41 protein-coding genes (1 of these 41 only partly in view) are annotated in these 45,685 nt (G+C 74.0%); 25 read left to right on the top strand and 16 right to left on the bottom strand.

Features of this window, described 5'->3' with window-relative positions; translation table 11 throughout:
- Window positions 1-119: 119 nt before the first annotated feature.
- Window positions 120-701: a biotin transporter BioY gene (locus tag ACZ4K2_RS11445; protein WP_467472032.1), complete on the bottom strand. Its 582-nt coding sequence runs from the start codon at window positions 699-701 to the stop codon at window positions 120-122.
- Between the two features lie 431 nt (window positions 702-1,132).
- Here ACZ4K2_RS11445 and ACZ4K2_RS11440 point away from each other — a divergent pair, with 431 nt between their 5' ends.
- From ACZ4K2_RS11440 to ACZ4K2_RS11405, 8 genes are all read left to right on the top strand, one after another.
- The gene (locus ACZ4K2_RS11440) at window positions 1,133-2,332 is read left to right on the top strand and encodes an ROK family protein (protein WP_467472030.1); all 1,200 of its coding nucleotides are present in this window, start codon (window positions 1,133-1,135) and stop codon (window positions 2,330-2,332) included.
- A 206-nt stretch (window positions 2,333-2,538) separates the two neighbouring features.
- A complete protein-coding gene (locus ACZ4K2_RS11435; protein WP_467472029.1) occupies window positions 2,539-3,579 on the top strand; it encodes an ABC transporter substrate-binding protein in 1,041 nt (346 codons plus the stop codon).
- Window positions 3,576-4,421 carry an ABC transporter permease gene (locus ACZ4K2_RS11430; protein ID WP_467472027.1) on the top strand — a complete coding sequence of 282 codons (846 nt, stop codon included), beginning with the start codon at window positions 3,576-3,578 and terminating at the stop codon, window positions 4,419-4,421. Before ACZ4K2_RS11435 ends, ACZ4K2_RS11430 begins: the two co-directional genes overlap by 4 nt.
- A complete protein-coding gene (locus ACZ4K2_RS11425; protein WP_467472025.1) occupies window positions 4,397-5,131 on the top strand; it encodes an ABC transporter ATP-binding protein in 735 nt (244 codons plus the stop codon). The genes ACZ4K2_RS11430 and ACZ4K2_RS11425 overlap by 25 nt, the downstream gene beginning before the upstream one ends.
- On the top strand, window positions 5,128-6,468 hold the full coding sequence (locus tag ACZ4K2_RS11420; RefSeq protein ID WP_467472023.1) for an LLM class flavin-dependent oxidoreductase: 1,341 nt from the start codon (window positions 5,128-5,130) through the stop codon (window positions 6,466-6,468). Before ACZ4K2_RS11425 ends, ACZ4K2_RS11420 begins: the two co-directional genes overlap by 4 nt.
- Window positions 6,469-6,479: 11 nt before the next feature.
- Window positions 6,480-7,370 (top strand): TauD/TfdA dioxygenase family protein, encoded by an 891-nt coding sequence (locus tag ACZ4K2_RS11415; protein WP_467472021.1) that lies wholly within the window; start codon window positions 6,480-6,482, stop codon window positions 7,368-7,370.
- Window positions 7,371-7,485: 115 nt separating this feature from the next.
- On the top strand, window positions 7,486-8,868 hold the full coding sequence (locus tag ACZ4K2_RS11410; RefSeq protein ID WP_467472018.1) for an amino acid permease: 1,383 nt from the start codon (window positions 7,486-7,488) through the stop codon (window positions 8,866-8,868).
- 123 nt (window positions 8,869-8,991) lie between these two features.
- Window positions 8,992-9,639 carry a superoxide dismutase gene (locus ACZ4K2_RS11405; protein WP_467472016.1) on the top strand — a complete coding sequence of 216 codons (648 nt, stop codon included), beginning with the start codon at window positions 8,992-8,994 and terminating at the stop codon, window positions 9,637-9,639.
- 128 nt (window positions 9,640-9,767) lie between these two features.
- Here ACZ4K2_RS11405 and ACZ4K2_RS11400 read toward each other — a convergent pair whose 3' ends face one another.
- On the bottom strand, window positions 9,768-10,430 hold the full coding sequence (locus ACZ4K2_RS11400) for a mycothiol-dependent nitroreductase Rv2466c family protein (protein WP_467472014.1): 663 nt from the start codon (window positions 10,428-10,430) through the stop codon (window positions 9,768-9,770).
- Window positions 10,431-10,570: 140 nt separating this feature from the next.
- Between ACZ4K2_RS11400 and pepN (ACZ4K2_RS11395) the strand changes: the two genes are divergently transcribed.
- The 3 genes from pepN (ACZ4K2_RS11395) to ACZ4K2_RS11385 all read left to right on the top strand — a co-directional run bounded on the left by pepN (ACZ4K2_RS11395) (window position 10,571) and on the right by ACZ4K2_RS11385 (window position 15,414).
- Window positions 10,571-13,153, top strand: coding sequence for an aminopeptidase N (pepN, locus tag ACZ4K2_RS11395; RefSeq protein WP_467472061.1), 2,583 nt, complete (start codon window positions 10,571-10,573; stop codon window positions 13,151-13,153).
- Between the two features lie 207 nt (window positions 13,154-13,360).
- Complete coding sequence (locus ACZ4K2_RS11390) at window positions 13,361-14,407, top strand: hypothetical protein (protein ID WP_467472012.1); 1,047 nt, start codon at window positions 13,361-13,363, stop codon at window positions 14,405-14,407.
- Between the two features lie 197 nt (window positions 14,408-14,604).
- Window positions 14,605-15,414, top strand: a complete 810-nt coding sequence (locus ACZ4K2_RS11385) for an SGNH/GDSL hydrolase family protein (RefSeq protein ID WP_467472010.1) — start codon at window positions 14,605-14,607, stop codon at window positions 15,412-15,414.
- Window positions 15,415-15,426: 12 nt separating this feature from the next.
- Here the strand turns inward: ACZ4K2_RS11385 and ACZ4K2_RS11380 are convergent, their stop codons facing one another.
- The 4 genes from ACZ4K2_RS11380 to ACZ4K2_RS11365 all read right to left on the bottom strand — a co-directional run bounded on the left by ACZ4K2_RS11380 (window position 15,427) and on the right by ACZ4K2_RS11365 (window position 18,522).
- Complete coding sequence (locus ACZ4K2_RS11380; RefSeq protein WP_467472008.1) at window positions 15,427-16,566, bottom strand: serine hydrolase domain-containing protein; 1,140 nt, start codon at window positions 16,564-16,566, stop codon at window positions 15,427-15,429.
- A 122-nt stretch (window positions 16,567-16,688) separates the two neighbouring features.
- Window positions 16,689-17,189, bottom strand: a complete 501-nt coding sequence (locus ACZ4K2_RS11375; protein ID WP_467472006.1) for an NUDIX hydrolase — start codon at window positions 17,187-17,189, stop codon at window positions 16,689-16,691.
- Window positions 17,190-17,191: 2 nt separating this feature from the next.
- Entirely contained in the window at window positions 17,192-18,073 is an 882-nt protein-coding gene (locus ACZ4K2_RS11370) for a pyridoxamine 5'-phosphate oxidase family protein (protein WP_467472004.1), read from the bottom strand.
- Between the two features lie 2 nt (window positions 18,074-18,075).
- A complete protein-coding gene (locus ACZ4K2_RS11365; protein ID WP_467472002.1) occupies window positions 18,076-18,522 on the bottom strand; it encodes a VOC family protein in 447 nt (148 codons plus the stop codon).
- 107 nt (window positions 18,523-18,629) lie between these two features.
- Between ACZ4K2_RS11365 and ACZ4K2_RS11360 the strand changes: the two genes are divergently transcribed.
- A complete protein-coding gene (locus ACZ4K2_RS11360) occupies window positions 18,630-19,172 on the top strand; it encodes a CGNR zinc finger domain-containing protein (RefSeq protein ID WP_467472000.1) in 543 nt (180 codons plus the stop codon).
- Between the two features lie 154 nt (window positions 19,173-19,326).
- A complete protein-coding gene (locus ACZ4K2_RS11355) occupies window positions 19,327-22,629 on the top strand; it encodes a S8 family serine peptidase (protein WP_467471998.1) in 3,303 nt (1,100 codons plus the stop codon).
- A gap of 77 nt (window positions 22,630-22,706) precedes the next feature.
- Here the strand turns inward: ACZ4K2_RS11355 and ACZ4K2_RS11350 are convergent, their stop codons facing one another.
- A complete protein-coding gene (locus tag ACZ4K2_RS11350) occupies window positions 22,707-23,207 on the bottom strand; it encodes a hypothetical protein (RefSeq protein ID WP_467471996.1) in 501 nt (166 codons plus the stop codon).
- An 868-nt stretch (window positions 23,208-24,075) separates the two neighbouring features.
- Complete coding sequence (locus ACZ4K2_RS11345; RefSeq protein ID WP_467471993.1) at window positions 24,076-24,645, bottom strand: RNA polymerase sigma factor; 570 nt, start codon at window positions 24,643-24,645, stop codon at window positions 24,076-24,078.
- A 329-nt stretch (window positions 24,646-24,974) separates the two neighbouring features.
- Here ACZ4K2_RS11345 and ACZ4K2_RS11340 point away from each other — a divergent pair, with 329 nt between their 5' ends.
- On the top strand, window positions 24,975-25,994 hold the full coding sequence (locus ACZ4K2_RS11340; protein ID WP_467471992.1) for an aspartate-semialdehyde dehydrogenase: 1,020 nt from the start codon (window positions 24,975-24,977) through the stop codon (window positions 25,992-25,994).
- Window positions 25,995-26,102: 108 nt separating this feature from the next.
- On the opposite strand, the gene pepN (ACZ4K2_RS11335) is transcribed toward ACZ4K2_RS11340, so the two are convergent.
- The 8 genes from pepN (ACZ4K2_RS11335) to ACZ4K2_RS11300 all read right to left on the bottom strand — a co-directional run bounded on the left by pepN (ACZ4K2_RS11335) (window position 26,103) and on the right by ACZ4K2_RS11300 (window position 35,361).
- Window positions 26,103-28,676, bottom strand: a complete 2,574-nt coding sequence (pepN, locus tag ACZ4K2_RS11335) for an aminopeptidase N (protein WP_467471990.1) — start codon at window positions 28,674-28,676, stop codon at window positions 26,103-26,105.
- 176 nt (window positions 28,677-28,852) lie between these two features.
- On the bottom strand, window positions 28,853-29,104 hold the full coding sequence (locus tag ACZ4K2_RS11330) for a hypothetical protein (RefSeq protein WP_467471988.1): 252 nt from the start codon (window positions 29,102-29,104) through the stop codon (window positions 28,853-28,855).
- Between the two features lie 253 nt (window positions 29,105-29,357).
- Window positions 29,358-30,299, bottom strand: coding sequence for a LysR family transcriptional regulator (locus ACZ4K2_RS11325; protein ID WP_467471986.1), 942 nt, complete (start codon window positions 30,297-30,299; stop codon window positions 29,358-29,360).
- 46 nt (window positions 30,300-30,345) lie between these two features.
- Complete coding sequence (locus ACZ4K2_RS11320) at window positions 30,346-31,272, bottom strand: DMT family transporter (RefSeq protein WP_467471984.1); 927 nt, start codon at window positions 31,270-31,272, stop codon at window positions 30,346-30,348.
- Between the two features lie 224 nt (window positions 31,273-31,496).
- Window positions 31,497-31,778 carry a hypothetical protein gene (locus tag ACZ4K2_RS11315; protein WP_467471981.1) on the bottom strand — a complete coding sequence of 94 codons (282 nt, stop codon included), beginning with the start codon at window positions 31,776-31,778 and terminating at the stop codon, window positions 31,497-31,499.
- Between the two features lie 115 nt (window positions 31,779-31,893).
- Window positions 31,894-34,038, bottom strand: a complete 2,145-nt coding sequence (gene malQ, locus ACZ4K2_RS11310) for a 4-alpha-glucanotransferase (RefSeq protein WP_467471980.1) — start codon at window positions 34,036-34,038, stop codon at window positions 31,894-31,896.
- Window positions 34,039-34,281 carry a hypothetical protein gene (locus ACZ4K2_RS11305; RefSeq protein ID WP_467471978.1) on the bottom strand — a complete coding sequence of 81 codons (243 nt, stop codon included), beginning with the start codon at window positions 34,279-34,281 and terminating at the stop codon, window positions 34,039-34,041. It lies immediately after the preceding gene.
- Window positions 34,282-34,824: 543 nt separating this feature from the next.
- Window positions 34,825-35,361, bottom strand: coding sequence for an HNH endonuclease (locus tag ACZ4K2_RS11300; protein WP_467471975.1), 537 nt, complete (start codon window positions 35,359-35,361; stop codon window positions 34,825-34,827).
- A 316-nt stretch (window positions 35,362-35,677) separates the two neighbouring features.
- On the opposite strand from ACZ4K2_RS11300, the gene ACZ4K2_RS11295 reads away from it, so the two are divergent.
- The 11 genes from ACZ4K2_RS11295 to ACZ4K2_RS11245 all read left to right on the top strand — a co-directional run.
- A complete protein-coding gene (locus ACZ4K2_RS11295; RefSeq protein WP_467471973.1) occupies window positions 35,678-36,784 on the top strand; it encodes a mechanosensitive ion channel family protein in 1,107 nt (368 codons plus the stop codon).
- A 137-nt stretch (window positions 36,785-36,921) separates the two neighbouring features.
- A complete protein-coding gene (locus ACZ4K2_RS11290; RefSeq protein WP_467471971.1) occupies window positions 36,922-37,062 on the top strand; it encodes a hypothetical protein in 141 nt (46 codons plus the stop codon).
- A gap of 80 nt (window positions 37,063-37,142) precedes the next feature.
- Window positions 37,143-37,970 (top strand): hypothetical protein, encoded by an 828-nt coding sequence (locus ACZ4K2_RS11285; protein ID WP_467471968.1) that lies wholly within the window; start codon window positions 37,143-37,145, stop codon window positions 37,968-37,970.
- Between the two features lie 225 nt (window positions 37,971-38,195).
- Window positions 38,196-39,407, top strand: a complete 1,212-nt coding sequence (locus ACZ4K2_RS11280) for an ROK family transcriptional regulator (protein WP_467471966.1) — start codon at window positions 38,196-38,198, stop codon at window positions 39,405-39,407.
- A 52-nt stretch (window positions 39,408-39,459) separates the two neighbouring features.
- Window positions 39,460-40,806: an ABC transporter substrate-binding protein gene (locus tag ACZ4K2_RS11275; RefSeq protein ID WP_467471963.1), complete on the top strand. Its 1,347-nt coding sequence runs from the start codon at window positions 39,460-39,462 to the stop codon at window positions 40,804-40,806.
- Complete coding sequence (locus ACZ4K2_RS11270) at window positions 40,803-41,744, top strand: carbohydrate ABC transporter permease (RefSeq protein ID WP_467471961.1); 942 nt, start codon at window positions 40,803-40,805, stop codon at window positions 41,742-41,744. Before ACZ4K2_RS11275 ends, ACZ4K2_RS11270 begins: the two co-directional genes overlap by 4 nt.
- A 2-nt stretch (window positions 41,745-41,746) precedes the next feature.
- Window positions 41,747-42,625 carry a carbohydrate ABC transporter permease gene (locus ACZ4K2_RS11265; RefSeq protein ID WP_467471960.1) on the top strand — a complete coding sequence of 293 codons (879 nt, stop codon included), beginning with the start codon at window positions 41,747-41,749 and terminating at the stop codon, window positions 42,623-42,625.
- Window positions 42,626-42,632: 7 nt separating this feature from the next.
- Entirely contained in the window at window positions 42,633-43,898 is a 1,266-nt protein-coding gene (locus tag ACZ4K2_RS11260; RefSeq protein WP_467471958.1) for a 6-phospho-beta-glucosidase, read from the top strand.
- The gene (locus ACZ4K2_RS11255) at window positions 43,889-44,914 is read left to right on the top strand and encodes an N-acetylglucosamine kinase (RefSeq protein ID WP_467471956.1); all 1,026 of its coding nucleotides are present in this window, start codon (window positions 43,889-43,891) and stop codon (window positions 44,912-44,914) included. Before ACZ4K2_RS11260 ends, ACZ4K2_RS11255 begins: the two co-directional genes overlap by 10 nt.
- Entirely contained in the window at window positions 44,911-45,033 is a 123-nt protein-coding gene (locus tag ACZ4K2_RS11250; protein ID WP_467471954.1) for a hypothetical protein, read from the top strand. Before ACZ4K2_RS11255 ends, ACZ4K2_RS11250 begins: the two co-directional genes overlap by 4 nt.
- A 158-nt stretch (window positions 45,034-45,191) precedes the next feature.
- Window positions 45,192-45,685, top strand: the start of a protein-coding gene (locus ACZ4K2_RS11245; protein ID WP_467471952.1) for a hypothetical protein. Its footprint extends 934 nt past the window's final position; 494 of the gene's 1,428 nt are visible here — the first part of the coding sequence; it begins with the start codon at window positions 45,192-45,194; its stop codon lies off the right edge, out of view.

The following is a 45,685-nucleotide window of genomic DNA, read 5'->3' as shown; positions in this document are numbered from 1 at the left end:
GGGGGGGGGGGGGGGCGGGGGGGGGGGGGGGGGGGGGGGGGGCGGGGCGGGGGGGGGGGGGGGCGGGCCGGGGGGGGCGGCCCCCCCCCCCCCGCACCTCTTCCGTCCGGGGCGGTGCGTCAGCGCTCGCCGGCGACCTTCCAGGCGGTGGGCAGCACGCCCATCGCCAGGACGGCCTTCAGGGCGTCACCGATCAGGAACGGGGTGAGGCCGGCCGCGATCGCCGCGGAGGCGGACAGGTGCGCCGCCAGGGCCAGGTAGGGGACGCCGACGGCGTAGATGACCGCCTCGCCGAGGATCATCGTGCCGGCCATGCGCAGCGGCGAGCGGTCCGCACCGCGGCGGGCCAGCGCGCCGACGGCGGCGGAGGCGAGCAGCATGCCGAGGATGTAGCCGAAGGAGACCATGCCGGCGCCGGAGTCGCCGTTCGCGAACCAGGGCATGCCGGCCACACCGGCGACCGCGTACAGGGCGAGGGAGAGGAAGCCGCGGCGGGCCCCGAGGGCGGTGCCGACGAGCAGCGCGGCGAAGGTCTGGCCGGTCACCGGCACCGGGGAGCCGGGCACCGGCACCGCGAGCTGGGCCGCGAGCCCGGTCAGCGCGGCACCGCCGACGACGAGGGCGGCGTCGCGCACGCGCGAGGCCGGGATGAGGTCGGCGAGGACGGTGCCGGGTCGGACGGCGGCGGTGGCGGTGCTCATGAGGACTCCGCGGGTGACGGGGACATGCTGGGACACGGCGACGCTATCCCAGCGAACTCGGGCGATCACCGTCAGCGCTCGACAAAGGGCGGAACGAGAGCTTGGTGGGCTCCGGACAAAGAGTCCCGCCTACACCGGCCCGCGCGTGACCCTGGTCACGCAGGCCCTGACGTTTCACTCACGTGACGCGCACCTGAGGATTTCGTGCGGTCTCGCCAACCGGACCCCGGCCGTCTGGTCCGGGTCGCCGCGCCGTCCTACCCTGCCAGCCATGGCCGCCCAGTCCCGGAACCTCACCTCGCGCCGCTATGTCGACCTGCGGCGCCAGGGCACGGCCACCTGTCGCCGCTCCGGGTAGGGGCGGGCCCTCCGGCACGCCTCGCCGCGCGGTCTTCCGAGAGTGTCGGCTCCCTTCCCGAGGACGGTCCCCCATGCCCCGTACCGCGGTTCCCGCCCTGGCCTCCCCCGTTCCGCGCGCCGCGGACAGCGACCGGCGGCGCACCAGCGCCAGCGTCGTGCTGCGCTCCGTGCTGGAGCACGGGCCGGTGGCCCGCAGCACCATCGCCCGGCTGACGGGCCTGTCGCCCGCGTCGGTGACCGAGCACTGTGCCCGGCTGGCCGAACGGGGGCTCGTGCGGGAGTCGGCCGCGCCCCGCCGCTCGAACGGAGTGGGCCGGCCGCACGTCCCGGTCGACCTGGACGACGGCCGCTTCCTGGTGGCCGGGGTGCACGTGGCCGTGCCGTACACCACCGTCGCACTGCTGGACCTGCGCGGCCGGGTGGTGGCCCGGCGGGAGCTGCCGCACGAGCGGACCGAGCCCGGCCCGGTGCTGGCGCGGGCCGCCGAGGGCCTCGCCGGGCTGCTCGCCGGGGCACCGGGACGCCGCCCGCTGGGCGTCGGGGTGGCGGTGGGCGGCTGGGTCGACCGGGAGACGGGCACCGTGGTCGAGCACGAGCTGCTGGGCTGGCGGGAGGTGCCGGTGCGCGAGCTGCTCGGCGCCCGCACGGGGCTGCCGGTCCGCGTGGACGGCCACGCGCGGGCGCTGGTGCACGCGGAGCGGCTGTTCGGGCGGGTCCGGGGCAGCCGCAGCCTGCTGCACCTGTTCGTGGGCAACGTGGTCGACGCGGCCTTCGCGACCAACGACGAGGTGCACCACGGGCCGCGGTCGGCGGCCGGGGCGATAGCGCACCTGCCGGTGCCGGGCGGCACGCTGCCGTGCGCGTGCGGCCGTACCGGCTGCCTCCAGGTGGAGTTGAGCGAGCGGACGCTGTGCCGACGGGCCCGGGCGGCCGGGGTGACCGCCTCGGCCGACCCGATGCGCGTGGTGGCAGCGGCGGCGGCCGGGAACACGGTGGCGCGGCGCCTGCTGCTGGACCGGGCGCGGTCGACCGGGCGGGCGGCCGGGCTGCTGCTGGACGTGCTCAACCCGGAGACGGTCGTGGTGACCGAGGTCGGCGTCCTGCACTTCGACGACTGCCTGCACGCGCTGCGGGACGCGACCGGGCACGGCCGGGCGGCGGCCGTGCTGCCGTCGAGTTTCCCGGACTCCGTGCTGGCGACGGCGGGCGGATCGGTCGTCCTGGAGGCGTTGTTCCGGGACCCGCTGAGCGTGTCACCAGACGTTATTTAATTCAGAAACTCGGAATGTTGACAGGGGGCGAGTGGTACCGGGAACATCCTGGTCATGGCCCCGCACACACGCTGTCGCACTTTCTGTTGCTGACATGTTGCCGCGCATGAAGCGCGTGTTTCCCGCTGCGTGAGTCTTTCTTCTTCCGGCCCTCCGTCCCGGAATTCCCGCTGCTTTTCCTGCCTTTTTCTCCTGGGAGTCCTCCCATGCACCGTCGTGCTTTCCTCACCGCCGCGCTGGGCGCGTCCGCCGCCGCTCTGGGCGCCGGCGGCTGCGCGAACGGCAGTGCCGCCGCCGACACCGGCGCCGCCACCCGCCCGCTCGCCCGCAAGGTGCCGGCCGGCACCAGCCTGAAGATCGCCTCCTACCAGGACGTGCAGCAGCTCCAGTTCCGGCTGGCGAAGCTGCCCGCACTGCCGTTCACCGTCTCCGAGTGGGTGAATGTGGGAGCGGGGCCGGACGTCATCAACGCCTTCCGCGCCCGCTCCCTGGACCTCGCCAACAACGCGGGCATCCCGCCGATCCAGGCGCACTACCAGGGCTTCGCCGCGAAGATCGTGGCGATCGGCCTGACCCGCCGGCCCAACTACCTGTTCGCCACCAAGCCCGGCAGCGACATCCGCACCACCCGCGACTTCCGGGGCCGCAGGCTCGCCTTCTCGCAGGGCCAGGCGCAGGGCGTCGTGCTGCTGCGGGCGCTGAAGCGAGCGGGGCTGGCCTACGACGACGTGGAGCTGGTCCCGCTGACCAGCAACCAGTTCCTCACCGCCCTGCAGTCCGGGCAGGTGGACATCGCCCCGCTCGCCAACAGCCAGGCACCGGCGTACCTGAAGCAGTACGAGAGCGAGGGCGCCCGGGTCGTGCGGACCGACGTCGTCGACCTGCTCAACGTGCTGTGGGCGCCGCAGTCCGTGCTGAACGACCCGGCGAAGGCGGCCGCGATCGCCGCCTACGTCCCGCAGTGGGCGCGCGGCCAGGTGTGGCAGTACGAGCACCCGGCGGTGTGGAACGAGGAGTTCTACGTCAAGACGCAGAACCTGACCCGCGCCCAGGCCGAGTCGATCACCGCCCTGGCCAACAAGCCGCTGTTCCCGCCCCGCTGGGACGAGGCCGTCCGGTGGGAGCAGGAGACCGCCGATCTGCTCGCCGAGGGCGGGTTCGTGGAGAAGTCGGACGTGTCCTCCCTCTTCGACCACCGCTTCGAGTCCCTGGCCGCCCGGGCCGTACCGGCGGAGTACCGGAGGTGACCGCCGTGACCACGACCACCGCCGCCCCGCGGGCCGCCACCGGGAAGGCGCCGCGGGCCGGCAGGGGCCGCCGGCTCTCCCCCGGCCGCCGGCTGCCGGCCGCCCGGCTCGCCGGGCCGCTGCTGCTGCTCGCCCTGTGGGCCGGCGCCTCGGCCGCCGGGACGCTGGACACCGGCGCCGTCCCGGCCCCCTGGACGGTGCTGCGGACCGCCGCCCGCCTGTGGACCGCGGGCACCCTGCCGGACGACGTCCTGACCTCGCTGGAACGGGCCGGCTACGGCTTCGCGATCGGGCTGACCGCAGGGGTGCTGCTCGCGCTCGCCTCCGGGCTCAGCCGGGCCGGGGAAGCGCTGATCGACGGGACCGTGCAGCTCAACCGGGCGATCCCCACCCTCGGGCTGATCCCGCTGTTCATCCTCTGGCTGGGCATCGGCGAGACCTTCAAGATCGCCATCATCGCGATCGTCGTCTACATCCCGATCTACCTGAACACCCATGCCGCGCTGTCCGGCATCGACAGCCGGTTCGTCGAACTCGCCGAGGTGCAGGGCCTGTCGAGGCTCGCGTTCGTCCGGGAGGTCGTGATCCCCGGGGCGCTGCCCGGGTTCTTCACGGGGCTGCGGCTCGGCGTGACCGGCTCCTGGCTGGGCCTGGTGGTGCTGGAGCAGATCAACGCCACCAGCGGACTCGGCTACCTGATGTTCCAGGCGCAGAATTACGGCCGGACCGACGTCATCCTGGTCGGCCTGCTGATCTACGGCGTCCTCGGGCTGGTCTCCGACAGCGTGGTCCGCCTGATCGAAGGGAGGGTGCTGTCATGGCGCCGCACACTGGGCAACTGACCCGGCCCGCCGTCCAGCTACGCGGCCTGACCAGGTCGTTCGGCCGCCGTACCATCCTCGACGGCATCGATCTCGACCTGCCCGCCGGGCAGTTCACCGCCCTGCTCGGGCACAGCGGCTCGGGCAAGTCCACCCTGCTGCGGGCGGTCGCGGGCCTGGACCACGGGGTGTCCGGCGAGGGGCGGCTGACCGCGCCCGAGCGGGTGTCGGTGGTCTTCCAGGACGCGCGGCTGCTGCCCTGGCGCCGGGTGCTGGACAACGTCCTGCTCGGCCTCGACGGAAAGGACGCCGGGGCGCGCGGCCGGGCCGCGCTGGCGGAGGTGGGTCTCGCGGGCCGCGAGCGGGCCTGGCCGGGCGAGCTGTCCGGCGGTGAGGCCCAGCGCGCGGCACTGGCCAGGTCCCTGGTGCGCGAGCCCGAACTCCTGCTGGCCGATGAGCCGTTCGGGGCGCTGGACGCGCTCACCCGGATCCGGATGCACAACCTGCTGCGCGACCTGTGGCAGCGCCACCGGCCGTCCGTGCTGCTCGTCACCCACGACGTGGACGAGGCGATCGTGCTCGCCGACCGGGTCCTCGTCCTGGACCGGGGCCGCATCGGCCTCGACCTGACCATCGACCGTCCCCACCCGCGTTCCTACCGCGAACCGGTGCTGGGCGAGTACCGGGAGCGGCTGCTCGCCGCGCTCGGCGTCACGGAGGACCACGCATGACCCGGCGGCTCCACCTCAACGCGTTCCTGATGAACACCGGTCACCACGAGGCGTCCTGGCGGCTGCCGGAGAGCGACCCGTACGCACACACCGACCTCTCCCACCACGTGGCCCTGGCGCGGACCGCCGAGCGCGGCACCTTCGACTCGCTCTTCCTCGCCGACGGCCCCCAGTTGTGGAACAACCTCGCCCAGCGGCCGGCCGGCGCCCTGGAACCGCTCACCCTGCTGACCGCGCTGGCGACCGCCACCGAGCACATCGGCCTGATCGCCACCGCCTCCACCTCCTACAACTCCCCCTACAACCTGGCGCGCAGGTTCGCCTCGCTGGACATCGTCAGCGGCGGCCGGGCCGGCTGGAACATCGTCACCACCGCCGGTGCCGAGGCCGCGGGCAACTTCGGCCTGGATGCCGAGCCGGCGCACGCCGAGCGGTACGCGCGGGCCGCCGAGTTCCTGGACGTGTCCCTGAAGCTGTGGGACAGCTGGGAGGACGACGCGGTCGTCGCCGACAAGGCGGCCGGCGTCTGGGGCGACGACAGCAAGATCCATCCGCCCCGGCACCGGGGCCGCTTCTTCGGCGTGGCGGGCGCGCTCAACGTGCCCCGCAGCCCGCAGGGCTACCCGCTCCTGGTGCAGGCGGGCTCGTCGGAGGACGGCAGGGCGTTCGCCGCCCGGTACGCGGAGGCGGTGTTCACCGCGCAGCAGACGCTGGCCGGCGCGCAGGAGTTCTACGCCGACCTCAAGTCCCGCGCCGTCCGGGCCGGGCGCGACCCCGGGCACGTCAAGGTGCTGCCCGGGATCGTCCCCGTGCTCGGGTCGACCGAGGCCGAGGCGCGGGCCGCCGAGCGGCTGCTGGAGGACCACATCGTCCCCGCGCACGGGGTGGAGCGCCTGGAGGCCCTGCTGCGGCTCCCGCCGGGCACCCTGGAGCTGGACGGCCACCTGCCCGCCGATCTGCCGCCCGAGTCGGCCATCGAGGGCGCGAAGAGCCGGTACACGCTCGTCGTGGAGCTGGCCCGGCGCGAGCGGCTGACCGTGCGGCGGCTCATCGGCCGGCTCGGCGGCGGGCGCGGGCACCTCACCGTCGCCGGGACGCCCGAGCGGGTCGCCGACGAGATCGAGACGTGGTTCACGCGGGGCGCGGCCGACGGCTTCAACGTCATGCCCGCGGTGCTGCCCTCCGGTCTGGACGCCTTCGTCGAGCACGTCGTCCCGCTGCTGCGCGCCCGCGGCCTGCTGCGCACCGGGTACGGGCCGCGCCGGACCCTGCGGGAGCGTTACGGCCTGCCCCGGCCCGCCAACCAGTACGTGACCCCCGTCCCGTCCGCCGTCTGAGAGGAACCGTCATGTCCATCGAGATCACCAAGGTCACCGCACGCATCGGCGCCCGGGTGTCCGGCGTCGACATCTCCCGGCCGCTCGCCCCGGAGGAGGTCGCGGCGATCCGGGCGGCCCTCGACGTCCACAAGGCGCTCGTCTTCGACGACGTGCGGCTGGACGACGCCGGCCAGCAGTCCTTCGCCCGCCACTTCGGCGACCTCACCACCGCCCACCCGACCGTCGAGGCGGTCGAGGGCTCCCCTAACGTCCTGCCGGTCGACAGCGAGCGCGGCCGCGCCAACCACTGGCACACCGACGTCACCTTCGTCCTCAACCCCCCGCAGGCCAGCACCCTGCGCTCGCTCACGGTCCCGCCGTACGGCGGCGAGACGCTGATCGCCAACGCGGCGGCCGCCTACCGCGACCTGCCCGAGCCGCTGCGCCGGCTGGCCGACACCCTGTGGGCGGAGCACACCAACGACTACGACTACGCGGTACCGGACGAGGAGATCGACGAGGAGCGGGCCGCCCAGCGCGCCCGGTTCACCTCGATCGCGTTCCGCACCGCGCACCCGGTGGTCCGGGTGCATCCGCTGACCGGCGAACGCGGGCTGTTCATCGGCGGGTTCGCGCAGCGGATCGTGGGGCTGTCGAACGGCGAGTCCCGCAGGATCCTCGACCTGCTCCAGGCGTACGTCACCCGCCCGGAGAACGTGCTGCGCCACCGCTGGTCGGAGCACCAGCTGGTGCTCTTCGACAACCGGATCACCCAGCACTACGCCATCGACAACTACGACGGCCTGCCGCGGCGGCTGCACCGGGTGACCGTCGCCGGTGACATCCCGGTCGGCACCGAGGGCAAGGAGAGCTACGCGATCGAGGGCGACGCCTCGCACTACACCCCCTTGGCGGCGTAACCGGGAGTTAACCCAGGGTGCGGCGAGTGTCCGCATAATGGGCGGCCCGTTCGCGTGAGCGGACAGGCCGCCCAGACTGGCGGAGTTTTCGCCCGTCCATCGCACTGGGAGAGCCATGCCCAGCACCACCACGGGAACGCCGCCGCGCCAGCGGGCGGACGGCTCCCTCTCCCACGGCCTCAAGCAGCGCCACCTCTCGATGATCGCCCTCGGCGGGGTGATCGGCGCGGGGCTGTTCGTCGGCTCCGGCGCGGGCATCGCGGCCGCCGGGCCGTCCGTCGTGATCGCCTACGCCCTCTCCGGCCTGCTGGTGATGCTGGTGATGCGGATGCTCGGCGAGATGTCGGCCGCCCACCCGTCGTCGGGTTCGTTCTCCGCGCACGCCGAGCGGGCGATCGGACCCTGGGCCGGCTTCACCGCGGGCTGGTCGTTCTGGGTGCTGCTCTGCACGGCCGTCGGCCTGGAGGGCATCGGCGCCGCGAAGATCGTCCAGGGCTGGCTGCCGGGCACCCCGCAGTGGATGTGGGTGGCGCTGTTCATGGTGGTGTTCTGCGGGGCGAACCTGGCCGCCGTGAAGAACTTCGGCGAGTTCGAGTTCTGGTTCGCCGCGCTGAAGGTGGGCGCGATCGGCCTGTTCCTGGTCCTGGGCGTGCTGGCGATCGCGGGCGTGCTGCCCGGCACGGACTCCCCCGGCGCCTCGAACCTCTCCGACTTCCTGCCGAACGGCGGCGACGGCCTGCTCGTCGGCCTGCTGGCCTCGGTCTTCGCGTACGGCGGCCTGGAGACGGTCACCATCGCCGCGGCCGAGTCGGAGGACCCGGTGCGGGGCGTCGCCTCCGCCGTCCGCACGGCGATGTGGCGCATCGCCCTGTTCTACATCGGCTCCATGGCGGTCGTCGTCACCCTGGTGCCCTGGGACTCCGCGGACGTCGTGACGAAGGGGCCGTACGTCGCCACGCTCGACCACCTCGGCATCCCGGGCGCGGGCCAGCTCATGAACGTGGTCGTCCTGGTCGCCCTGCTGTCGGCGATGAACGCCAACATCTACGGCTCCTCGCGCATCGCCTACTCCCTGGTGGAGCGCGGCCAGGGCCCGCGGAAGCTGGCGAAGCTGTCCGGCGGGGTGCCCCGGGTCGCGGTCCTGACCTCGTGTTTCTTCGGTTTCGTCTGCGTGCTGCTCAGCTACTGGCGCCCCGACGACGTCTTCCCCTGGCTGCTGAACATGATCGGCGCGGTGATCCTGGTCGTCTGGATCTTCATCGCCGTCTCGCAGTTGCTGCTGCGCCGCCGCATCGAGCGCGAGGCGCCCGAGAAGCTGGTGGTGCGCATGTGGGCGTTCCCGTGGCTGACCTGGATCGCGCTGGCCGGCATGGCCGCGATCTTCGTGCTGATGGCGCGGGAGCCCGGCACCCGGGTCCAGCTCTACTCGACCGGCGGCATGACCCTGGTGCTGGCCGCGGCCGGCTACGCCCGGCAGCGGGCGCGCGCCGGGCGCTGACACCCGCCCCTCCCGGCGAGGCCCCCACGTACGACACGTGGGGGCCTTTCTGTTGAGCGGGCGCAGTTGTTGCTAGCGTGTAGTTGCAAGCGTCTTGCAATAAGGTTCCGGAGGGGATCACCCATGCCCGTCTACACGTTGCCCGAGCTGCCCTACGACTACTCCGCGCTGGCCCCCGTGATCAGCCCCGAGATCATCGAGCTGCACCACGACAAGCACCACGCCGCCTACGTGAAGGGCGCCAACGACACCCTGGAGCAGCTCGCCGAGGCGCGGGAGAAGGAGACGTGGGGGTCGGTCAACGGCCTGGAGAAGAACCTGGCCTTCCACCTCTCGGGGCACATCCTGCACTCGATCTACTGGCAGAACATGACCGGCCCGAAGGAGGGCGGCGGCGAGCCGCTGGCCGCCGACGGGGTGGGCGAGCTGGCCGAGGCGATCACGGAGTCGTTCGGTTCGTTCGCCGGCTTCAAGGCCCAGCTCTCCAAGGCCGCGGCCACCACCCAGGGCTCGGGCTGGGGCGTCCTCGCCCACGAGCCGCTGAGCGGGCGCCTGGTCGTCGAGCAGGTCTACGACCACCAGGGCAACGTCGGCCAGGGCGCCGTCCCGATCCTGGTCTTCGACGCCTGGGAGCACGCCTTCTACCTGCAGTACCGCAACCAGAAGGTGGACTTCATCGAGGCCATGTGGCAGGTCGTGAACTGGCAGGACGTCGCCCGCCGGTACGCGGCCGCCACGTCCCGCCCGGACGTGCTGCTGCTCGCGCCCTGACCGGCCCGAGCACCCCCGGACGTCCTGCCTCGTGATCGTCTTCTCACCCTTCACGACGGCAGGCGCATGAGGGAGGACCCCCGTGAGGACGTGACTCACGGGGGTCCTCCGCTTTCCGGCGCGGCCGCCTACAGGTTGCTGAAGTCCGGGCCCTTGGTCCGGCTCCGCTTGATCTCGTAGAAGCCCGGCACCGAGGCCACGGCCACCGTGCCGTCCCACAGGCGGGCCGCCTCCTCGCCCTGCGGGGCGGGCGTGACGACGGGGCCGAAGAAGGCGATCTGCTCGCCGTCGGGGCCGGGCAGGGAGATGACCGGCGTGCCGACGTCCTGGCCGACCCGGTCGATGCCCTCCTTGTGGGAGGCGCGCAGCTCGGCGTCGAACTCGAAGTCCTCCTGGTCGGCGTAGTCGATCAGGTCCGCGGGCAGCCCGGTGTCGGCGAGCGCGCCGGCGATGGCCTCGCGGGTCGCGCCCTCACCGTCGTTGTGGATGCGGGTGCCGAGCGCGGTGTACAGCGGGCCGAGGACGTCCTCGCCGTGCTTCTGCCAGGCGGCGGTGACCACGCGGACCGACTGCCACGCCTGGGTGGTGAGCAGCTCGCGGTACTCGTCGGGCAGTTCGTCGAGCTTGTCCTCGTTCAGCACGGCGAGGCTCATGACGTGCCAGCGGACCTCGATGTCGCGCAGCTTCTCCACCTCCAGCACCCAGCGGGAGGTCATCCACGCCCAGGGGCACAGCGGGTCGAACCAGAAGTCGACGGGGGTCTTGCCGGACGAGATGGCTGACTCGGACATGGCACTCCTTGGCGAAAGTCCGTTTTCCCGCGTCAACGACGGCACCGGCACCGGCATTCCCCGCTGTCCGCCGTCAGGAGCACATGGCAGGATCACTCCTGTTCCACCACCATCCACGCGATCACAAGGGAGTGCCGTCCGTGCCCGGTGAGAATCTGTCCCGCGAAGAGGCCCGGGAGCGGGCCGCCCTGCTGTCCGTCGACGGGTACGACGTGTCCCTGGACCTGAGGTCCGCCGTCGGCGACGGGAACGGCGAACCGCGCACGTTCCGCTCGGTGACCACCGTCCGGTTCCGCTGCGCCGAGCCGGGGGCGTCGAGTTTCGCCGACCTGGTCGCGCCGGGCGTCACCTCGGTCTCGCTCAACGGCCGGGACCTGGACCCGGGCGAGGTCTTCGACGGCTCGCGGATCGCGCTGGACGACCTGGCCGCCGAGAACGAGCTGGTCGTGGACGCGCAGTGCGCCTACTCCCGCACCGGCGAGGGGATGCACCGCTTCGTCGACCCGGAGGACGGCGAGGTCTACCTCTACACGCAGTACGAGCCGGCCGACGCCCGCCGCGTGTACGCCAACTTCGAGCAGCCGGACCTGAAGGCGCCGTACCGCTTCGAGGTGCGGGCACCCGAGGGCTGGACGGTGTGGAGCAACGGCGCGGGCGAACTCGCCGACGGCGTGTGGCGGTTCGCCGAGACCAAGCCGATCTCGACGTACATCACCTGTGTGGTGGCCGGCCCCTACCACTACGTGACGGACTCCTACACGCGGACCCTGGAGGACGGTTCGAAGCTGGAGATCCCGCTCGGCGCGATGTGCCGCAAGGGCCTCGCCCCGCACTTCGACGCCGAGGACGTCTTCCTGGTCACCAAGCAGGGCCTGGACTTCTTCCACGACCACTTCGACTACCCGTACCCGTTCGGGAAGTACGACCAGGCGTTCGTGCCCGAGTACAACCTGGGCGCGATGGAGAACCCCGGCCTCGTGACCTTCCGCGAGGAGTACATCTTCCGCGGGAAGGTGACGCGGGCGTCCTACGAGGCCCGGGCCAACGTCATCCTGCACGAGATGGCGCACATGTGGTTCGGCGACCTGGTCACCATGGAGTGGTGGGACGACCTGTGGCTGAAGGAGTCCTTCGCGGACTTCATGGGCACGTTCGCGAACGTGGGCGCGACCCGCTTCAAGGACGCCTGGATCACCTTCGCCAACCGCCGCAAGGCCTGGGCGTACCGCGCCGACCAGCTCCCGTCCACGCACCCGGTCACGGCGGACATCCGCGACCTCCAGGACGCCAAGCTGAACTTCGACGGCATCACCTACGCGAAGGGCGCCTCGGTGCTCAAGCAGCTCGTGGCGTACGTCGGCCAGGACGCGTTCCTGGAGGGCGCCCGGCGCTACTTCAAGCGCAACGCGTACGGCAACACCCGCCTGGGCGACCTGCTGTCGGTGCTGGCCGAGACCAGCGGCCGGGACATGTCGGGCTGGGCGCGGTCCTGGCTCCAGACGGCCGGGGTGAACGCGCTGACCCCGCAGGTGCTGCTGGACACCACGGGCGGCCGGATCGCCGAGCTGGCGGTCCTCCAGGAGGCCGCGGAGTCGCACCCCGACCTGCGCCCGCACCGGATCGCGGTGGGCCTGTACGGGCGTACGCCCGAGGGCGCGCTGGAGCGGTACGCGCGCGTGGAGACGGACGTGCAGGGGCCGCGCACGGTCGTGGCGGAGCTGGCGGGCGCCCAGGCGCCGGAGCTGGTGCTGGTCAACGACGACGACCTCACCTACTGCAAGACCCGGTTCGACGAGACCTCGCTGGCCACCCTGCGGGCGCACCTGGGCGCGCTGACCGACCCGCTGGCCCGCGCCCTGTGCTGGTCGGCGCTGTGGAACCTGACCCGGGACGGGCTGCTGCCGGCACGGGACTTCATCGGGCTGGTGCTGCGCTTCGCCGGCCGCGAGTCGGACATCGGCGTGCTCCAGATGCTGCACGCCTGGGCGAACACGGCACTCGTGCACTACGCGGCGCCCGACTGGCGGGAGACCGGCGGGGCGCTGCTGGCCGAGGGCGCGCTGCGCGAGCTGCGGGCGGCCGGAGAGGGCAGTGAGCAGCAGCTCGCCTGGGCGCGGTTCTTCGCGGCCGTGGCCGCCGCGGAGCCGGACCTGACGCTGCTGCGGGACCTGCTGGACGGCACGACCGCGATCGAGGGCCTGGTCGTGGACCAGGAGCTGCGCTGGGCGTTCCTGGAGCCGCTGGCCGCGCACGGGGCGGCCGACGAGTCGGTGCTCGCGGCGGAACTGGCCCGGGACGACACGGCGTCGGGCAAGCGGCACCAGGTGCGCTGCCTGGCCGCGCGGCCGTCGGCCGCGGTCAAGGCGCAGGCGTGGGCGCAGGTGGTGGAGTCGCAGACGCTGTCCAACGCGCTGGTGGAGGCGACGATCGAGGGCTTCGTCCAGTCGTCGCAGCGGGAGCTGACCGCGCCGTACGCGCAGCTCTACTTCGCCGCGATCGAGCGGGTGTGGCGGGAGCGGTCGATCCAGATCGGCATGGACGTGGTCCGCGGGCTGTTCCCGGCGTTCCAGGACCGCCGGGAGACCCTGGACGCGACGGACGCGTGGCTGGCGGCGCACGAGGACGCGGCGCCGGCGCTGCGCCGGCTGGTGCTGGAGGCGCGGGACGACCTGGCGCGCGCCCTGCGGGCACAGGCGTGCGACGCGGGGGCCGGCGAGGGCTGATCCCCGGCCCCGGACCGCCCGGCCGGCGACCGTTACGAGATCCGGGCCGAGTGAGCCGTAACCCCTGGTCCGCACCCGTGCGGACCAGGGGTTTCCGCTGCCGCCCCGGCATCCGGACACCTGGCCTCCGGTCCCGTCTTGTCCGCCTTTCTCGACGGACGTGTAACAACGGTTACAGGCGGAACCGGACGCGGGAATTTCGGAGCCATGACCCACAACACCCCGCTCTCCCCCCGCCCCCTCCGCCACCTCCGCGACGTCCACCGCCGCGTCCAGACGGCGGCCCAGCTGCGCGCCCACGGCGTCCCGGCGGCCGAACTGGCCGAACGGTGCCGCCCGGACGGCCCCTGGCGGGAACTCCTGCCGAACGTGATCCTGCTGCACCCCGGTCCGCCCACCGGCGAGGAACGGCTGCACGGCGCCCTGCTGTACGCGGCGCGCGCGGCGGCGGGACCGGGTGTCCCCGCCCAGCCGTCGGCCGGGAACCCGCACCGCCGGCTGTACGCGGACGCGGTGGTCACCGGCCTGGCGGCGCTGACCCTGCACGGTTTCTCCGGCACCCCGACGCTGGCCTCGCTGGACCACGTGGACGTCCTGGTCCCGCGGCCGCGCCGGCTGCGCTCCACGGGCTACGTCCGGGTCCTGCGCACCTCCTCCCTGCCCGCCCCGGACACGGTGAGCGGCCTGCCGGTGGCCCCGGCGCCGCGGGCGCTGGCGGACGCGGTCGCGGTCGCGGAACCGACGGACGCGGAGGCGGTGCGCCGGCTGCTGACCGAGTCGGTGCGCGCCGGCCACTGCGAACCGGCCGCCGTGGTCCGGGAGCTGACGCGGGCGAGGCTGCTGACCCGCCCGCACGTGGTGGACGCGGTGGACGCGCTGCTCGCCGAGGGCCGCTCGATCGCCGAGGACCGCCTGTACCGGATGGTCCGCGAGCAGGGCCTGCCCGACCCGGTCTGGAACGTCGACCTGCGGCTGCCCGGCGGCCCGCACCTGGGCGGCCTGGACGCCTACTGGCCGGACCAGGCGGTCGCCGTGGAACTCGACACCCGCGCGCCCCGGCACGACGACGACGCGCAGTGGTCGGAGTACGCCCGCAAGCGCGAGCACCTGGAGCGCCTCGGCATCACGGTCGTGTACATCACGCCGAGGAAGCTGCGGGACTCCGCGGAGCAGCAGGCGGCGGTGGTGCGGACGGCGCTGATGGCGTCCGGCGACCGCGACCCGGCCGCGTACGTCGTGGTGCTGCCCCGGTAGCGACGTGCCGGCCGACGGGCAGGGGGGCCGCCGGGGAGGGAGCCGGGAGGGGAGCGGAGGGGCCGCCGGGCCGGGCGTCGGCGGCCCCTCCTCGTGCGCGCCGCGCCGCCACTTCTGCTGCGCCGCCCGGGTGAGGGTTCACCCGGGCGGGTGAGCCGGGCGGGCGGGGGGCCCGAGGGCCGCGGTACAGGTCAGTCATGAGAAAGCCCCGAACAGCCGCCGGCGTGTGCTCCCTGCTCCTCGCGGCCGCCTGCGCGTTCGCCGCCCCCGCCACGGCACAGGTGACACCCCGGACCGCGGCCGGCGGCTACGTGGCCCTCGGCGACTCCTACTCCTCCGGCGTCGGAGCCGGCGACTACCTGGCCTCCGGCAAGGAGTGCAGGCGCAGCAGCCGGGCCTACCCCGTGCTGTGGGCGGAGGCGCACGCGCCGGCCTCCTTCAGCTTCGCCGCGTGCAACGGCGCCGGTGTGCGGGAGGTCCTGACCGAGCAGCTCGGCCACCTCAGCGCCCGCACCGGCCTGGTCACCCTCACCGTCGGCGGCCACGACTCGGGCTTCGCCGCCGTCATGGCCACCTGCGCGCTGGGCGGCACCGAGCGGTGCCTGTCCGCCGTGTCCCGGTCGCGCGCCACCATGGACGGGACGCTCGCCCGCGACCTGGACCGCCTCTACACCGCCATCCGGGCCAAGGCGCCCGCCGCCCGGGTCGTGGTGCTCGGCTACCCGCGCCTGTACCACCTCGGCGGCAATTGCTCACTCGGGCTCCGGGACGGCGACCGGGCCTCCCTCAACGAGGCCGTGGACCACCTCAACGCGGTGATCGCCGGGCGCGCCGCCGGGCACGGGTTCGCCTTCGCCGACGTGACGGCGGCCTTCGCCGGCCACGAGATCTGCTCGTCCCACCCGTGGCTGCACAGCGTCGAGGTGCCGGCGTTCACCGAGTCGTACCACCCGACCGCGCCGGGCCAGTCGCTCGGCTACCTGCCGGTCCTGACCCGGGCGTCCTGAGCGGGCGGACCCCTAGCAGAACTCCTTCTCGTTCACCGCCTCCGGATCGCCCGCCCAGTCCCCGTTGAAGTTCAGGGCGAGGGAGTGCCGGCCGTCCGCCGTCGTCACGGCGGAGGAGGTGGAGCCGGGGATGCCGCCGTCGTGGCCCCAGACGTGGACCCCGCAGGACAGGGTGATGTCCGCGAGGCCGAGGCCGTAGCGGATGTTCGGCACGCCGTCGATCCGCACCGTGGTCTTCATCTCCTTGAGCTGGCGCGGCGGCAGCAGCTCGCCGCGCAGCAGGGCGCCGTAGAAGCGGTTCAGGTCCGCCGAGCCGGAGATCATCTCGCCGGCCGCGGAGGCGATGGAGGGGTTGAGGGTGGTGACGTCGTACGTCGGGCCGGTCGTGGCGTCGGCGAGTTTGGAGTAGGCGCGGGAGCTGGGCCGCGGGACGGTGACCCGGGTGCCCGGGACGGAGGTGGCCGTCAGGTGCAGGGGGCGGATGACACGGCGGTTGATCTCGGTGGCGTAGGAGCGGCCCGTGGCCTTCTCGATGATCATCCCGGCCAGGACGTAGTTGGTGTTGGAGTAGTTCCAGGACGTGCCCGGCGCGAAGTCCGGTGCGTGCCGCATGGCGACCGCGACCAGTTCGTCCGGGGTGAGGGTGTCGTAGCGGTGTGCGAGGAAGCCGTCCCTGAGGAGGTGGGTGCGGCGGAAGTCCGGGTCGGCCAGGTAGTTGTAGATCCCGCTGGTGTGGTTGAGCAGTCCGCGGACGGTGACGCGGCGGCCGTCGTGGCCGTGGCCGCGCACCACGCCGGGCAGCCACCGGTCGACCGTGTCGTCCAGGGAGAGCCGGCCCTCGGCCTCCAGCTGGAGCAGGACGGTGGCCACGAAGGTCTTGGTGATGCTGGCGACGCGGTACCGGTCGGCGGCCGTTCGGGGCGCGCCCGTGCGGAGGTCGCCGACCCCGGCCGTCGCGGACCAGGTGCCGCGGGCGTCCCGCACGGTGGCGGTCGCCCCGGGCACCCCGGCCCGGACCTGTGCCTCGATCGCCGCGCGCGTCGCCGGGTGGCCGCCGCCGGAGCCACCGCGGGTGGCGGCCGCGGCCGGGGCGGCCAGGGCCGCCGTGAGGAGCAGGGCGGTACCGCCCAGGAGTGCCGTACGTCCACGCATGTCTTCCCCCTGCTTGTGCCGGGTGGCTCGGTCGGGGGGAGGGACCCGGGGCCGCCCTCGCGGGTTGCCCCGCCCCGGGCCGGTTGAGCGACTTTTGGCCCTTCTCCGGCGCGGCCTGCCGCTCAGCGGGGACCGTCCCGGCGGGGGTCGTCCTCGCGGGGGTCCGCGACGGCGGGGGCCGGGCGGCCGGGCGGGGGCCGTTCGCGCCACAGCCGCAGGGCCGTGTCGACCAGCGCCACGCGGGTGAGCCCGGGGACGGCGGCCAGGTCGTGCCAGGCGGCGAAGTCGGTGGAACCGCCGACCTCGTAGCGCAGTTCGCCGCCGGTCACCTCGCCCTCGTAGACCAGGCGCAATCCGTGGTGGTCGGTGGGGCGCGGCAGGCGCCCGGCACGCAGGACGCGCCGGGAGGAGTCCACGCCGAGCAGGCCGGTCACCTCGATGCGGTAGCCGGTCTCCTCGGTGACCTCGCGGCGGACGGTGTCGTACGGGTCCTCGCCGTGCTCCATGCCGCCGCCGGGCAGCACCCACTCGGGTGTGCCGTCGGGGGCGGGTGACCGGGCCAGCAGGAGCTGTCCGTCGCGGACGCACACGGCGTAGGCCGCCACCCTCAACTTCCGTCTCATTCCTAGACGTTAGCGGGCAGCTCGGCCGGTGCGTCCACCGGTGGCGACCAGCGCAGCGGCAGGGCGGCCGGGGTCCACCGGGCCTCGGCGAGGGTGAAGCGGACGGTGCGGGCGCCGTCGGGGGCGAACTCGGTGCGGGCCTCGCCGGTGAGCTGGAGGGTGTCGCCCGTGTCCCAGTCCAGGAAGAGCAGACCGGCCCGCCGGTCGGCGCGCAGGTTGCCGAGGCTGAGGAACATGGCGTTGCCGGCGTAGTCGGGCCAGGTCAGTTCGCGCGGCGAGGTGACGCGGACGAAGCCGGGACCGCCACCGCGGTGGCTGACGTCGGCTCCGCCGGGGTGCACGGTGGCCAGGAAGAAGGTGTCGGCGCCCCGGACGAACGCGGCCCGCGCCGCGGTCAGGTGGTCCGTGCGCAGGACCGGGCCCGGTGTGCGGCCGTCGACGGTCTCCCAGGACTCCCGGCGCCGGATGTACCGGGGGCAGTTGGCGAACACCTGGTCGGCCGTCACGGTGAAGCCGCGGGGGGCCGGCCGCAGCCGGCCGTTGAGGCGCATGCGGCGGCGGGTGCGGGGGTCGAGGGCGAGGGTGCCCAGGTGGGTGCCCGGTGCCGCCCCGGCCGCCGCGAGCGGTTCGGGCAGGGCGGCGTCCACCGTCATCAGGCGCGGCTCCGGCGCGCGGACGAAGCCCGGCGGGCCGGTGAGCGCGGCCGCCCACACCCGCCCCGTGCCCGGGTCGGCCGCGCCCACGACCAGCAGCGGCCGGAGCGCCAGGAAGGCCGCCGCGACCGGCTTGACGTCCTGGCCCAGGGAGCGGCCCACGTGGTCGGCGCGGTCGCGGACCCCGGCCAGGGCCTGGAGGGCGAGCGAGCCCGCGTGATAGGTGCCCATGATCAGAAGAAGCCGCAGGTCGGGGCCGAGGCGTGCGGAGCGGGGGCGCCGTCCGGACCGAGCGGGGCGGAGATCTCCAGCCGGATGCCGTCCGCGTCGTGGAAGAAGAGGCCGCCCGTGGCGCCGCCCTCGTGGTGGGCCACCACGCCGTCGTGGGCGAACTCCACCCCGGCGGCCCGCAGCGCCGTCTCGTACTCCCGCACGCGCTCGGCCGACTCGACCGTGAAGGCGAGGTGGTGCAGTCCGGCCCGGTCCGGGGCGTACGGCCCGTGCGCCTGCTGCCAGAGGGTGACCAGGGGGGCGCCGCCGGCCTCCCCCAGCATCGCCCAGCGCCGGTCGTCCTCCTTGCCCTCGGCGAGCACGGCGAAGCCGAGGACGTCTCGGTAGAGGGCGAGCGAGCGGTCGAGGTCGGTGACGTTCAGGCCTGCGTGCGCGATCCGCGGTGCCATGGGGTCCTCCTTCGGTTCCTAACCTTCATAAAAGACCTTAGAGGGTTAGGCGACAGCGGGTCAACCGCTTACCTACAATTGAGCGGTTAGAAGAGAAGGAGGGGCCCATGCCCACCCCCCGCGACCCCCGCCCGCTCACCGGTGAGCCCCTCGCGCTCGACCTGCTCAACACCCGCTGGATCCAGGACGGCGTCCGGCGGGACCTGCTCACGGACACGGAGGGGCTCGCGGTGTGGCTGGAGGGCAACGGGCTGACCGGCGGCCACCCGGCCGACGCCGGCGTGCTGCGCCGCCTGCGCACGGCGCGCGAGGCGCTGGAGGCCGCGCTGGCCGGCCCGCCGGCCGAGGCGGCCCCGCTCGTGGACGCCGTGCTGGAGCACGGGCGCGTCCGGGTCCGGCTGACCGCCGACGGCCCGGCCGAGGAGGCCGAGTTCGCCGACCCGTCGTGGGGCCCGGCCTGGCTCGCCGCCCGCGACTACCTGCACCTGCTCGCGCGCGGCCCGGAGCGGATTCGCACCTGCGCCGGCGCCGCCTGCGTCCTGCGCTTCTACGACACCTCGCGCAACGGCACCCGCCGCTGGTGCTCGATGGCCGCGTGTGGCAACCGGGCCAAGGCGTCCCGCCATTACGCGCGTTCGAGGGAGAACTGAGCGGATACCACCCCAGAGGGTTACCAACCGCCCATTTCCCACCGGGGGTTTTCCCCATACGTTCATTTCGTTTCGGTCAACGGTCCCCCAATTTCCGGCCCGTTCGGTAAGGCTGAGCGCTCTCGTCCGCTCGATCCTTCACCTAGGGATGCCGATGACCCACACGCCCGAGCGTGATCCCATATCCGGTCCGAGACGCCTGGCCCGCATAGCCGTGGCCGTGGGCGTGGTGGCCGCCCTCTCCGCGGCGGGGCCGGTGCCGCTGGCCCTCGCCGCGGACGCGCCCCCCGCCCCGGCCGCCGACGCCGGCGTCAAGTCCGGGCACGACAAGCTCGGTTCGGACGACGCCGAGGCGCTCGCCGAGGCCAAGGCCGACGGCGCCGAGAACGTCACGATGATGATCGCCACCGCTCCCGGGCAGACCGAGCAGGTCGCCGAGAAGCTGGACGCGGTCAAGGGCGGCTCCGTGGGCCGCACCTACGACGAGGTCGGCTACGTCCGCGCCACCGTCCCCACCGGCAAGGCCGACGCGGCCATCAAGGCCGCGGCCGACCTCTCCTCGGTGCACGCCATCGACCTCCGGCGGGAGATCCCGCTCGACGACCCGGCGCCGGACGCCGGCGCCTCCGGCGCCTCCCGCACCGTCAAGGGCGCGTACCCGGCCCCCGGGAAGAACACCCCGGCCGAGAACCCGTACAACCCCTCCTTCGAGACCGGTGCCGTCGACTTCGTCGAGGAGCACCCGAAGGCGGACGGCCGCGGCGTCACCATCGGCATCCTGGACTCCGGCGTCGACCTCGGCCACCCGGCGCTGCAGAAGACCACCACCGGCGAGCGGAAGATCGTCGACTGGGTCACCGCGACCGACCCGATCCTGGACAGCGACGGCACCTGGCGCCGGATGACCAACCCGGTCAGCGGCCCGTCGTTCGGCTACGGCGGCGTCACCTGGAAGGCCCCCGCGGGCGACTACCAGGTCAACCTGTTCCGCGAGTCCGCCACGGCCGGCGGCGACGCCAAGGGCGACGCCAACCGCGACGGCGACACCACCGACGCGTGGGGCATCCTCTACGACCCGGTCGCCGGCACCGTCCGCGTCGACCTGAACAACAACTTCGACTTCACCGACGACGCGCCGATGAAGCCGTACCGGGACGGCTACCAGATCGGCTACTTCGGCACCGACGACCCGAAGACCGACGTCGTCGAGCGGCAGCCGTTCGTCGTCCAGATCCGCAAGGACGTGCCCACCGACCCGTACGGCGGCGACTGGGTCGGCAAGAAGGCCGACTTCGTCAACATCGGCGTCATCGAGTCCGAGCACGGCACCCACGTGGCCGGCATCACCTCCGCCAACGGCCTGTTCGGCGGCAGGATGAACGGCGCGGCCCCCGGCGCGAAGATCGTCTCCTCGCGCGCCTGCACCTGGACCGGCGGCTGCACCAACGTCGCGCTCACCGAGGGCATGATCGACCTCGTCGCCAACCGCGGCGTCGACATCGTCAACATGTCGATCGGCGGCCTGCCCGCGCTCAACGACGGCAACAACGCGCGCGCCGAGCTGTACACCCGGCTCATCGACACCTACGGCGTCCAGCTCGTGATCTCCGCGGGCAACTCCGGGCCCGGCGTCAACACCATCGGCGACCCCGGCCTGGCGAACAAGGTCATCTCGGTCGGCGCGACCGTCTCCAAGGAGACCTGGGCCGCGAACTACGGCTCGGCCGTCGAGACCAAGTACGCGATGATGCCGTTCTCCTCCCGCGGCCCGCGCGAGGACGGCGGCTTCACCCCGACCCTGAGCGCGCCCGGCGCCTCGATCAACACCACCCAGACCTGGCTGCCGGGCTCCCCGGTGACCGAGGCGGGCTACTCGCTGCCGGCCGGCTACTCGATGCTCCAGGGCACCTCGATGGCCTCCCCGCAGGCCGCCGGCGCCTCCGCGCTGCTGCTGAGCGCCGCGAAGCAGAAGGGCGTCGACCTCACCCCCGCCCGGCTGCGCACGGCGCTGACCTCGACCGCCGACCACATCAAGGGTGTGCAGGCGTACGAGGAGGGCGCGGGCCTCATCAACATCCCGGACGCGTGGGAGTCGATCAAGGACGGCGCCACCGCGCACGACTACACCGTCAAGGCGCCGGTCGACACCGCGATCGACTACGCCCTGAAGACCCCCGGCTTCGGCACCGGCCTCTACGACCGTGAGGGCGGCCTGAAGGCGGGCCAGAAGAAGACGTACGACATCACCGTCACCCGCACCTCCGGCCCGGACAAGGCCGTCCGGCACGAGCTGCACTTCGAGAACAACACCGGGCACACCTTCCGGATCGTCGGCGACGACGTCGTCGCGCTGCCGCTGAACCGGCCGGTGACCGTCAAGGTGCAGGCCGCCCCGTCGTCGGCGGGCATCAAGAGCGCGATCCTTGAGGTCGACGACCCGCGGACCGAGGGCATCGACAAGCAGATCCTCTCCACGGTCGTGGTCTCGGCCCCCGTGCGGTACGCCTACTCGGCCGCCGGCTCGGTGCAGCGCAACGGCACGCAGTCGTACTTCGTGACCGTGCCCGAGGGCGCCACGTCGCTGGAGGTCGCGATCAGCGGGCTGAAGGCCACCAGCCAGACCCGGTTCATCGCCATCCACCCGTACGGCGTCCCGTCCGACAGCACGTCGACCCCGTACTGCTACAACAACTACCTGGACGGCAACGGCTGCAAGCCCGACGTGCGCTCGTACGCCCCGCAGCCCGGCGTCTGGGAGATCGAGGTCGAGGCGCGCCGCACCTCGCCGCTGCTGGACAACCCGTACACGCTGGACGTCACCGTGCTCGGCGCGGCCTTCGACCCGGAGACCGTGACCGTCCCGGAGGCCCGCGTGGGCACCCCGGTGACCGCCTCCTGGACGGTGGCCAACAAGTACGCCGCGCTGGAGGGCAGGCTGGTCGGCGGTCCGCTCGGCTCGGCCAAGTCCGACCGCCCGGCCATCAGGCAGGGCGAGACGCAGACCACCACGGTCACGGTCCCGGCGGGCGCGACCTCGCTCGACGTCGCCATCGGGGGCGTCTCGGACACCGCGGCCGACCTGGACCTGACGGTGTACGACGCGGCCGGCAAGGAGGTCGGCAAGTCCGCCGACGGTGACTCGGAGGAGGCGGTCTCCGTGCGCTCCCCGGCCGCCGGCACCTACACCGTCCAGGTCGCGGGCTACTCGGTGCCCTCCGGCTCCACCGACTACGACTACCGGGACGTGTTCTTCTCGCCCGCGCTCGGCACCGTCACGGTCGGCGACTCGGCCCCGGTCAAGCTCGGCACGGGCGCGTCGGCGACGGTGACCGGCCAGGTCACGGCCGCCGCCGAGGCTCCGGCCGGCCGCGAGTTCTTCGGCCGGGTGCAGCTCGTGAACACGCGCGGCACGGTCGCGGGCACCGGCAGCGTGAAGATCGCCAAGGTCACGCCGTAACGGGTGATCCGAACGGGAGGGGCGGGCGTCCGGGTGGACGCCCGCCCCTTCGCGTGTCCCGCGGCCGGGGCCGCGGCTCAGGGGGCTCCGCCGAAGGGGCAGGCCGGGTCCCCGGAGCCGGGCAGGGCCCCGGTGATGCGGGCCCGCTCGGCGGCCACCCGGGCGGTCCCCACGACCCACAGGCTCGCGTACGGCTCCCCCCGCGGGACGGCGACGAGCACGTGCTGTCCCGCGCGCGGTGCCGGGCGCGCGTCCGCGCCCAGCAGGAACGCGGCCTCGGCCGGGCCGTGCGCCGGTTCGTAGGAGCGGCGCACGGCGACCGTGACGCGGCCGGCCGCGGCTCCCGGCCACGCCTCCACCCGCGTCACGGTGCCCTCCACGACCAGCCGCGCGCAGGCCGGCGTGGGCTCCGGGGCCGCCGCCTTCCGGCCCGAGGCGTCGGCCGCGCTCCCGGCCGACCCGCCGTCGCCGTCCCGGACCAGCAGGCCGACCCCCAGGGCCAGGGAGAAGGCCGCGGCACCGGCGAGCGAGCCGAGCGCGAACCGCAGAACCCGGCGCCGCCCGCCCGGCCGCGCCACCCGCCCGGGCCCGGAACCCCCCCGGCGCCCCGGCCCCCGGGCCCCCACCGCCCTCCTGCCGACCACGCCCCCGGCCGCCCCACCGCGAGCAGACACCGGCCCACCCGTTTCCGCCCCGGCCGCCCCGGACCCGACCGCCCCGGGCCCGGCTGCCACGTCCCCGGCCGCCACGCCCTCCGCCGCCCCGGGCCCGGCCGCCGCGTCTCCGAGCGCCGCATCCCCTGCCGCCTCGGACCCGGCCACCGCCTGCCCGGCCGCCGCGTCCCCGGCTGCCGCATGACCGGCCGTCCCACCTCCGAGCGCCGCACCTCCCGCCGCCCCGGACCCGGCCACCGCGTCCCCGGCTGCCGCATCACCGGCCGTCCCAGGTCCGGCTGCCGCATCTCCGAGCGCCGCACCTCCTGCCGCCCCGGACCCGGCCACCGCCTGCCCGGCCACCGCGTCCCCGGCCGCCGCGTCCCCGGTACCGGCGCCCCCGACCGTTCCCGGCCCGGTCGCAGCGCCCCCGGCCACCACGTTCCCGGCCGCCCGGAATCCGGCCTCACCGTCCCCAGTCACGGCTCCAGCCTCACCGGCCCCGGTCTCACCGCCCCCGGCCGCTTCCGGTTCGGTTGGCGGGGGCGGGGTGGTCGCGCTTTCGGGGGTCTCCTCGGGCGTCGGGGCTCCTTCCCGGGGGTCTGCCGTCAGGGTCTCGGCCAGTCGGGTCAGTTGGGTCCGCAGGAGAGCCAGGTCGGCCTCGGCCGCCCGGTGTGCGGAGCGGAAGGCGGGGTCCCGGCGGGCCTCGTCCGGCAGCGGGGCGCCGGTGATCGCCGCCATCAGGGCGTCCATGCCGTCGTACTCCCGCGCGCCCTCGTGTCCGGCGGTCATGTCACACCACCTCGTCCTCGTGCAGCCGGGCGCGCAGCGCGCGGACCGCCGTGTGCAGCCTGCTCTTGACCGTGCCCTCGGGTATGCCCAGCTCCTCGGCGATGCCCCGGACCGGCAGGTCGGCGAAGAAGCGCAGCACCACCACCTGCCGCTGGGCCGCCGGCAGCTCGTCCAGGCCCCGCGCGACGGCGAGGGAGAGCAGGCTGGTCTCCTCTCCGGAGGGGTGCGCCGGTTCGCCGAGCGCGACGAGCCGCTCCCCCAGCCGCTCCCGGCGCCGCTTCGCCCGGTGCCAGTCCATGGCCAGGTTGGAGGCGACCACCGCCGCCCACGCCGACACGTCCCGCGGCGCCTCGCGGCCGCTCGCCGCCCGCTCCAGCAGCCGCAGCCGTACCTGCTGCACCCCGTCCGGCAGGTCCGACTGCGGCACCCCGCCGAGCGCGAGCACCGCCCGCACCCGGCGTTCCTGGGCCGCGTCCAGCGGATCGCCGCCCACCGGACCGGCACCGGCACCGCCGGTCCGGTCCGGGTCGGCGAACGGTCCCCGGTCGCGGCGCACCCTTCCGCGCAGCACAAGCCACCCCCCTCACGCGTCTGCCCCTACGACGCGGCGGCGGGCCGGAACGTTCGGACCGCCGCGCCCCGGCGCAGAGGCGTACGTCACACCTTCGTGTGGCCGGGGCCCCGAGGGGCAGGGTCGGGACGGCAGAGCTTGCGGCGCGGGCCCGCCGGGGAGGGAATTTCTGCAGCTCAACGCGGGGTTCGGTGAAGGTACGGAACCGCCCGCCGGGTGATCGTGTCCCACTACCCGGGCAGGCCCGGCAAAGAATTGGACAGGTGGGCCGGGGTCGGCCGCATGATGGAAACGCCCCGGTCAGGCAAGAGACACACGGAGGAGTCACTGTGAGGGTCGGAATCGTCGGAGCCACCGGTCAGGTCGGCACGGTCATGCGCAGGATCCTCACGGAGCGGAACTTCCCGGTCACGGAGCTGCGCCTGTTCGCCTCGGCCCGGTCCGCCGGCAGCGTGCTGGACGGTGTGACGGTGGAGGACGCGGCGGTCGCCGACTACACCGGCCTGGACATCGTCCTGTTCTCCGCGGGCGGCACGACCTCCAAGGCGCTGGCCGAGAAGGTCGCCTCCCAGGGCGCCGTCGTGATCGACAACTCCTCCGCCTGGCGCAAGGACCCCGAGGTCCCGCTGGTGGTCTCCGAGGTGAACCCGCACGCGATCGCCGACCGCCCCAAGGGCATCATCGCCAACCCGAACTGCACCACGATGGCCGCGATGCCGGTGCTCAGGCCGCTGCACGAGGAGGCCGGTCTGGAGGCGCTGGTCGTCGCCACCTACCAGGCGGTGTCCGGCTCGGGCCTCGCCGGCGTGGCCGAGCTGCACGGCCAGGTGCAGAAGGTGGCGGCTGAGGCCGACAAGCTCACCCACGACGGTGCGGCGGTCGACTTCCCCGAGCCGCAGGTCTACAAGCGCGCCATCGCCTTCAACGTGCTCCCGCTGGCGGGCAGCATCGTCGACGACGGTCGGCACGAGACCGACGAGGAGCAGAAGCTGCGCAACGAGTCCCGCAAGATCCTGGAGATCCCCGGCCTCAAGGTCTCCGGCACCTGCGTGCGCGTGCCCGTCTTCTCCGGCCACTCCCTCCAGATCAACGCGCGGTTCGCCCGCCCGATCAGCCCGGAGCGCGCCACCGAGCTGCTGGCGAAGGCGCCGGGCGTCGCCCTCTCCGACATCCCGACCCCGCTCCAGGCGGCCGGGCAGGACCCGTCGTTCGTCGGCCGGATCCGCCGCGACGAGACCGTGGACAACGGCCTCGCCCTGTTCGTCTCCAACGACAACCTCCGCAAGGGCGCCGCGCTGAACGCGGTGCAGATCGCGGAGCTGGTGGCGGCGGAGCTGTCCGCGAAGTAGCACTTCCCACGGCAGGGGCGGTCACGGCCACCGTGACCGCCCCTGCCGCGTGCGCGGACGGCGCAGGGGGCGCCCGGTGCGGCACCGGGCGCCCCCTCCGCTCCTGCGTCAGGCCGACGCGGCGTCCGCCGCCTGGGCCTTCAGCGCGCGCTCGATGCCCGAGCGGGACTCCGAGACGAGGCGGCGCAGGGCCGCGCTCGGCCCGGCCGCGGCCAGCCATTCGTCCGTGGCGGCCAGGGTCTCCTCGGAGACCTGGACCGACGGGTACAGGCCGACGGCGATCTGCTGGGCCATCTCGTGCGAGCGGGACTCCCAGACGCCCTTGAGGGCCTCGAAGTACCGGTCCGCGTAGGGGGCGAGCAGCTCCCGCTGGTCGGTCTGGACGAAGCCGCCGATCACGGCCTCCTGCACGGCGTTGGGCAGCTTGTCGGAGTCGATGACGGAGGACCACGCCTCCGCCTTGGCCTCCGGCGTCGGGCGGGAGGCGCGGGCGGTGGCCGCGTGCCGCTCACCGGCCGCCGTCCGGTCCCGCTGGTACTCGGCCTCGATCTCCGTCTCGTCGTACCGGCCGACGGCGGCGAGCCGCTCGACGAACGCCCAGCGCAGCTCGGTGTCGACGGCCAGGCCCTCGATGGTCTGCGTGCCGTCGAGGAGGGCCTCCAGCAGGTCGAGCTGCTCCGGGGTGCGGGCGGTCGCCGCGAAGGCCCGGGCCCAGGCGAGCTGGTGGTCGCTCGCCGCCTCGGCGGCGCGCAGGTGGGCCAGCGTGGCGTCGGTCCAGCGGGTCAGCAGCGGCTCGCGGGTGGCCGGGTCGGCGTACAGGTCGATGGCCAGCTTGACCTGGCGGTGCAGGGACTGCACCACGCCGATGTCGGACTCCTTGCCGATGCCGGACAGCACCAGGGCGAGGTAGTCGCGGGTGGCCAGCTCGGCGTCGCGCGTCATGTCCCAGGCCGACGCCCAGCACAGGGCGCGCGGCAGGGACTCGGCGAAGTCGCCGAGGTGCTCGGTGACCGTCCGCAGCGACTCCTCGTCGAGGCGGACCTTGGCGTAGGACAGGTCGTCGTCGTTGAGGAGGACGACGGCCGGGCGGCGCCTGCCGGTGAGCTGCGGTACGGCGGTCAGCTCGCCGTCCACGTCCAGCTCGATCCGGTCGGTGCGGACCAGCTTGCCGCTCGCCTCGTCGAGGTCGTACAGGCCGATCGCGATGCGGTGCGGGCGCAGGGTCGGCTCGCCCTTGGCGCCGGCGGGCAGCGCCGGGGCCTCCTGGCGGACGGCGAAGGACGTGATCACGCCGTCGTCGCCGATGGCGATCTCGGGCCGCAGGACGTTGATCCCGGCGGTCTCCAGCCACTTCCCCGACCAGGTCTTCAGGTCCCGGCCGGAGGTCTCCTCCAGGGCGCCCAGCAGGTCGGACAGGCGCGTGTTGCCGTAGGCGTGGCGCTTGAAGTAGGACTGCACGCCCTTGAAGAACTCGTCCTCGCCGACGTAGGCCACGAGCTGCTTGAGCACGCTGGCGCCCTTGGCGTAGGTGATGCCGTCGAAGTTGACGAGCACGTCGTCCAGGTCGCCGATCTCGGCCATGATCGGGTGCGTGGACGGAAGCTGGTCCTGCCGGTACGCCCAGGTCTTCATCTGGTTCGCGAAGGTGGTCCAGGAGTGCGGCCACTTCGAGGCGGGCGCGGCGGCCTGGCAGGCGACCTCGGCGTAGGTGGCGAACGACTCGTTCAGCCACAGGTCGTTCCACCACTCCATGGTGACCAGGTCGCCGAACCACATGTGGGCCAGCTCGTGCAGGATCGTGGCGGCCCGCATCTCGTACGCGGCGTCGGTCACCTTGGACCGGAAGACGTACTGGTCCCGGAGCGTGACCGCGCCCGCGTTCTCCATGGCGCCCGCGTTGAACTCGGGCACGAAGAGCTGGTCGTACTTCTCGAAGGGGTAGGCGTAGTCGAACTTCTCCTGGAACCAGTCGAAGCCCTGCCGGGTCACCTCGAAGATGGCGTCCGCGTCGAGGTGCTCGGCGAGCGAGGGCCGGCAGTAGATGCCGAGCGGGACGGTGCGGCCGTCCTTCTCGTACACGCTGTGCACGGCGTGGTACGGGCCGGCGATCAGCGCGGTGACGTAGGTCGACAGGCGCGGGGTCGGGTCGAAGACCCAGACGTCGTCCTTCGGCTCCGGGGTCGGCGAGTTGGAGATCACCGACCAGCCCTCGGGCGCCTTCACGGTGAACCGGAAGGTGGCCTTGAGGTCGGGCTGCTCGAACGAGGCGAAGACGCGCCGGGCGTCCGGGACCTCGAACTGCGTGTACAGGTAGGCCTGTTCGTCGACCGGGTCGACGAAGCGGTGCAGGCCCTCACCGGTGTTGGTGTAGGCGCAGTCGGCCACGACCCGCAGGACGTTGCGGCCCGCCAGCAGTCCCGGCAGGGCGATCCGCGAGTCCGCGAAGACCGTGGCGGGATCCAGGTGGTCGCCGTTGAGGACCACCTCGTGGACGGCCGGGGCCACCAGGTCGATGAAGGACTCGGTGTCACCGCGGGCCACGTCGAAGCGCACGGTGGTGACGGACCGGTAGGTGCCGCCCTCCTGCGCGCCGGAGAGATCGAGATCGATCTCGTACGAGTCAACGGTGAGCAGCTCGGCCCGCTGCCGCGCCTCTTCGCGCGTGAGGTTTGTGCCAGGCACCCGGTCATCTCCTCGATATGTGTCGGTTGCGCCATCCTTCCATGGGAGCCGCACGGAAAGCGATGCACGTCGGCGGGTGCGGCGGGTCCCGCCGGCGGGTCCGGGCAGGGCTCGGGCCGGACGGGCTGCCCTGCCCGTCCGGCCCGGGGGCCGCACGCCGCGGTCCGCGGCCGGGGTCAGCCCACGACGATCACCACGACGCCGGTGCCGCCGAAGCCGTTGCGGTAGCCGCTGCCGAAGAAGTCGTTCCGGCCGAAGCCGTAGCCGCAGCCGCCGTTCCAGCCGCGGTTGAAACAGCCGCGGTTGGCGGAGACGTGGTCCGGGGTGGCCGCCGAGGCCGTACCCGTCGCACTGATGGTGGCACCGCCGGCGAGGACCAAACCGGCCGCGGATGCCGCGAGGAGACGCCGCACGCGTTGAGTCTTCATGGGCCTACCTTCCTTCCACGCCCTCGGGGGGATTCCGGTACGGGGGCGATGGCCGCGACCGCGGTGCGAACGGGCGCTGCGCGGTCGTAGGTGTTGCCGCGGGGACGGGGGGCACGGTCGGCGCCGGTCGCGCTGCCGGCCCCCGGAACAGGGCACTCGCCGACGGCGGGCACCGCCCGATCGCGGCCCTCCTCCAACAAGCTAGCCGCCCCCCGGTGGCTCGGCATCTCGGACGCCGGCGGGCCCGGCTCCCTCAGCCGCCGTCCGCGCCGCCCGCCGCGCCGCCTTCCGCCCCCCGCGCCCGGTCCGCGGTGTGCCGCAGCGCCCGGAGCACCCGGTCGACCGCCGGCGCCTCCCCGGCGCCCCGGCGGACCGCCGCCACCACGTGCCGCACGGGCCGGTCCGCGCCCAGTTCCCGCAGGACCACGGCGGCCCGCCCGCCGGCCGCCATCCTCGGCACCAGGGCGACGCCCATCCCCGCCTCCACCATGGCCAGGATCGCGGCCCAGCCGGACGCCGAGTGGCCCTGGTGCGGGCTGAACCCGGCCGCCTCGCAGGCCCGGCGGGTGATGTCCGACCAGGGGCCGCTGCCGCCGAAGATCCAGGACTCGGCGGCCAGGTCGGTGAGGGCGGGCCGCGGGGCGCGGGCCAGCGGGTGGTCCGGGGGCAGGGCGACGTCCAGCGGGTCGGCCAGCAGCGGGACGTGGGTGAAGCGCGGGTCGGCCGCGCTCGGGGCCTCGGCCGCCAGGGACAGCGCGAGGTCGACGTCACCGGCGGCCAGCAGGTCGTACGCCTCGGCGGCCTCCGCCTCCCGGACGCGGACGGCCACCCCCGGGTGCGTGGTCCGCAGGGCGCGCACGGCGGGTACGACGAGGGCGGGCACGGCGGTGGAGAAGGCGCCGACCCGGACCTCGCCGGCCTCGCCCCGCGCGTACGCCTCCAGGGCCGCGTCCGCCCGCTCCAGCTGCTCGAACACCGCCTCGGTGTGCGCCAGCACCAGCCGGGCCGCGTCGGTGAGCCGGACCCGGCGGCCCTGGGCCTCCAGCAGCGGCACACCGAGCTGTGCGGCGAGGTTGGTGAGCTGCTGGGAGACGGCGGACGGGGTCATGTGCAGCGCCTCGGCCGTCGCGGTCACGGTCCCGCGCTCGCGCAGGGTGCGCAGAATCCGCAGCTTCCTCAGCTCCCACTCGGGCATGCGCGCACGCTACACGGGGGCCGGCCCGGGCCCGGCGGACGTGCCGTCAGCGGCGGGAGCCCGCGCCGAGGACGACCCCGGCGAGGATCAGCGCGAAGCACAGGAACTGGGGGCGGCCCGTGTGCTCGCCGAGTACGGCCCAGGACAGCAGGGCCACGCAGACCGGCTGGAGGTAGTACACGATGCCGGCGCGGGCCGCGCCGATCAGGGAGATGGCCTTGCCCCAGGCGAAGAAGGCGAGCGCGGAGGAGACCACGCCGACGTAGAGCAGGGGCAGCACCGTGCCGGGGGCGAGGCGGAAGCCGCCCTGGACGGCGAGGCTGACGGCCTGCGCGGGCAGCAGCAGGACGGTGCCGGCGAGGAACGTGGTGAACAGGAACGCGGTGCCGTCGAGTTCGGCCGGGCGGCGGCGCAGCAGCGCGCTGTACCCGGCGAAGCAGCAGGCGGCGACCGGCATCCACAGCGCGCCGGCGGAGAAGTCCGCGCCGCCGCCGACGAGCAGCACCACGCCCGTGCAGGCCAGGAGGAGTCCGATGGTGCGCCGCGGGCCCAGCCGGGCCCCGCCCAGCCGTTCGAACACGGCCATGAGCACGGGCGAGGAGGCCATGATCATGCCCATGGTGGCGGCCGGAGTGGTCAGGCCGGCCTGGTTGACCAGGGTGTTGTAGACCACGACGCCGAGCAGGGAGACGAGGAGGACGTACCGGGCGTGGCGCCGGAACAGGTGCCGTTGCCGCCAGGCCTGCCGGGCGCCGAAGGGGGCGACGACGAGCAGGGCGATCACCCAGCGCCAGAAGGCGTGTTGCACCGGCGGGACGCTGTCGTGCAGCCCGCGTGAGGTGACGAAGCTGCCGGCCCAGACGACGGTGGCGAGCGCGGCGCAGGCGAGGCCGAGCAGGGAGGCGGTGGCCCGGCGGGGGCGGGGGGCGGGGGCGGCCGGGGCGGGGGCGGTCTGCGGCGCGGCTGCGGTCACAGCGGGCCTTTCCGGGAGGGACGGGCGGGTGGGCCCCTACCGTCGCAGCGCCGGAACCGTCAGGTCCATCGAATCTTTCAGACCATTCTTTTCAGCATTCCTGAAGGGTCGTTGGCCCGGTGTCCGGACGTGCGGAAACGCCGGGGGCGTCTGTCCTCCTGCCGGTACGCACGTGCGTACCGGCAGGAGGACGGACGCCCCCGGCGAACGAACCAGTGGTGCGGTCAGGCCTTGGCCTGGGCGTCACCCTTGATGTTGATGTTGGACGAGGTGGTGTCGCTCTTGGCCCGCGACTTGTCCAGCACCATGACCAGGCCGGCGATCACCACGAACAGCACCACCGGGAGAAAGACGTAGAGGCCCAGCGTCTCGATGACGCTCAGGCCCTTGCCGGGGTCGTCACCGTCGTCGCGGGTCAGCGCGAGCGCGGGGGACGACATGAGCAGCATCATCAGCGTCGTACCGGAAGCCAGGGCGCCGGCGCGCAGGGCGTTCTTCTTGTCCACGGTGCAAAGTTAGCGAACGGCCGACGGACCCGCGCGCCCGGGGTGCCGGTTGCGCCGCCCGACCGCGCCGCCGGGGGCCCGGGGACGGCCGCCCCCGGGCCCCCGGTCCGCGGGTTCACCGCTGTCCGGACGGTCCCGGCGGTTCGCCCGGCCCCGGGCCCGGTCCGCGTGGTCCGGGCGAGCGCAGCGCTTCCAGCAGGGCCCGCAGCCGGGGCGAGGCCACCAGTTCCTCCAGCGGCACCGGCCGGCCCTCGCGGTCCGCCACGGGCAGCCGCCAGTTCGGGTACTGGTCCCAGGTGCCCGGCAGGTTCTGCGGGCGGCGGTCGCCGATGCCGTCCGGCAGCCAGACGCCGACCAGCCGGGCGGGGGTGCGCAGCAGGAACCGGTGGACGGCCCGGATCTCCGCCTCCTCGTCCGAGCCGGGCGGTCCGGCCGCCGTGGTGTCCAGCAGGCCGAGGCTGCCGAGCAGGGCGAGCCACTCGGCGGCGTCGGCCGCGGCCTCGGCGCGTTCCTCCGCGGCCGGGCGGGTCAGCAGGCCCAGGCGGTCGCGCAGGTCCACGTGGTCGCCGGTGAGCCGGGCGGCCGTGGGCGGCAGGTCGTGGGTGGTGGCGGTGGCCAGGCAGTCGGCGCGCCAGCGGTCCGGGGGCAGCGGGCGGCCGTCGCCCGTCCAGTCGCGTTCGAACCAGAGCACGGAGGTGCCGAGCACCCCGCGCCGCTGGAGCGCCTCACGCACCCCGGGTTCGACGGTGCCCAGGTCCTCGCCGATCACCAGCGCCCCGGCGCGGGCGGCCTCCAGCGCGAGGATCGCGAGCATGGCGTCGGCGTCGTAGCGGACGTAGGTGCCCTCGGTGGGCGGGCTGCCCTGCGGGACCCACCAGAGGCGGAACAGGCCCATGACGTGGTCGATGCGCAGCGCGCCCGCGTAGCGGAAGAGGGCCCGCAGGAGGTCGCGGTACGGGGCGTGGCCGGTGGCGGCGAGCCGGTCGGGGCGCCAGGGCGGCAGGCCCCAGTCCTGGCCGCGGGCGTTGAAGGCGTCCGGTGGGGCGCCCACGGACATCCCGGCGGCGAACACGTCCTGCTGGGCCCAGGCGTCGGCGCCGGCCGGGTGCACGCCGACGGCGAGGTCGTGCACGATCCCGACGGGCATGCCGGCCTCGCGGGCGGCGCGCTGGGCGGCCCGGAGCTGGCCGTCGGTGAGCCAGGCCAGGCGGGCGTGGAAGGAGACCCGGTCGCCGAGTTCGGCGCGGGCGCGCGCGGTGGCGGCGGAGCGGGGGTCGCGCAGCCCGTCCGGCCAGGTGTGCCAGTCGGAGCCGTGGACCTCGGCGAGGGCGTACCAGGTGGCGTGGTCGTCGAGGGCCTGGCCGTGGGTGGCGCGGAAGGCGTCGTAGGCGGCCTGCCGGCCGGGCGGCAGCGGGACGGCCAGGACCTGTTCCAGCGCCTCGCGCTTCAGGTCCCACACCGCGTCCCGGTCGATGAGGGCGCCCTCGTCGAGGACGCCGGCGCGCAGCCGCGCGGCCCGCTCCAGCAGCCCGTCCAGCCGCTCGCGGTCCCCGGCGTAGGCGTACTCGGGGACGTCCTCGACGCGCAGGTGGACCGGGTCGGGGAAGCGGCGGGAGGAGGGGCGGTAGGGGGACGGGTCGGTGGGGGCGCCGGGCACGGCCGCGTGCAGCGGGTTGACCTGGACGAACCCGGCGCCGGCGGTGCGCGCGGCCCAGCCGGCCAGCTCCGCGAGGTCGGCGAGGTCGCCCATGCCCCAGGAGCGGTGGGAGAGCAGGGAGTAGAGCTGGACGATGAGGCCGTGGGAGCGGCCGGGCGGCGCGGGCAGCCGGTCCGGGGCGACGACGTAGGCGGCCTCGCCGGTCCGTCCGTCGGGGGCGGTGGCGCTGAGCCTGTGCACGCCGAGCGGCAGGTCCGTGATCCCCTCCCGGAACTCCCCGTCCTCCGTCTCGACGCGGAGCCGGGTGCCGGCGGGCAACGCGCGGAGGGCGGCGGGCGGTTCGGCGCCCCACCAGCGGACGAGGGTCGGCGGCAGCAGGCGCTCGCGCAGTTCGCGTTCCCGGGCCGCGAGGGCGGCGGACACGGCGGCCGGGCCGGTCGCGTCGACGCCGAGGGCGGCGAGGGCGGCGGTCACGGCGGCGGCGGGGACCTGGACGGTGCGGTCCGGGGCCGGGCGGTAGGAGGTGGCGACCCCGTGCAGCTCGGCGAGCCGGGCGAGGTCCGCGAAGTGTGTACCAGAGGGCTCGTCGGGCGCCGCGGTCATCTACTGTCCCGGCGCGAAGGAGGCCGGGAAGGGGTCGGACTCACTGGTCAGCGGGGTGGCCTCGGAGAGCGGGGGCTCGCTGGTGAGCGGCTCCGCGTCGGGCAGCGGCGGCTCACTGGTCAGCGGGGCCTGCGCGCAGGCGCTCTCCGCGCTGAAGACGCACAGGGCCGCGTCGTCGGTCTCGGCGGACGCGTCCGCCACGGGTTTGAACTGGGCCGGGACGAGGTGTGCCGTTGCGGCCACGGGGGCCTCCTCTGATCGAGTGCCGAACGCTTCGGCTTCGGACGGGTTACGGCAGGCCTACCCCGTGCGTGCGAACCCACGCGCGGCGAAAAGGGGCGCCCGGGTGACCCGGCCGCGCGCCCCCGGCCTCGGGCAGGGGACACGGCCGGGGCACCGCCGGGGGCGCACCGGGTGGTCGGGAGCAGCGCGTACGGCCTGTACACCGGGGACGGCCGCCGTTACCCGGGCGACCGCTCCGGGCGGTGGACGCGTGGGTCACCGCACGGCCTGCGCACCGGACGGGCGCCCCTGGGACGGCGCGGGCCAGGGGGCTCGTACGGCGTGGGGCGGCGGGGCGCGGCGCGACGGCGGACGGTCGCGGACCGCGGTCGCGCGCCGGAGCGCGACCGAGCCGGACGGCGCGTTCGCCCGGTACCGCGCGCCGGGCTCCGGGCCGTCCGGGGCGGGACGCGCGCGGGGTCCGGGCGGGGGCACTCGCGGGCGGGACCGGGCGGGGGCAGCCGGCCGTGCTCCCCCGTCCGGATGCGAACGGGCCCGGACCGGTCAGGCGGAGATGCCTCCGATCCGGGCCAGGGCGTCGTCGGCGCCGTACGGCTGCAAGTAGGGCAGCCAGCGCGGATCGCGATGTCCGGTGCCGATGATGCGCCAGGCCAGTCCGGTCGGCGGAGCCGGTTTGTGCCGCAGCCGCCAGCCCAGTTCGACGAGGTGGCGGTCGGCTTTGACGTGGTTGCAGCGGCGGCACGAGGCCACCACGTTGTCCCAGACGTGCTTGCCCCCGCGGCTGCGCGGGATGACGTGGTCGACGCTGGTTGCGACGCCACCGCAGTACATGCACCGGCCCCCGTCGCGGGCGAACAGCGCCCGCCGGGTCAGAGGAACGGGCCCCCGATAGGGAACCCGGACGAATCGCTTGAGCCGGACCACGCTGGGTGCGGGGACTGTGACGGTCGCGCTGTGCAGGTAGGCGCCGGATTCCTCGAGGGAGACGGCCTTGTTCTCCAGGACGAGGACGAGCGCGCGGCGGAGCGGTACGACGCCGAGCGGCTCGTACGACGCGTTGAGGACCAGGACATGCGGCACGGGTGCCTCCTTGGGCGTCGGCGGCGCGTGGCTCGCGCCGGGACGATCTGCAGTCAGTCTCCCCTCATGCCTGGTGAACGCGCCACCATGTCCCGGTAACGGGCTGGGAGTGTTTTCGACCACATCCGATCCATCCCCCGGCGGGTGCCCTGTTCAAGCCCGCGTGAGCCGTGTCTCTCCTGCCCGCCCGCCGTGCGGATCCGCACGGGGCACTCACCGTGCCCCGTTAGTGTGGTGGTCCTGTCCGTCCGGTGATCTTTTCGTGACCTTGACCGCCCGCCGGTACGGACCGCGCAGCACCTTGGAGGTACCTGCCGTGTCGTCCCTGCCCGCCCTCCTCACGGCCGCCGCCGCGGCCCCGTCGCCGTCGCCGTCCGAGTCGACGGCCCCGGCCGTGCCGACGCTCCTGGACGCCCAGGAGAGCGCGACGAACGCGGCGAGCTGGGTCGAGCAGAACTGGTCGACGTGGCTCGCGATGGGTCTGCAGATCCTGCTGATCCTGACCGTGGCGGTGGCCCTCAGGGCGCTGGTGCGGCGGGCGATCACCCAGCTGATCGACCGGATGGGGCGCACCTCGCCGTCGGGTGACGGCGGCGCGCTGGGCGGGCTGCTGGTCAACGCGGAGCGCCGGCGGCAGCGGTCGGCGGCGATCGGCTCGGTGCTGCGCTCTGTGGCCAGCTTCCTGATCCTCGGCACGGCCGCGCTGATGGTGCTGGGCACCTTCAGGATCAACCTGGCGCCGCTGCTGGCCTCCGCCGGTGTCGCGGGCGTGGCGATCGGTTTCGGCGCCCGGAACCTGGTCACGGACTTCCTCTCCGGCGTCTTCATGATCCTGGAGGACCAGTACGGCGTCGGTGACGTGATCGACGCGGGTGTGGCCTCCGGCGAGGTGATCGAGGTCGGGCTGCGCGTGACGAAGCTGCGCGGGGCCGACGGCGAGATCTGGTACGTCCGCAACGGCGAGGTGAAGCGGATCGGCAACCTCTCGCAGGGCTGGGCGACGGCCGGGGTCGACGTGACCGTCCGGGCGAGCGAGGACCTGGACAGGGTCAAGGCCACGCTCGACGAGGTCGCCGAGAAGATGAGCAAGGAGGAGCCCTGGAACGAGCTGCTCTGGGGCCAGGTGGAGGTCCTCGGCCTGGACTCGGTGCTGATCGACTCCATGGTGGTGCGGGTGACGGCCCGGACGATGCCCGGCAAGTCCCTGCCGGTGGAGCGGGAGCTGCGCTGGCGGATCAAGCGGGCGTTCGACGCGGCGAGCATCCGCATCGTGGGCGGCGCGACGGCGACGGAGGACGTCGAGGACGTCCCGGACCCGACGGCGGCCGTGGCGGCACCGTCGGTGTACTCCAACGCCGATTCACCGCAGTCGGCGGCGGCGTCCCCGATCGTCCCGCAGCGGCCGGCGCCCCCGGGGAAGTAACGGAACGGTTCGGCATGCTCGTTCGAGTGAACAGGTGGGGCATCCCGGCGCCGCGGCGCGCGGGGTGCCCCATCGTCGTCCCCCGGGGCGCCCGACGCGGGCTCAGCCTGGCAGCAGCGTCCGAAGAGGCATCGCCGATGCCGATTCGGCCGGAGTACGTCGAGGGGACCGCCATGGTGCCGTCGCAGCCGAACGATGACCACAACCACGGCGCCGGGGAGCTGTTCCACCAGTTCCGGTCGGCCGGTTTCGACCTCGCTTTCCTCCGCATTCGGTGATCCTTTAGGGTCGCCAGCACAACGGGCCCTTGTTCTGGAGCGCGACGTCGCCCAGGGGCCCGTCTCGAATGTGGGGAAGCATGCGAAAGCTCGCCATAGGCACCGCCCTGTCCGGCGCCCTGGCCCTGACCGGGCTGGCCGCGCCCGCCGCGTCGGCCGCCGGTTCGCCGGCCCTGAAGTTCTCCGGTGTCACCGTCAACCACGGCAAGCCGATCGTGGTCGGCGCCGCCAGGACGGTGACCGTACCGGTGTCGTACACCCTGACCCGGCCCAAGAACCTGGTCATCGACCAGGACAAGACCGTCCAGGCGGTGATGCTGTACCGCGGCACCCTGAAGACGATGCTCAACGACATGGGTCCGGACACCCCGCCCGTGTGCCGGACGACCGCCTCGACGGCCACCACGGTCACCGAGCGCTGCGCCGAGAAGATCGCCGCCGCTCCGGGCATGGCGCTCTCCGATGGCGCCGACGCCGGCACCTGGAAGGCCGCCGGCATCTACGCGCACAGCGAGGAGAGCGTCTCGGACGACTACCTGCACGGCGCGAACGAGGTGACGGCCTGGGGCAACCTGGCCTCCGTGCAGGTGCGCCGCGCCGCGCTGCTGACCACGGACGCCGCCCCCGAGCCCGCGGTCAAGGGCCGGACGCTGACCGTCAAGGGCAAGCTGACGCGGGCCGACTGGTCCTCCGGCCGGTACACCGGGTTCCGGGGCGCCGAGGTCGTCCTCCAGTTCAAGGCGGACGGCGGCGCGTACAAGAACGTCAGGACCCTCACCTCCGGCGTCGGCGGCGCCCTGTCCACCACGGTGAGGGCGACCGCGAGCGGCGGTTACCGCTTCGTCTTCGCCGGCACCGCCACCACGGCCGCGAAGACCTCCGCGGGCGACCACGTGACGGTCAAGTAGCCGCCGGGGGGCGGTCCGCGCCCCCGGCACCCGCGCCCCCGGAGCAACGGCCGCGCCGCCTCCGGGGGCGCTCTCTATTGACGCCCCCTCCGTCCTCGGCTTACGTTCCTCCCACCCCAACAGGAAACTTTCCTAACAGTGATCGCCCGCGCCCGCCGACCAGGGCTGGACGCCGCGCCCGGGTCACTGAAAAGCTGGGCGGCTGGAAGGGCAGGTGTCGACCCCATGGCAGGAACCGCCGGTACGCCGGGCACCCCGCGCGTCCTGCGCGCCATGAACGACCGCGCCGCCCTGGACCTGCTACTGGAGCACGGGCCGCTGTCACGCACCCGGATCGGCAAGCTCACCGGCCTGTCCAAGCCCACCGCCTCGCAGCTCCTGGCCCGCCTGGAGGCCGCCGGGCTGGTCCGGGTCACCGGCACCAGCGAGGGCCGGCCGGGTCCCAGCGCCCAGCTCTACGCGGTCGATCCGGGCGCCGCGTACGCCGCCGGGCTCGACGTCACCCCGTACCGCATCCGCGCCGCGGTCGCCGACATCACCGGCCGCACGGTCGGCGAGCACGAACTGCCCACCCCCGGCCGCCGCCCGGCGTGGCCGGTCGTCCAGCAGGTCACCGACGCCCTCGACGGCGCCGTCAAGGCCGCCGGGCTCGCCCGGTCCGACGTGCACCGGCTGGTCATCGGCACGCCCGGCGCCTTCGACCCCAACACCGGCCGGCTGCGGTACGCCTCCCACCTGCCCGGCTGGCACTCCCCCACGCTGCTCGACGAACTCGCGGCGGCCCTGCCGATGCCGGTGGAGTACGAGAACGACGTCAACCTCGCCGCCGTCGCCGAGCAGCGGCTCGGCGCGGCCCGCGGCCACGCGGACTTCGTGCTGCTGTGGAACGAGGAGGGCCTCGGCGCCGCCCTGGTCCTCGGCGGCCGGCTGCACCGCGGCTGGACCGGCGGGGCCGGCGAGGTCGGCTTCCTGCCGGTGCCGGGCACCCCGCTGGTGCGGCAGGTCGCCCGCGCCAACAGCGGCGGCTACCAGGAGCTGGCCGGCTCCCAGGCCGTGCCGCGGCTGGCCCGTGAACTCGGCCTCCCCGACGTCCCCCCGGGTCCGCACGCCGAGGCCGCCGCCGCGCTCGTGGCCCGCGCCGCCGACCACGCGGGCGGCCCCCACCGGGAGCTGCTCCAGGCGTACGCGACCCGGCTGGCCACCGGCCTGGCCTCGCTCGTCTCGGTCCTCGACCCCGAACTCGTCGTGCTCAGCGGTTCCGCCCTGACGGCCGGCGGGGAGGTGCTGCGCGCCCTCGTCCAGGCCGAACTGGAGGAACTGGCCGCGGCCCGGCCCCGGCTGGTCGTCGGCGAGGTCCGCGAGAGCCCCGTACTGCGCGGCGCGCTGGAGTCCGCGCTCGCCACCACCCGCGACGAGGTCTTCGACACCTCGCGCTGAGCCACACCCCGGCAGCACCCCTTCCGTCCGCCCGTCCCAGGGAGACCTCGCCATGCCCGAAGTCATACCGCCGGCCGTCCGAAAGGCGGCTTTCGCCCTGACCGCGTCGCTGGCCCTGCTCACCACCGCCTGTACCGGCCGGTCCGGTCCCGGCGCCTCGGACGACCCCTCGAAGGACACGACCATCACCTTCTGGCACGCCTGGAGCGCGCCGAACGAGGTCGAGGCGGTCGAGTCGCTGGTCGCCGGCTTCCAGCGGGCGCACCCCAACATCCACGTGAACGTCGTCGGCAACATGTCCGACGACAAGATCAACCAGGCGCTGCGGGCCGGCGGCACCAGGGCCCCGGACGTGGTCTCGTCCTTCACCACCAACAACGTGGGCAAGTTCTGCTCCTCGGGCGCGCTGGTGGACCTGAACCCCTTCTTCGAGAAGGCGGGCATCGACCCGGGCACGACCTTCCCGAAGCCGATGAACGAGTACACCCGGTTCGAGGGCGACCGGTGCGCGGTCCCGCTGCTCGGCGACGCCTACGGGCTCTACTACAACAAGACGGCGTTCGAGAAGGCCGGGATCGAGCACCCGCCGAAGACCTGGTCCGAGTTCGCCGCCGACGCGAAGAAGCTGACGATCCCGCGGGGCGACGGCTACCGGCAGCTCGGCTTCATGCCGAACTACCACGGCTGGGAGTCCACCACCGAGCACTACCTCGGCCAGTTCTCGCCGGTGTACTTCGACGCGGACGGCAAATCGAACCTGGCCGCGGACCCCGCCTTCGAGAAGGCCTTCACCCTCCAGAAGAAACTCGTCGACGACCTGGGCGGCTTCCGCAGGCTGGAGAAGTTCCGGGTGACGCTCGGCGACGAATGGGGCCCCCGGCACCCCTTCCACACCGGCCAGGTCGCCATGCAGCTCGACGGCGAGTGGCGGCTGGGCATGGCCGAGGAGGCGGGGCCGGACTTCGAGATCGGGGTGGCCCCGCTGCCCGTCCCGGACGACGAGGCCGACCAGTACGGCAAGGGCTACATCACCGGCACCATCGCGGGCATCGCCGCCACCAGCCGCAAGCAGAACGCGGCCTGGGAACTGGTGAAGTACATGTCCACGGACACGGACGCGGTGGTCGGCTTCGCCAACGCCATCCACAACGTGCCCTCCACGCTCGCCGCACTGAAGTCCCCGAAGCTGAAGTACGACCCGCGGTTCAAGACCTTCCTCGACATCGCGGCCGACCCGCACTCCACCACCACGCCCGCCTCGGTCAACGGCGGGGTGTACCTGGTGACGCTCCAGCAGTTCGGCTACGACTACGAGAGCGGCAGGGCCACCGACCTGAAGGCCGGGCTGCGGAAGGCGGCCGCGCAGATCGACACGGACATCGCGCAGGCGCGGGGATGAGCGCCGCCACGCTCGCGTCGAGGCACCGGCGCTCGGCACTGCGCACGCTCGCCTTCATGTCGCCGTGGCTCATCGGGTTCGCGGTCTTCTTCGCCTACCCGCTGCTCTCCACCGTCTACTTCTCCTTCATGCACTACGACGGCTTCCGGCCGCCGGAGTGGAGCGGGGGGAGGAACTGGACGTACGTCTTCGAGCACTACCCGCTCTTCTGGCCCGCCCTGCGCAACACGCTGTGGCTGGTCGTGGTGACGGTGAGCCTCCGGGTGGTCTTCGGGCTCGGGATCGGCCTGCTCATCACGAAGATCAAGACGGCCACGGGTCTCTTCCGCACCCTGTTCTACCTGCCGTATCTGGCCCCGCCGGTGGCCGCCACCATGGCCTTCGCCTTCCTGCTCAACCCCGGCACCGGGCCGGTCGACTCGATCCTGGAGAAGACCGGCCTGCCGGCGCCGGGCTGGTTCAACGACCCCGCCTGGTCCAAGCCGGCGCTGACCCTGCTCGCGCTGTGGGGCATCGGCGACCTGATGGTGATCTTCATGGCCGCGCTGCTCGACGTGCCCGGGGAGCAGTACGAGGCGGCCGAGCTGGACGGCGCCTCGGCCTGGCAGCGCTTCCGGTACGTGACCCTGCCGAACATCTCCCCCATCGTGCTGTTCGCGGTCGTCACCGGGGTGATCCAGACCATGCAGTACTACGCCCAGCCGCTGATCGCCGGGAAGGTCGCCTCCGGCGTGATCCAGGGCGCGGGCACCCAGTTCCAGCCCGGCTATCCGGAGAAGTCCACGCTCACCCTCCCCCAGCTCGTCTACAACCTCGGCTTCCAGCGCTTCGACTACGGCTCGGCCTGCGTGGTGGCGCTGGTGCTGTTCGCCCTGTCGATGGCGTTCACCGCGTTGCTGATGCGGCGCCGCGGCGGCCTGCTCCAGGCAGGTGACTGACCATGGCCCGGACACCGGACGCGCCGCCCGCCCCGGGTGCCGCGCGCACCGCCCGCCGCCGGGCGGTGCTGGAGTGGGTCGCCGTGCACGCGCTCGGCGTCGCCGCCGCGCTCTTCTTCACCCTGCCGTTCGTCTTCGTGTTCCTGACCTCGCTGATGAGCGACAGCCAGGCGCTCAGCCGGGACCTGGTCCCGCACACCTGGGAGTGGGGCAACTACCGCAAGGTGTTCGACACCCCCGGCTTCCTCACCTGGTGGCGCAACACGCTGGTCTACGCGGGCCTCGGCACCGTCCTGACCGTAGTGTCGTCGATCCCGGTGGCGTACGCGCTCGCCAAGTTCCGCTTCCGGGGCCGCGGCCCGGCCCTCATGCTGGTGATCTCGATGATGATGCTGCCCCCGCAGGTGGTCGTCATCCCGATGTACCTGTTCTGGGCGAAGCAGCTGGACCTGTCCGGCACGCTGTGGCCGCTGATCGTGCCGATGGCGTTCGGGGACGCGTTCTCCGTCTTCCTGCTGCGCCAGTTCCTGCTGACCGTCCCGGACGAGTACCTGGACGCGGCGCGGGTCGACGGCTGCGGCGAACTGCGCACCCTGCTGCGGGTCGTGCTGCCGATGGCGCGGCCGGGCATCGCCGCCGTGGCCCTGTTCCAGTTCTTCTACGCCTGGAACGACTACTTCGGCCCGCAGATCTACGCGTCCGAGAACCCCGGCGCCTGGACCCTGTCGTACGGCCTGGAGTCCTTCAAGGGTGCCCACCACACCGACTGGAACCTCACGATGGCCGCGACCGTGCTGGTCATGGCCCCCGTGATCCTCGTGTTCTTCCTCGCCCAGAAGGCGTTCGTCGAAGGCGTGACGCTCACCGGAGTAAAGGGTTGATCTGACTGTGAAAATCACCGTGGTCGGCGGAGGCTCGACCTACACCCCCGAACTCGTCGACGGCTTCGCCCGGCTCAGGGACACGCTGCCCGTCGAGGAACTCGTCCTCGTGGACCCGGCCGCCGAACGGCTGGAGCTGGTGGGCGGGCTGGCCCGCCGCATCTTCGCCAAGCAGGGCCACCCCGGCCGCATCGTCACCACCGGCGACCTGGACGCGGGCGTCGACGGAGCCGACGCGGTCCTGCTCCAGCTCCGCGTCGGCGGCCAGGCGGCCCGCGAGCGGGACGAGACCTGGCCGCTGGAGTGCGGCTGCATCGGCCAGGAGACCACCGGCGCGGGCGGCCTGGCCAAGGCGCTGCGCACGGTCCCGGTCGTGCTCGACATCGCCGAACGGGTCCGCCGCGCCAACCCGCGCGCCTGGATCATCGACTTCACCAACCCGGTCGGCATCGTCACCCGCGCCCTCCTCCAGGCCGGGCACCGGGCGGTCGGCCTGTGCAACGTGGCGATCGGCTTCCAGCGGAAGTTCGCCGGCCTGCTCGGCGCGGACCCGGCGGACGTGCACCTGGGCCACGTGGGCCTGAACCACCTCACCTGGGAGACGTCCGTCCGGCTGGGCGGCCCGGAGGGCGCCGACGTGCTGCCCAGGCTGCTGGCCGAGCACGGTGACGCGATCGCCGGCGACCTCCACCTCCCGCGCGCCCTGCTGGACCGCCTGGGCGTGGTCCCCTCCTACTACCTGCGGTACTACTACGCCCACGACGAGGTCGTCGACGAGCTGCGCACCAAGCCGTCCCGGGCCGCCGAGGTGGCCGCCATGGAGCGGGAGCTGCTGGCGATGTACGGCGACCCGGCCCTGGACGAGAAGCCGGCGCTGCTGGCCAAGCGGGGCGGCGCCTACTACTCGGAGGCGGCCGTCGACCTGGCGGCGGCGCTGCTGGCCGGCCGCGGGAGCCCGTACCAGGTGGTGAACACCGTCAACCGGGGCACGCTGCCCTTCCTGCCCGACGACGCGGTGGTCGAGGTCCAGGCCGCGGTCGGCCCGGCGGGCCCGGTGCCGCTGCCGGTCCCGGAGCCGGACCCCCTCTTCGCGGGCCTGATCGCGAACGTGACGGCGTACGAGGACCTGGCGCTGGACGCGGCCCTGCGCGGCGGGCGCGACCGGGTCTTCCGCGCCCTGCTGGCGCACCCGCTGATCGGCCAGTACGGGTACGCCGACACGCTCACCGACCGGCTCGTCGCGCACAACCGGGAGCACCTGGCGTGGGCCTGACCGCACCCGGGGCCCCGACGGTCCTCGCCATCGACGCGGGCAACAGCAAGACCGACGTGGCCGTGGTCACCGCCGCCGGCGAGGTGCTGGCCACGGCCCGCGGCGGCGGCTTCCGCCCGCCCGCGGTGGGCGTGGCGGCGGCGCTGGAGGAGCTGGCCGGGCCGGTCGCGCGCGCCTTCGCGGACGCGGGCGTGACGGCCGTCTCGCACGTGTCGGCCTGCCTGGCCAACGCCGACCTGCCGGTGGAGGAGGAGCAGTTGGCGGCGGCGCTGCGCGGGCGGGCCTGGGGCGCCTCGGTGGAGGTCCGCAACGACACCTTCGCGATCCTGCGGGCGGGCGTCGCCGAGCCGCGCGGTGTGGCGGTGGTGTGCGGGGCGGGTATCAACTGCGTGGGCATGCGGCCCGACGGCCGCACCGCCCGCTTCCCGGCCATAGGCCGCATCTCCGGTGACTGGGGCGGCGGCTGGGGCCTGGCCGAGGAGGCCCTGTGGCACGCGGCCCGCGCGGAGGACGGCCGCGGCGCACCGAGCGCGCTCGCCCGCACCCTGCCCGCGCACTTCGGCCTGCCGACCATGTACGCCCTGATCGAGGCCCTGCACCTGGGGCGCGTCGAGCACGTCCGCCGGCACGAGCTGGCCCCGGTCCTGTTCGCCACGGCGGCGGACGGCGACCGGGTGGCCCGCTCGCTCGTCACCCGGCTCGCGGAGGAGGTGGTGGTGATGGCCGCGGTCGCCCTGACCCGTCTGGACCTCCTCACCGAGGAGACCCCGGTGCTGCTGGGCGGCGGCGTCCTCACGGCCGGCCACCGGCTGCTGGACGACGCCGTCCGCGAGCTGCTGGCGGCCCGGGCCCCGAGGGCCGTCCCCCGCGTGGTCACGGCCAGTCCGGTGCTGGGCGCGGCCCTGCTGGGCCTGGACCGGCTGGGGGCGGGCGCCGCGGCCCGGGAGCGGGCGCGGGCGCACTGGGCGGCGGGCCGGGCCGAGTCGTCGCGGGAGGGGAGCGGGGCGACGATGTGAGCGCAGGGGCGGTCCCGGTCCGCGAGACCCGGTCGACCGACGTGGCGGCCGGGACCCGCCTGGCCGGGGCGGAGGCGGCGGCACTCGAAGCGGCCGCCCACCGGCACCGGGAGCCCTGAGCGGCGCCACCGCGCCCCGGGGGAACCGAACATACGCGCCCGGCGTATTCATGGGCAGTGCGCACCGCGATCCCGACAAGATCCAGTGAAGACCGGTGCGGACCACCGGCACCGGCGGCGATACTGGGCGGCGAACGGATGACCATGGGGGAGGTCGAGTGACACACCCGCCGAAGAGCAGCGCGCCGCCGGCCGTGCCCGCCGGGCCCGCCGGCGCCCCCGGCATCCCCGCCCAGCCCGGGCCGCCCGCCGTCGCGGCCGCGCCGCCCGCGCGCCGGACCGCCTTCGCCGAGGGGGCCGAGCGGGTGCGGGCCGCCGCGACGACCGAGCCGGGGCGGCTGCGGATCATCGGTGCCGTGCTGGCGCTGGTGGTCGTCGCGTTCGGGGCGGTCACCGCCTGGCAGACCAGCGCCCGCTCGGCCGCCGCCGACGACGTGCTGCGCCGCAGCCAGCCGCTCAGCTCCGGGGCGGCCGGGATCTACCGGTCGCTGGCCGACGCCAACACCGCCGCCTCCAGCGGCTTCCTGGCGGGCGGGCAGGAGAACGCCGGCTCCCGCGACCGGTACGAGAAGGACATCCGCAGCGCCGCCGCCGGGCTCGTCACCGCCGCCGCCAACGCCGAGCCCGGCTCGGCCTCCGAGACGACCATCGC

Source organism: Streptomyces sp. NPDC025833, from assembly GCF_055558055.1.
This window is presented reverse-complemented; position numbering and strand designations above follow the sequence as displayed.

What these genes read in the sequence shown, in the direction of transcription:
- ACZ4K2_RS11285 (WP_467471968.1), top strand. Translation starts at nt 37,143, where the DNA reads ATGCGAAAGCTCGCCATAGGCACCGCCCTGTCCGGCGCCCTGGCCCTG.
- ACZ4K2_RS11400 (WP_467472014.1), bottom strand. Translation starts at nt 10,430, where the DNA reads ATGTCCGAGTCAGCCATCTCGTCCGGCAAGACCCCCGTCGACTTCTGG.
- ACZ4K2_RS11380 (WP_467472008.1), bottom strand. Translation starts at nt 16,566, where the DNA reads ATGCGTGGACGTACGGCACTCCTGGGCGGTACCGCCCTGCTCCTCACG.
- ACZ4K2_RS11270 (WP_467471961.1), top strand. Translation starts at nt 40,803, where the DNA reads ATGAGCGCCGCCACGCTCGCGTCGAGGCACCGGCGCTCGGCACTGCGC.
- ACZ4K2_RS11385 (WP_467472010.1), top strand. Translation starts at nt 14,605, where the DNA reads ATGAGAAAGCCCCGAACAGCCGCCGGCGTGTGCTCCCTGCTCCTCGCG.
- ACZ4K2_RS11325 (WP_467471986.1), bottom strand. Translation starts at nt 30,299, where the DNA reads ATGCCCGAGTGGGAGCTGAGGAAGCTGCGGATTCTGCGCACCCTGCGC.
- ACZ4K2_RS11370 (WP_467472004.1), bottom strand. Translation starts at nt 18,073, where the DNA reads ATGGGCACCTATCACGCGGGCTCGCTCGCCCTCCAGGCCCTGGCCGGG.
- ACZ4K2_RS11440 (WP_467472030.1), top strand. Translation starts at nt 1,133, where the DNA reads ATGCCCCGTACCGCGGTTCCCGCCCTGGCCTCCCCCGTTCCGCGCGCC.
- ACZ4K2_RS11290 (WP_467471971.1), top strand. Translation starts at nt 36,922, where the DNA reads ATGCCGATTCGGCCGGAGTACGTCGAGGGGACCGCCATGGTGCCGTCG.
- ACZ4K2_RS11355 (WP_467471998.1), top strand. Translation starts at nt 19,327, where the DNA reads ATGACCCACACGCCCGAGCGTGATCCCATATCCGGTCCGAGACGCCTG.
- malQ (WP_467471980.1), bottom strand. Translation starts at nt 34,038, where the DNA reads ATGACCGCGGCGCCCGACGAGCCCTCTGGTACACACTTCGCGGACCTC.
- ACZ4K2_RS11420 (WP_467472023.1), top strand. Translation starts at nt 5,128, where the DNA reads ATGACCCGGCGGCTCCACCTCAACGCGTTCCTGATGAACACCGGTCAC.
- ACZ4K2_RS11410 (WP_467472018.1), top strand. Translation starts at nt 7,486, where the DNA reads ATGCCCAGCACCACCACGGGAACGCCGCCGCGCCAGCGGGCGGACGGC.
- ACZ4K2_RS11280 (WP_467471966.1), top strand. Translation starts at nt 38,196, where the DNA reads ATGGCAGGAACCGCCGGTACGCCGGGCACCCCGCGCGTCCTGCGCGCC.
- ACZ4K2_RS11425 (WP_467472025.1), top strand. Translation starts at nt 4,397, where the DNA reads ATGGCGCCGCACACTGGGCAACTGACCCGGCCCGCCGTCCAGCTACGC.
- ACZ4K2_RS11405 (WP_467472016.1), top strand. Translation starts at nt 8,992, where the DNA reads ATGCCCGTCTACACGTTGCCCGAGCTGCCCTACGACTACTCCGCGCTG.
- ACZ4K2_RS11330 (WP_467471988.1), bottom strand. Translation starts at nt 29,104, where the DNA reads ATGAAGACTCAACGCGTGCGGCGTCTCCTCGCGGCATCCGCGGCCGGT.
- ACZ4K2_RS11265 (WP_467471960.1), top strand. Translation starts at nt 41,747, where the DNA reads ATGGCCCGGACACCGGACGCGCCGCCCGCCCCGGGTGCCGCGCGCACC.
- ACZ4K2_RS11275 (WP_467471963.1), top strand. Translation starts at nt 39,460, where the DNA reads ATGCCCGAAGTCATACCGCCGGCCGTCCGAAAGGCGGCTTTCGCCCTG.
- ACZ4K2_RS11435 (WP_467472029.1), top strand. Translation starts at nt 2,539, where the DNA reads ATGCACCGTCGTGCTTTCCTCACCGCCGCGCTGGGCGCGTCCGCCGCC.
- ACZ4K2_RS11415 (WP_467472021.1), top strand. Translation starts at nt 6,480, where the DNA reads ATGTCCATCGAGATCACCAAGGTCACCGCACGCATCGGCGCCCGGGTG.
- ACZ4K2_RS11365 (WP_467472002.1), bottom strand. Translation starts at nt 18,522, where the DNA reads ATGGCACCGCGGATCGCGCACGCAGGCCTGAACGTCACCGACCTCGAC.
- ACZ4K2_RS11390 (WP_467472012.1), top strand. Translation starts at nt 13,361, where the DNA reads ATGACCCACAACACCCCGCTCTCCCCCCGCCCCCTCCGCCACCTCCGC.
- ACZ4K2_RS11375 (WP_467472006.1), bottom strand. Translation starts at nt 17,189, where the DNA reads ATGAGACGGAAGTTGAGGGTGGCGGCCTACGCCGTGTGCGTCCGCGAC.
- ACZ4K2_RS11360 (WP_467472000.1), top strand. Translation starts at nt 18,630, where the DNA reads ATGCCCACCCCCCGCGACCCCCGCCCGCTCACCGGTGAGCCCCTCGCG.
- ACZ4K2_RS11445 (WP_467472032.1), bottom strand. Translation starts at nt 701, where the DNA reads ATGAGCACCGCCACCGCCGCCGTCCGACCCGGCACCGTCCTCGCCGAC.